Origin of the sequence: Bradyrhizobium arachidis (genome assembly GCF_015291705.1) — a bacterium.
GTDB classification, from domain to species: domain Bacteria; phylum Pseudomonadota; class Alphaproteobacteria; order Rhizobiales; family Xanthobacteraceae; genus Bradyrhizobium; species Bradyrhizobium arachidis.
This window is the reverse complement of the sequence record NZ_CP030050.1, coordinates 9510959-9566294: the sequence shown is the minus strand read 5'-3', so window position 1 is coordinate 9566294 and position 55336 is coordinate 9510959. Positions and strand designations below refer to the sequence as shown.

Sequence of the window (55336 nt, the reverse complement as noted above, 5' to 3'; positions counted from 1 at the left end):
TTGATATCGGCCACGGCAAGGGCTCGTTCGCGTTCAAGACCGCGCGCGCCATGCTCGCCAACGGCTTCTATCCGGACACGATCTCCTCAGACATCCATCAGCTCTGCATCGACGGCCCGGCCTTCGACCAGGTCACGACCATGTCGAAGTTCCTGTGCATGGGCATGGAGCTGTCGGATGTGGTCGAGGCCTCGACGGTGAATGCGGCGATGGCGTTGCGGCGGCCCGAGCTCGGCAGCCTCAAGCCGGGCAGTGTCGGCGACGCCACGCTGATTTCGGTCAGGCAGGGCCAGTTCGACTATGAGGACGTCGTCGGCGAGCATCTGATCGGCGACCGCAAGATCGTCTCGGAAGGCGTCGTCATCGGCGGCCGCTGGTGGCACCCGAACTGAGACGGCACTAACCCTGCTCGCGATAGAATTGCAGCAGCCGCGTGCCGGCTGGCGAGAGCCAGTCGGGCGCCCCAGCGATATAGCCTTCGATGCGACCGCCCGTTCCGACCAGATAGGTGATGGGCATCCCGACGAGTGAGAACATCGCGCGCGAGGCTTCAGCCGCGGCGTCATAGGTGTCGACATAACAGGCGAGGTTCTGCACGGCGAGGCCGCCGAGAAAGCTGCGGATCTTGCGCAGGTCTTTGGTATCGGTGCAGATCGCGACCACGTCGAGCCGGTCGGGCCGCGATCCGGCGAGGCTTGCGAGCATGGGCAGATCGAGCTTGCAGGCCGGGCACCAGGTCGCCCAGAAGTTCACCAATGTGATGCGGCCCGGCTTGGCAGCCACGGCGACGTCCTTGCCGCGCAGATCCTGGAGCTTCAGCTGCGGCATCACCGCGCGCGGCCGCACCACGGTGAATTGGCTGCGGCCGGCCTCGAACACCGGCGGCCAGCTGTCCTGCGCGCCACTTGCGCGCGGGACAGCGAGAGAGGCTGCCGCGGCCATCAGGACCGACCGCCGCGACAGCGCCGGGATGCTTCTACGCATGGATATAGGCCCAGCCCTTCAGTTGCAGATCGACCACGCGGCCGATGCCGAACGGGACGAGGCTCGCGCCCGCGATCAGCGGAATCGAGATCTGCTCCTTGGACTCCGCGATCGCCTTGGACGAGGCGCACATGCTGTAGCTGAGGTTCGGCACCGACTGCCGCAATGTTGCGAGTGGCTCGACCAGCGGCGTCTTGTCCGCGCGGAAGACGTCGATGCCCTTGCCGTTGGCGACGACCTCGATCAGCAATCGCATGCCCTTCTCGGCAAAGTGCTTTGCGAGATTGGCCGAATAGCTGATCGCGTGACCCATGACATAGGGCTCGTTGCTATCGATCAGGATCACGACGCCGTCGGCAAGACGATCCTCCTTGGCCGCGGCAGCGCCGCCGGCCGTGAGGATCGCGGTGCCCGCGAGCAGGCCCCTGCGGGACCATCCATTGGCAGAGATCATGGCGACGGCGTCCTGCCGGTCAGAACTGACGCGGCGCGATCGGCGCCTTGCGGCTGCGTCCCCACAGCACGAACAGGCTGAGCGCGAGCAGGACGACATTGAGCGGCGTGACCGGCGCCTCGCCGCGCGAGAGGTGGAAGACGAGCGCGATCACCTGCAGCACCGCGCAACCCAGCGCGGCCAGCACCGTCAGCCGCGGCAGGATCCGCGTCAGGGCGGGCAGGATAATGCCGATGCCGCCGGCGAGATCGACCAGCGCGATGGAGCGGACGAAGGTTTCGGAATATTGCCCGGCCCACGGCATCATCGCGGCCAGCTGCGGAATGGGCGTGGTCAGCTTGACGAACCCAGCCGAGATGAAGACGAAGGCGATGAGGACCTGGCCGGCCCAGAGGCCGATGCGAAGGGCGCGGCCGGGCGTGGCGGTCTCAAGAGTGGTGGTGGCGGACATGGTGGTTCTCCAAGATGTGAGGGTTGCCACCATTTGATAGTTTCTCCATTTTTGATCATTATGCGTTTCAGGATAGGTTCCTTTCCTGGATGTTGATGATCTGATGGATACTCTGGTCAGCATGAGGGTGTTTTGCCTGGTCGCGGAGCTCAAGAGCTTCGCGACCGCGGCGCAGCGCCTGCGCATCTCGCCAGCCATGGCGAGCAAGCACGTGATGCAGCTCGAGCAGCGGCTCGGCACGCGGCTGCTGAACCGGACCAGCCGGCGGGTCAGCCTGAGCGAAAGCGGCGCGCTCTACTTCGAGCAGGCGCGGCAGATGCTGGATTCGCTCGACGAGGTCGAGGCAGCCGTCAGCAACGCGACCGTCATTCCGCATGGCACGCTGCGGCTGACCGCGCCGGTGTGGATGGCGAATGCGATCTTCGCAAGCGTGCTGGCCGACTACCAGGCGCGCTATCCGGAGGTGCGGCTCGACGTCGATCTCAGCGGACGGCTGGTCAATCTGGTCGAAGAAGGATTCGACCTCGCCTTGCGCGCGACCGGCGCACCGGACGAGGCGCTGATCGCGCGCCCCATCACCAACGTCCCGTTCTACATGGTGGCCGCTCCCGCCTTCCTCAAACGCGCGGGCCGCCCGGCGACCTTCGCCGATCTCTCCGGCGCCCCTGTGCTGCACTACGCGCTTTATCCGGGCGAGAGCTTCTCGTTCGCGGGGGAGCACGGTCCCGAAACCATCAAGTTCAATCCGGTGCTGCGCAGCGGCAACGAAACGCTGCTGCACATGGCCGCGCTCGGAGGCATGGGCCTCGCCTTCCTGCCGAAATGGCTGGTCGCGGAGGACATCGCCGCGGGACGCCTCGAACACGTCATGCCCGGACACATCATCTTTGTCGGAAAACTGTTCGCGGTCTATCCGAGCCGCAAATATCTCTCCGCGAAGGTGAGGACCTTCATCGACTTCGTCGCCGCCGACAAGCGGATGAAGTAGCTGCGCGGACCGGCGGTTCGCCGGCCGGTGTGATTGGTGCTCTCGCTATGGGAGCCGCTATTGCGCCGCGGATGCTCTTCTGCGTTCTTGCTCCGCCGTCAGGGCGTCAAGCTCCTTGCGGAAGAGCTTGAGTAATTGCTCGCTGACGTCCAGCAATGGACGCTGCATGGTCGTGAGATAGTCGAAAGTTCGTGAATTCCGGCTGCTTCGATGACGATCCCATGTCTCGATATCCGTCTTCCGCGAAGCGATGTCATTCTGGAACGAGACGATTGCTGACTTTCGCTCCTCCAGCAGGAACTCCAGGGTGTCCTTGTTCAGGTTCTTGAGCTGGTCCTCGGGCGGCTCGAAACGCGCGGCGAATTCCGCACTCAGGATTTCGCCGGGCTCCTTGAGATCGACCGAGACGAGTGTCCTGCGCGTGTATTCGGCGCTGAAATCGTGCCGGACCAGCTCGTCATGGATGGCGTCGTCGAGCCCGGACGACGAGGCTTGCCGCAACACCTTCTCGAGCTCGAAGAAGCCCGGCACGCTGGCGCCGAGTGCAGCCAGCTCACGCTGGACCGGCGGGCTCTGCACGATCTTGAGCTTCGTGCGCACTTCCCAGTGCGCCACCCGTTCGAAATGAGAGCCGTCGTCCAGATAATACATCAACGGCGTGTCGATCTGGATCGGGACGAGCGCGAGCTTGGTGACGTCGCGCAGGACGTCCGACTTCAGGAGATCGCCGGGTGCGATTCTGTTCGGCTTCTTGCCGGGCAAGAGCGGACAGCGCGCCTCGTCATAGGCTCGCGCGACCAGCTCCGAACAAAACAGATCTCCGCGCGCTTTCTTGCGGAGAGGAGCGATCCGGGTGCCGAGCGCTCCGGGCAGCGAGTAGCCGCGCGAGAGATATTGGTGGCCGAAATGCGCGGCCAATTGAGCATGCTGTGGCCCGTTGACCACGTCGAGGTTGAGCCTGAGGAACTTCACATTGGCCTTCGATCGTACGCCGGTCGCGCCGAGGGCGAACCGGCAGACGCCGGCGCCGACGGCTTCGATCATCAAGCCGTGCTCGATGCAAAGTGCGGCGTGGCTGAAGGGCGCCCGGGTCCCGGCCTGAATCGCGCTGCTCTGGAATGTCGAGTGATCGAGGAGCTTCAGTGGGACCCTGGTCAGCAGGATGTCGCCGGGACAAACGCGGCCTGCATCGAAGACGTAGACAGTCTCCAAGCTCTTGTTTGAAGAGCTCGCATCTGAAGATTTCTTTTCCGAAGATCTCTTTTCTGAAGATCTCTTGTGATCCGAGGGTCGCTTCTTGCCTGAACGCGATGTGGTATCAGGAGGCGACTTGCCCCGGGGTCGCTTTCCTGACGCGGGTCGCTTTCGCATGACACGGACACTCCGGGCCTCGCCAGCTCTCTGTGGAGATTATCGCTCCCGTTCCACGCCAACAACCATAGAATGATGTTATTACGGACTACAGCGAACGCGCGATCAACAGCTTCATGATCTCGTTGGTGCCGCCATAGATCTTCTGGATGCGGGAATCGATGAAGATGCGCGAGATCGGGTATTCCTGCATGTAGCCGTAGCCGCCGAACAGCTGGAGGCATTCGTCGGCGGTCTGGACCTGCTTGTCCGAGCACCAGTATTTCGCCATCGATGCCGTCACGGTGTCGAGATCCCCGGCGATCAGCTGCTCGATGCACCAGTCGACGAAGACGCGCGCGATCATGGCTTCGGTCTTGCGCTCGGCGAGGGTGAAGGCGGTGTTCTGGAAGTCCATCAACGGCTTGCCGAACGCCTTTCTTTCCTTGGTGTATTCGGTGGTGAGCTTGACCGCCCGCTCCATCGAGGCGACGGCGCCGACCGCCAGCGCAAGGCGCTCCTGTGGGAGCTGCTGCATCAGCTGCACGAAGCCCTGGCCTTCCTCCTTGCCCAGCAGGTTTTCCGGCGGCACCGTGACGTTGTCGAAGAACAGCTCCGATGTGTCGGAGGCGTGCAGGCCGATCTTGTCCAGGTTGCGCCCGCGCTTGTAACCGTCCGCACCTTCAGTCTCGACCACGAGCAGCGAGATGCCTTTCGCCCCGGCCTCGCCGGTTCGCGCGACGACAATGACGAGATCGGCGGCCTGGCCGTTGGTGATGAAAGTCTTCTGGCCGTTGATGACGTAGGAATTGCCCTGCTTCTTCGCCGTGGTCTTGACGCTTTGCAGGTCCGAGCCGGTGCCGGGCTCGGTCATGGCGATGGCGCCGACCATCTCGCCCGAGGCCATCTTCGGCAGCCAGCGCTTCTTCTGCTCCTCCGAGCCGTAATTGAGGATGTAGTGCGCGACGATGGCGCTGTGCACGGAGACGCCGGTGGTCAGCTCCGGCACCGTGCTTTCGAGATCGTCCAGCACGGCGGCGTCATAGGCGAAGGTCGCGCCCAGCCCGCCATATGCCTCCGGCACGCTCGCCAGCAGCGCGCCCATCTCGCCAAGACCGCGCCAGGCGAAGCGATCGACCATCTTCTGCTCGCGCCATTTTTCCGCGCGCGGCGCCAGGTCCTTGGCGAGATATTTCCGGAACTGGTCGCGGAAGACGTCGAGCTCTTCGGTCATCCAGGAGGAGCGGTAGGACATGATTACCTCGATTGATGCGGCTTTCCGGCTTGGTAGGCTAGTCGGCCGCGGCAATTATTGTGTTTTCAGGCTGCGCCGGTGGCGCTACCAAGGCGGCCGTAACGGCATCTGTCGGGATGATTGATTGTGGCTGTCAAAACGCAAGAGCTCAAGCTCGACATCGAGCGCATCGGCAGGGTCTCGGCGATCCTGACGCAGCCGGACAACGCGCGCGCCTGCTACGTCCTGGGGCATGGCGCCGGCGCCGACATGCGGCACGCTTTCATGGAGAAGGCCGCAGCGGGCTTGGCGGATCGCGGCATCGCGACGTTCCGATTCAATTTTCTCTACATGGAAAAGAAACACGGGCGTCCCGACCAGCCGGCGGTCGCGCATGCCGCGATCCGCGCGGCGGTCGCGGAAGCGGCGCGGCTCTGTCCCGGATTGAAGCTCATCGCGGGTGGAAAGTCGTTCGGTGGGCGCATGACCTCGCAGGCGCAATCCAAGGCTCCGCTGCCGGGCGTAAAGGGGCTAGCCTTCCTCGGCTTTCCCCTTCATGCCGACAAGAAGCCGTCATCCGAGCGCGCCGACCACCTTGCTCAGGTCGCGATCCCCATGCTGTTCCTGCAAGGCACGCGCGATGGGCTGGCCGATCTCGGCCATCTCAAGCCGGTCATCGCAGCGCTCGGGGCGAAGGCGACGCTACATGAGATCGAAGGTGGTGATCACTCCTTCGCGGTGCTGAAGAAGTCCGGCCGCACCAACGACGAAGCGCTTGCCGAAGTGCTCGACACGCTCGCCGCCTGGATCGACGATCTCGGCTAAAGCTCAGGCGGAATAGAGCCCCTTGTCGCGCGCCCTCTGGATCGCGAGCGCGGCGACCAGGTCTAGCGTCGGCGTCGACAGGCCGGCGGTGCGGGCGAAGGCGGCGGGGGCCTTCACCAGCACGTCGATCTCCATGGCGCGGCCGAGCTCGTAATCCTGCAGCAGCGACGGCTTGTGGTTGGGGGCGGGGCCGCTGCGGGTCACGCGCTTGACCTCGGGGATGAAGTGCTGGGCGATGTCGTTGGCCTCGTTCAGCATGCGCGGGATGACGTCGGCGAAGGCCGGGTCGTCGCGCACGCCGCGCGCGGTCTGGCCGGTGAGCAGGCACAGCACCGAGAGCGACATGTTGGTCAGCAGCTTTGACCAGATCGCCTCGCGGATCTCGGCCACCGGCGGCGATTCGAGCCGCGCATCGTTGAACACGCTCCGCAGCTTCGTGATGCGCTCGCAATTGCGGTCGTCGCATTCGCCGATCAGGAGGCGATTGCGGTCCGGCGTCAGGTTCTGCACGACGCCGGCCGCGGTTACCTCGTTGGACGAGAAGATGACCCCGCCGATAATCCGCTCCTTCGGGATGCAGGCGCGCAGACGTCCGCCGGGGTCGAGAAAGGAAATGTCTGGCGGGGTCGGATGCCGCGGCGGCAGGCCGATGCCATACCACCAGGGAATGCCGTTCTGCGCGAACACGATGGCGGTATCGTCCTGGAGCAGCGGCTTGATGCTGGACACCAGTCCCGTCAGTGCGGTGGCCTTCAGCGTCGAGATCACGACGTCCTGTTGGCCGAGCTGGGCCGGATCGCCTGAGGCGTTCACCTTCGCACTGACCTCGGAATCGCCGACGCGCAGCTTCAGGCCGTTGGCGCGGACCGCCTCCAGATGCGCCCCTCGCATCACGCAACTGACCTCATGGCCGGCGCGCGCCAGCCTGACCGCGATATGGCTGCCGACGGCGCCCGCGCCGAAAATGCAGATGCGCATGTAATGTCCCGTCCCTGATCGCTTTGCCTGGTCCCTGGATGCCGTCCGGCGGCAGCATGACACAAGCCGCCATGCGATGGGCGCGGCCGCCCCACGCTGGAAAGATATGGATCGGGATGCGTTGCCTCGGCCATAGTGCGCGCCCAACGAACGACCGGAGGATCGCCAATGACTGCCAACCCCGTCCTGTGGACCCTCGATGAGCGTGGGGTCGCGACCGTCACGTTGAACCGGCCGGAGGTCAACAACGCCTATGACGGCGCGCTGATCGCAGGCGTGCTCGCGGCCATGGACGATCTCGGTCAGAAGCCGAACCTGCGTGTCGTCGTGCTCAAGGGTAACGGCAAGCATTTCCAGGCCGGCGCCGACCTCAAATGGATCAACGGCGTGCGGCCGCAGTCGGCCGAGGCCAACGAGGCGGCCTCACGCGCGACGTTCGAGGCCGTGCAGCGGCTCAACACGTTGGCGATCCCGACCGTCGCCTTGGTGCAGGGCGGCTGCTTTGGCGGCGGTACCGGCGTGATCGCGGCTTGCGACGTCGTGATTGCCGCGGACAACGCCCTGTTCTCGATCACGGAGGTGCGCTGGGGCCTGACCGCCGCGATCATCATCCCGCAGCTCTGCGATGCCATTGGTGTGCGGCAGGTCCGCCGCTACGCGCTGACCGGGGAACGTTTCGGCGCCGAGGACGCCCGCCGCATCGGCCTCGCCCACGAGGTGGTGCCGCTCGCCGATCTCGAAGCGGCAGGTCGCAAGGTGGTCGAACAGCTGCTCGCCAATGGACCGGAGGCGATGGCCGAGACCAAGCGCCTTGCACTCGAAAGCTCGTTCGGCGGCATGGCGGTGGACGATGCCGCCTACAAGCGGCTCGTGCACCTGCATTCGGTCAAGCGCCAGAGCCCGGAGGCGGCAGAGGGGCTGGCCTCGTTCGCGGAGAAGCGGGCGGCGAACTGGGGCGGCGGCAAAAGCTGAACGTCAGCAGCCGCGGCAGATGTTGTTGATGCTGCGATAGACGGCATCGTCGTCCTGCCGCATCTGGCGCAGCGTTTCGAACGTCTTGCTCTCGTCAGTCGGCGCGGCGGGCTTGCGCTTCGCCGCAAGCTCTTCCTCCTGGCGCTTGTAGCAGGCCTCGCGATCGGGCTTGGCCTGGATGAAGCGGCAGTTCTGCTCCAGCGCTGCGGCGGGCGTGGCAGAGATCGCGAGAGCGACGAGAGCGGGCAGAGCGAATTTCAAAAGCGTCGAATCCATTCGTTGAACCAGGTTGCTCTCGTCGCCCGGCTTGACTGGGCCAGCCAGTACGCAGCGGCGCTCATGGCGCGGCTCTTCTCTCAGGTTCATTGTCCGAGAGCAACCGCCATCTTGTGACGGTAACACGATGCGGCTCACAGCGACGGCGCCAGTGACGTTTTCAGCAGCGTAAGCAGCGCTTGCACCGCTGCCGCATTGCGTCGGCGTTCGGGGATCGCAGCCTTCACCCACAATTCCGGAATCGGAAAGTCGCGCAACACCGGCTTGAGCGTGCCGTCGCGCAAGGCATCCGCGACGAGATAATGCGACATCAGCGCGATGCCGTTGCCGGCGATGGCGCTGCGCGCCAGCACATGTCCCTCGTTGGAGGAGAGCAGCGGGCTGACCTGGATGCTGATGCGGCCGCGCGGCCCGTCGAAAACCCATTCAGGACCCGTCGGCATGAAGCTGAGGCAGCGATGCTCGACGAGGTCGCGGGGATGCTTTGGCGTGCCGTGCTTCTTCAAATAGGAAGGCGAAGCGCAGAGTAGTCGCTTCAGCGGGCACAAGGGCTCGTCGACTACGCCGCCGAAGGAATGCGGAAAAGCTCCGATGGCGATGTCGAATCCTTCAGTGACGGGATCGACCGGGCGATCGATCAGCACGATCTCGAGCTTCAGCCGCGGGTTCTGGGTCTGGAATGCACTGAAGGCATCCGCGAGCCGCGCCACCGTCAGCGAGGTCGGCGCCTTGATGCGGAGGTGATCGACGAGATCGTGGCCTTTTTCGCCCATGCGCGAGAGCAGGTCAGTGGCGTCAGTCACGACGCCGCGGGCGCGATGGACGTAGCGCTGGCCCGCTTCGGTCAGCCGCAATTGCCGGGTCGAGCGATGAAACAGCGGTGTGCCGATCCGCGCCTCCAGCTGCGTGACGCGTTTTGCGACGACCGAGGTCGAGACATTGAGTTTTCGCGCGGCAGCGGAGAAGCCGGCGGCATCGGCGGTGGCGAGGAAGGCCTGAAGGTTCACCAGGATGTCCATTTTGACCTTTCTCGATTCGCGAAAGCTGATCGCGTATTTTGGTGGATTGTAGCCTGCTGCGCGTTAATTCATAGTCGTCTGCAAGCAAGGGATTTTGGGAGCGGACGCGCCATGCGGGCCATGATCGAAGAACCGGCACGGAAAGTGCCGCTCTATGGCGAATATGAAGTCGTTGTCCTCGGCGGCGGCCCGGCCGGCATCGTCGCTGCGGCCTCCGCGGCGCGCGCGGGCCGGAAGACGCTGCTGATCGAGCGCTACGGTTTTCTCGGCGGCATGGGCACCGCCGCCGGCGTCACCAATTTCTGCGGCCTGCACGGCAATGTCTACGGCAAGGCCCACCGGCTGGTGCAGGGCATGGCGTCCGAGCTCCTGGCGCGGATCGATCTGCTCAACGGCCTCAACGCCCCGCACCTGATCCTCGGCAAGGTGTTTGCGCAGGCCTATGACACCGCGGCCTACAAGATCGCGGCCGATCAGCTGCTCGCCAGCTACAAGGTCAACATCCTCTTCCACGCGCTCGGCGCCGGCGTGGTGATGGGCGACGACCGCCGCATCGACGCGCTGATGGTCGAGACAAAGGCCGGCCGGCAGGCGGTGCGCGCGGAGATCTTCATCGACTGCTCCGGTGACGGCGATCTCGCGGTCTGGGCCGGCGCGCCGTTCGAGATCGGCGACGAGCACGGCCATCCGCTCTATCCCTCGATGATGCTCCGCCTCAACGGCATCGATCCCGACAAGGCGGGCGAAGCCTGGCGCACCATCCCGCAATTGATGGAGAAAGCGCTCGCCGCTGGCACCCACACATTCCCGCGCAAGAGCGCGATCGTGCGGCCGCAAAAATCTGGCATCGAATGGCGGGTCAACTTTACGCAAGTCGCGCGTGAGGACGGCCACGCCATCAACGGCGTCGAGCCCGATGATCTCACCCGCGGCGAGATCGAGGGCCGCAAGCAGGCGCTCGCCGCCTACGAGTTCCTGCGTAGCGCCGTGCCGGGCTTTGAAAAATCCTACATCGTCGATTTGCCGCCGCAGCTCGGCATCCGCGAGACGCGCCGCGTCAGGGGCGGCTACCAGCTCAGCGGCGAGGATGTGCTCGGCTGCGCCTCGTTCGAGGATTCCATCGGCGTCAACGGCTGGCCGATCGAGGCCCACGTTCCCGGCGATGTCGTCTTCACCTTCCCGCCCATCCCGGAATCGCGCGGTTACAATGAGCTGCCGTACCGCATGCTGGTGCCCGAAGGCGTCGACAATCTCCTGGTCGCCGGCCGCTGTGCCTCGATGACCCATGAGGGCCAATCGGCGGCGCGGGTTTCCGGTGCCTGTTTCGTGATGGGCGAGGCCGCCGGTTCCGCCGCCGCGCTGGCGCTTTCCGGAAACCGGATCCCCCGCGAAATCCCCATTGAAAAATTGCAGGAAACGTTGAAACAACAGGGCGCCTTCATCGGGCGGGACCAGGCGGTGCCCGAGGGCCTGTAACGGACTGCAAGACAAGCACGAGAGGAAACGGGATGATCGGAATTGCAAGGCTCGCAGCTGCTGGCCTGTTGGCGATCATGGCGATGGGCACGGCCCGGGCCGAGGACGCGCTGAAGGCCAAGGTCGGCGTGCTCCGCCTGTCGTCCTCCGCGCCTGTTTTCATCGCGCAGGACAAGGGCTACTTTCGCGAGGCCGGCCTGGACGTCGAGCTGAAATTCTTCGATGCTGCGCAGCCGATCGCGGTCGCGACCACCTCGGGCGACGTCGATTTCGGCGTCACCGCCTTCACCGCCGGTCTCTACAATCTTGCCGGCAAGGGCACGCTGAAGGTGATCGGCGGCATGAGCCGCGAGAAGGCCGGCTATCCCCTGATCGGCTATTTCGCCAGCAACAACGCCTATGCGGCCGGCCTGAAGGCGCCGAAGGACCTCGCCGGCAAGCGCATCGCGGTCACGCAGGTTGGCTCCTCCTTTCATTATTCGCTCGGCCTGCTCGCCGACAAATACGGCTTCAAGCTCGCCGACGTGAAGATCGTGCCGCTGCAATCGCTGTCGAACGCCGCTGCCGCGCTCAAGGGTGAGACCGTCGACGCGGCGCTGCTGCCGATCTCCACCGCGCGAAAATTGATGGATGAGGGCGGCGCTAAATTCCTGGGCTGGGTCGGCGACGAGACACCCTGGCAGCTGGGCGCGGTGTTCGCTTCGCCGAAGACGCTGACCAACAAGGCGCTGGTGACGAAATTCCTCGGCGTGCTCGCGAAAGCCGATCGCGAATATCACGACGTCATCCTCGCCTCCATGAAGGACGGTGTCGCCCCGATCAACGACAAGACCAAGCCGCTGTTGGAGATCATCGCCAAATACACCAACCTGCCGGTCGAGCAGGTGGTCGGCAACTGCGCCTATATCGATCCCGACGGCAAGCTCGACGTGAAGAACGTCGACAACCAGATCAAATGGCTCCAGGAGCAGGGATTCGCTGACAAGGGCTTTGACGCGAACGCGATCATCGCCAAGGATTATGTGAAGGCGGATTGATGTATCCGTCATTCCGGGGCTCGCGAAGCGAGAACCCGGAATCTCGAGGTTCCGGGTCTGGTCCTTCGGACCATCCCGGAACGACAGAGCAAGGGATCGACGAGATAGAATGGACCTGATCGCCAACCACATCTCCCACCGCTTCGGCGATCTCGCCGTGCTCGACGACATCTCGTTCACCCTCAGTGCCGGCGAGGTGGTAGCGATCGTCGGCCCTTCCGGCTGCGGCAAGAGTACACTGCTGTCAATCCTCGGTGGCCTGTTGCAGCCGACCTCCGGCACACCCGAGCTGCGCGGCGCGCCGCCGGCGGACAGTCTCAATCCGCTCACCTTCGTGTTTCAGGATTTCGCGCTGCTGCCTTGGGCGACGGTCGAGGAGAACGTCGAATTTCCGCTGCTGCACACCCAGCTCTCGGCCGCGCAGCGCCGCGCTTTGGTTGACGACGCCTTGCGCCGCACGGGCCTGACCGATTTCCGCACGACCTATCCGAAACAGCTTTCCGGCGGCATGCGCCAGCGCGTCGGCATTTCGCGCGCGCTGGCGGTGAAGCCCGCGATCCTGCTGATGGACGAGCCGCTCTCGGCGCTGGATTCGCAGACCCGCGAATTGCTGATGGAAGACTTTGTTCGCCTGCTCGCCGACGGTGGCATGGGCGCGGTCTATGTCACGCACAATCTCGAAGAAGCGGCGCGCCTCGCTGACCGCATCGTGGTGCTGTCGCGCCGGCCCGGCCGCATTCGCGAGGTCGTCACCGTGCCGATGACGCGGGCCGCGCGCGGCGAGGCGGCGGCGCGTGAGAAATTGCTCGCGCTCCAGAACCAGATCTGGTCGCTGATCCGCAACGAGGCGATCGATGCCGAGCGCGAGGTCCAGCATGCTTGACCGCGCGGCGCACACATCAACGAAAGACGAGACGACCCGGCGCGTCCGCTTCCGCGGCGCCGGCTTCGTGCCCGCCTCGAGCCGCTTCGGCGGCTGGATCGCGCTCGCCCTCGTCATCGCGATCTGGCAGGTCGCCGGCAGCACAGGCCTCGTCAATCCGCTGTTCCTGCCGGCGCCATCGGCGATCGCGCGCGCGATCTATGAGCTCGCGATGTCGGGTGCGCTCTGGCAGCATCTCTCGGCCTCGCTGCTCCGCATCGGCGTCGGCTGGCTGCTGGGCACGGCCGCCGGTGTCGCCGTCGGCTTCGCCATCGGCCTGTCCAGGCTCGCGCGCAGCGTCGGCATCACCTTCATCTCGGCGCTGTTCCCGATCCCGAAGATCGCGCTGCTGCCGCTCTTGATCCTCTGGCTCGGCATCGGCGAAGAGCCGAAGATCGCGACCATTGCGCTCGGTGTTTTCTTCTCGACCGCGATCTCGGTCTATAGCGGCGTCGATGCGGTGCCGCGCAACCTCATCCGCATGGCGCAAAGTTTCAACGTTCCCTTCGCCACCATCGTGCGCAAGGTGATCTGGCCGGGCGCGCTGCCCGCGATCCTCGCCGGGTTCCGCATCACCGCGTCCGTAGCGCTATTGCTCGTCGTCAGCGCCGAGATGATCGGCGCGCAATACGGCATCGGCGCCTTCGTGCTGCAGGCCGGCAATCTGATGCAGACCGATCAGCTGCTCGCGGGCGTGGTGATCCTGTCGGTGTTTGGGCTTGTCGTGGGGAAGGTGATCGGCTGGCTGGAAACGCGGCTGCTGCACTGGCGGTAGCCAAATCCACCGCAACCCGTAGCTGCCGTAGGGTGGGCAAAGCGAAGCGTGCCCACCATTCCTTCATGAGTCGCGAAGACGTGGGCACGGCGCTCCGCGCCTTTGCCCACCCTACGAGACCTGTGGCTAATCCACCCTACGAGACCCTCACGCGTTCCCGCGGTCCTCACGGAACAGATCCAGCTTCTGCTGCACTGGCCGGTCCGAGAAGCTGAACAGCACCGCATCGTCATCTGCCTCGTGCGTCACCCACTGCCAGCTCGGCACCACGAACAGATCGCGCGGGCCCCATTCGAACACGGCATCGCCGATGCGGCTGCGGCCGCGTCCCTCGATCGGGCAGAATACCGTCGCGTCGGTCGACCGATAGCGCGCGGTCTTAAAACCCTTCGGCAGCAGCTGGATGAAGGTGCCGATGGTCGGCATCGCGAAATCGCCGGTCTCGGGGTTGCTGAACTTCAGCTTCAGCCCGTGGCAGGCGTCCCATTCCTGGCTCGCGCGAGCTTTTTCCAGCGCCTCGCGGGTGTAGGCATAGGGGTAGCTGAAGATAGGTGACGTCTTCGAGCTCCGCTTCACATCGACCGGCAAGAGGTTGTGGCCGTAGCGCGCAAAACTGTCGCCGGCAGGTTTTGTGATCTTCTGCTGGTCCTCTTTCGACCCCTCCGCAAACGAGCAGTCGAAGAACTGCACCAGGGGAATGTCGAGCCCGTCGAGCCAGAACATCGGCTCATCAGTTTCATTGGAATGATCGTGCCACGTCATCGACGGCGTGATGATGAAGTCGCCGGCCTCCATCGCGGTGCGCTCGCCGTCAACCGCGGTGTGGGCGCCCTTGCCCTCGAGCACGAAGCGCAGCGCCGACTGGCTGTGGCGGTGCGCGGGCGCGACATCGCCTGGCACCACCATCTGCACGCCGGCATAGAGCGATGTCGTGATCTTGGATTGCCCGCGCAGGCCGGGGTTCTCCAGCACCAGCACGCGCCGCTCGGCCTCCTTGGCGGTGATCAGCTTGCCGGCTTCCGTCATGTAGTCGCGGATGACGTCGAACTTCCAGAGGTGGGGCCGGCACGCGCTCTTCGGCTCCGGCGTGATCAAATCGCTCATCACCGTCCACAGCGCGGTGAGGTTCTCGCCGTCGATCTTCTTGTAAAACGCCTCGCGTTCGGGCGTCTTGGTCACGGCTTCCATGGTGCGCTCCCGTTTGTTTTGTTGATTGACAGTATACTGACGATCTAGGTAGCGTCAACGCACAGGGAAACGTCATTCCGGGGCGGCCCGAAGAGCCGAACCCGGAATCTCGAGATTCCGGGTTCGATGCTGACGCATCGCCCCGGAATGACAGAAATAACAGGGAGGGTCTCGATGAAGCTGCACGGCTATTTCCGCTCCAGCGCCGCCTATCGCGTGCGGATCGCGCTGAACCTCAAAGGCCTCGGCGCCGAGCACCTGCCGCATCACTTGCGCAAGGGCGAGCAATGCGCGCCAGCCTATCTCGCCATCAACCCGCAAGGCCTGGTGCCGACACTGGAGAACGATGCGGGCGCAGTGCTGACCCAATCGGTCGCCATCATCGAATGGCTCGACGAGACCCATCCCAATCCGCCGCTGCTGCCGAAGGATCCGCTGCACCGCGCCAAGGTGCGGGCGTTCGCGCTGGCGATCGCCTGCGACACCCATCCGGTGCAGAATCTGAAGGTGCTGGCACGGCTGCGCGAGCTCGGTCTTGCCGAAGAGAAGGTCCAGGACTGGGCCGCGTGGGTCAACCGCGAGGGCCTGTCGGCCTGCGAGACGCTGATCAAGGACGAGAAGGGGCCGTTCTGCTTCGGCGATGCACCGACGCTCGCCGATCTTTGCCTGGTGCCGCAGCTTGCCAATGCGCGCCGCTTCGGCGTCGATGTTTCGGCCTATCCGCGCCTGCTGAAGGCGGAAGCCGCCGCCAAGGCGCTGCCGGCCTTCGCCAATGCCGCACCGGAGAAGCAGCCCGATGCCGAGTAAGCCTGCCGCGCCGATCACGATCGACGCGGTCTATGCCGCGCCGGGCTATCTGTTCCGGCGCATGCAGCAGATCGCGGTCTCGATCTTCATGGAGGAGTGTAGGGCGTTCGACCTCACGCCGGTGCAATACGCCGCGCTGATCGCGATCCACACCCATCCCGGCATCGACGCGACGCGGCTGTCGGCGGTGATCGCGTTCGACCGTTCCACGCTCGGCAGCGTGATCGAGCGGCTGCAGGCCAAGGAGTTTGTCGAGCGCAAGCCGGCGCCGGAGGACAAGCGGATCAAGCTGCTCTATCTGACCAAGGCCGGCGTTGCGATCCTGCGCGAGATCATCCCTGCCGTCGAGCGCGCCCAGGCCCGCATGCTGGAGCCGCTCAAGCCAGCGGACCGCAAGGCGCTGATGGGGCTGCTGACGCAGCTCGTCGATCTCAACAACGAGGCCTCAAGGGTGCCGCTGCGAGCCGAGGATGCGCTGGAGCATCTTGGGAAGGCCGGGTGAGGGGAATGAGGCGATGGTCGCGCCGCACACTCAGATCTCGTAGGGTGGGCAAAGGCGCTCTTGCGCCGTGCCCACGATCTCTCTCTTAATGGGCAACGGTGCGCACGCTTCGCTTTGCCCACCCTACGATTGCGGTGCGTGGATCTGCGTCCTGGCCTCACATCCGCAACAATGCCTGCCGGTCGATCTTCCCCGTGCCCGTCTTCGGCAGCTCGTCGATGAAGATCACCTCGCGCGGATATTTGTAGGGCAGCAGCTTGCCCTTCACATAGTCCTGCAGCCGCCGCGTCGCCTCGCCCTGGTCCGTCGCGCGATTGTTCATCACCACCACCGCCTTCAGCGTCATGCGCCGGTCCGGCAGCTCGGCGGCGAAAACGGCGCATTCGCGGATATCAGGATGGTCGGCGAGGCAGAGCTCGACCTCGAGCGGGTAGACCCACTGGCCGGAGATCTTGATCAGATCATCGGCGCGGCCGCGGAAGAAATGGAAGCCGTCGCTATCGCGGACGAAACGGTCGCCGGTGTAGATCCAGCCGCCCTCGCGGATGGTCTCGGCGGATTTGTCCGGCCGGTTCCAGTACAGCGGCGTGTTGGAATCGCCGCGCACCCACAGAATCCCTTCCTCGTCGTCGCCGACGTCGCGCCCGTCCTTGTCGCGCAGCGCGACCTCGTAGCCGGGTACGCGCAGGCCCGCGGCGCCGAGCTTCTTCTGCTCGGGGCGGTTGGAGAGATAGATGTGAAGCACCTCGGTCGAGCCGAGGCCTTCGACGATCTCGAGGCCCGTGAGCGTCTTCCAGCCGTTGAAGACCTCGGCCGAGAGCACTTCGGCCGCCGAGAGCGACATGCGCAGCGACGAGAAATTCGTTTTGTCCGCGCCCTCGGCCTTGGTCAGCGACGTGTACAGCGTCGGCAGGCCGAAGAAGACCGTCGGCCTGTACTGCTCGATCGCCGCGAAGATCGCAGCCGGCTTCGGCTGGCCCGGCAGCAGCAGCGTTGCGGCGCCGGCCGAGAACGGGAAGGTGACGGAGTTGCCGAACCCATAGGCGAAGAAGATCTTTGGCACAGAGAAGCAGATGTCGTCAGGCGTCAGCTGCAACACGTTCCGCGCAAAGGCGACCTCGCTATAGGCCATGTCGTGCTGGAGATGCACGATGCCCTTGGGCCGGCCGGTCGAGCCGGACGAGTACATCCAGAACGCCATCTCGTTGCGATCGGTGTCGGCTTCGGCAAGCTCGGTCGGGAATGGCGCGAGCCAGCTTGCCGTCGCGAGCGCCGCAGGCGCAGCATGCTCGCCGACCTCGCCATTGACGACGATCAGTGTATGCAGCTTCGTGTCCTTGCAGGCCCCCACATTGAAGCGCGGGCAGAACTCGGCGTCCGCCACCGCAACGGCCGCGCCGGAATCGGCGAGATAGAATTGCAGCAGATCCGGCGGCGTCAGTGTGTTGATCAAGAGCGGCACGAAGCCGGCCCGCACCGCGCCGAAGAAGGCGGCAGGATAAGCCGGCGTGTCGTCGAGGAACAGCAGCACGCGGTCGCCGCGCTTCAAGCCAAGCGAGACAAAGCCGTTGCCCCAGCGGCAAGCTTCCGCGCACAGCTCGGCATAGGTCCGCTTGCCCGCCGGCCCGATCAGCGCGACCTTGTCGCCATGGCCTTTGCCGAGATTGTCGAACAGCACGCGGCTGGCGTTGTAAATGTCCGGAACGGCAAAGCCGATCTCGCGTGCCCCGACGCTGTCGGTCGGCACCTGGTCACGAATCTCATTGCTCATGCGGTTGCCTCGCCGCTGGCGTCTCCGCCGTTCCTGGTGGCCTCGTAGCGCGCCATGAAGGCGGGCGACATGTGGCGCAGGCGTGCATCGTCGATGCGGCCGGAGCGGGTGATGTAGCTGTAGGCGAAGTCCATCAGCTCGAGCTGCATGTGCTGGGCGAAGTGCTCGTACCAGAAGGCCGAGGTGCGTGCGGCATTGACGAGCTTCTGCACGATCGGCTTGCGCGCGGCCTGGTAGCGATGCAGCGCGGTCGACATATGCGCATCCGATTCCAGCGCCTTGACGAGCGCGATGGCATCCTCGATGGCAAGCCGCGTGCCCGAGCCGATCGAGAAATGCGCCGAATGCAGCGCGTCGCCGATCAGCACCATGTTCTTGAACGACCAGTGCTCGTTCCAGACCCACGGGAAGTTGCGCCACACCGATTTGTTGGAGACGAGACAATGGCCGCCGAGCGTGTCGGCAAACACCTCCTCGCAGACGCCCTTGGACTGCTCGACGTCCTTGTAGGCGAAGCCGTAAGCCTGCCAGGTCGCGTGGTCGCACTCGACCAGGAAGGTGCTCATGCTTGGCGAGTAGCGATAATGATGGGCGTTGAAGGCGCCGCGGTCGGTCTTCACGAAGGTCTGCGACAGCGTGTCGAACCGCTTCGAGGTGCCGTACCAGACGAACTTGTTGGAGGAGTAGGACAGCGAGGTGCCGAAATCGCCCTCATAGGCGCGGCGCACCAGCGAGTTCAGCCCATCGGCGGCGACGATCAGATCGTGGCCGTTGAGCTGGTCGACGGAATGGACCTGCGTGTCGAACCGCGGCGTAACGCCGGCATCGAGCGCGCGCTGCTGCAGGAACCTCAACAGCTCGAGCCGCCCGATCGAGGCGAAGCCGACGCCGTCGATGGCGACGCTGTCGCCATGCAGGCTCAGCGTGATGTTCTCCCAGCTCTCCATATGCGGGGCGATCGCGTCGACCGTCTCGGGGTCGTCGGCGCGCAGGAACTCCAGCGCCTGGTCGGAGAACACGACGCCAAAGCCCCAGGTCGCGTCGGCCGGGTTCTGTTCGAACAGGTCGACCTGATCCTCGGGGTGACGCTTCTTCCAGAGATAGGCGAAGTAGAGCCCGCCGGGCCCCCCGCCAATCACGGCGATCCGCAACGTCTTCCTCCCTAATTGACAGTATACTTACTATCTTGGGGGTAGACTAGTGTGCTCCGGCCTCCCACGCCAGCGGAATTATCGGCAGGGCGTGGCGCGCCGAAGCCCGCTTCCGGACACGCGTTTGCGCCTGTCCGAAACCGCTAGATAGGAATCATAGCCAAACCGGGCCGGATTGACCACCCAGGGGGTCAGACGCAGCGCTTCACGTAGACCCCGTCCACCAGCACCCGGGTACAACGAACCACCGGAACCGGCTTGCGGACCACGACGGCGGCGTTGGCGCCGGCGCAGCCGGCGCGATAGACGCCGCGGGCGCATACCACTGCGTTGGCATCCTTGGCCTCGAAGGTCATGGTCGCCTCGAAAGCGAGGAGCGCGGAAGCCATGAGCAGCAACGAACGCATGGTGTTCTCCCGGTCTTGTCGTGATCCGAAATCGGATGTCGGCAAAAGATTTGTCGCGGCAGGCGCGCGAAAATTCATTCGCGCGCTGCCAAATCTCGACACGCGCAATGGCGCGTGAGCTGTGCGTTGTCTATCGCGCCGCGAACGGTGCCAGCACGTCCTTGCACGCCGGCGACAGCGACGCCGCATTGTTAGAGACGCACTGGATGATGCGGCCGCCGCCGGGCGCGACGCCGGCGCAGAGCGAGCGGATGTCGGCGCCGCAGGCGGAGCGGACGATGAACAGCTCTTCGCGCGGCCGCAGCGGGCGCAGCACGATCACGGCCGGCGCCGCGGCGGGCGCTGCTGATGCGCCAGCCGCTGGCGCTGCGGCAGCCGCGCCGCCGCCACCACCAACCGCGGCGGTCACGGCCTTCTCACAGGCCGGCGAAACCTTCGCCTTGTTCTTCTCCAGGCATTCGAGCGCGGGGGCGCCGCCGGGCGGCACGCTGGCGCACACCTTGGGATAATCCGCCCGGCACGCGCTCTTGACCGCGGCGACCTGTGCGCTGCTCGGTTGCTTTACGGCGGCGGCTTTCGGGGCGGCTGCCGCTGCCGGCTTGGCCGCAGGCTCGGCGGCGGGCGCAGCTTCCGTCTTTGCAGGCTCGGACTTCGCCGGTTCAGACTTTGCGGGCGCGGCTTCCGTCTTCGGAGCCGCAGCGGGCTCGACCGCGCGGACTGCCGTTTGGCAACCCGCCGACAGGCTGGACATGTTCTTTGCCAGACATTGATAGGCTTCCACGCCGCCCGGCGTCACGCTCGCACAGTGCGCCATGAAATCCGAGCGGCATGCAGAGCGGATCGCGCTCTTCTGGGCCTCGGTCGGGGCTTGCGCGAATGCGGCTGTTGCAGTTGCGAACAGCGCCGCCGCGAACAGCGCGGTGCGCGTTGAAGCATGTTTCAACGTGTTGAACATTGGGGTGAATTCCTGCCCTGTCGGTAACGCCGACGCTTTATTAAAAGTGATGCAAACAATCTTCGCGGATGATGCGTCGCGAGCGGCATCATTGGCCGCTTCGACCTCTACCGCAAGTAGATATTAGCGTCGCAATTGCGACGTAACTAGAGCATGATCCGGAAAAGTATGCAGCGGTTTTCCGAAAAGAGCATGCTCAAACAATACGTCGTCAGAGCTTCACCATGCGCTTGCCGCGGTTCTCGCCAGCCAGCAATCCGATCAGCGCCTTCGGCGTGTTCTCGAGGCCGTCGATGATGTCCTCCTGCACCTTCAGCTTGCCGGATTTCACCCAGCCCTGGAGATCGGCGAGCGCGCGCGGGCTGTCCTTCATGTAGTCCATCACGATGAAGCCCTGCATCACGAGCCGTTTCACCACGATCAGGCCGGGCACGCCGCGCGGGCCGTGCGCCGCCGGTGTGCCGTCATATTGCGAGATCGCGCCGCAGCAGGCGATGCGGCCGTAATTGTTCATCTGCGGCAGGCATGCTTCCAGAATGTCTCCGCCGACATTGTCGAAATAGACGTCGACCCCCTTCGGCGCCGCCGCGCGCAAGGCCTTGAACACCGCGCCGTCCTTGTAGTCGACGGCGGCATCGAAGCCGAGCTCGGAGGTCAGCCAGTTGCACTTGTCGGCACCGCCGGCGATGCCGACCACGCGGCACCCTTTGATCTTGGCGATCTGCCCGACGATCGAGCCGACCGAGCCCGCGGCCGCGGAGACCACGACCGTCTCACCCTCCTTGGGCTTTCCGACCTCCAGCAAGCCGAAATAGGCGGTGAGCCCGGCGATGCCGAACACGCTGAGCAGATGCGTCATAGGTTCCAGCTTCGGCATCTTGGTCAGATGCTTCGCCGGCACCGCGGCATATTCCTGCCAGCCGGTGTCGCCGAACACGATGTCGCCGGCAGCCAGCTCCGGCGCCTTGGAGCTGACGACCTCGGCGATGCCGCCTCCGGCCATCACGCTGTTGGCCTCCACGGCGGAGCGATAGGTGGCGCCGTGCATCCAGGCGCGGTTGGCGGCGTCGAGCGAGATGTAACGCACGCGCAGCAAAGCCTCGCCGTCCTTCGGCTCCGGCATCGCACCATCGATCATGCCAAAATGTTCGGGGCCGAGCTTGCCGCTGGGCTTTTCCACCAGAAGGATCTGGCGATTGATGGTGCCGCTCATGGCGTTTCCCTCTCCGTTGGCTTGACGATTATTGATGCAGCCGCCGCAAAGGAAACGTGCAAGCTGCATTCGTTGTGCGCTGCATGAAAGCTAGATCGCGCGCCTCTGTTTCGCAATGGGAACATCCCGCAATACGAATGCACGCGAAGCGTGTTGCGTCGCTGTCATATCTGCGACATCATGAAGCGGCCGATGTAGTGGGGGTCTTTCAATGTCGAACAGGTTTACGCAATACATTCTGGCCGCGATGGTGCTGGGCATCGTCATGGGGGCGGCGATCTTCAACTTCCTGCCCGATACGCGCGCCGACTGGGCGTCCTCGATCAACCTGATCGCCATGATGTTCCTGCGCCTGATCAAGATGATCATCGCGCCGCTGGTGTTCGCGACCCTGGTCGGCGGCATCGCGCATATGGGCAGCGGCTCGCGGCTCGGACGCATCTTCGCCAAGACCATGGGCTGGTTCATCAGCGCCTCCTTCGTCTCGCTGCTGCTCGGCCTCGTCATGGTCAATCTGCTCCAGCCCGGCGCGAACTTCCCGGGCACGCTGCCTGCGGCGGGGCAATCGACCGGACTGCCGGTCTCGGCGTTCTCGATCGAGAAATTCCTCACCCATCTGATCCCGACCTCGATCGCGGACGCGATGGCGCAGAACGAGATTCTCCAGATCGTCATCTTCGCCGTGTTCTTCTCGGTGGCGATGGGCTCGATGCCCGAGCGCTCCAAGCCGATCCTGGCGATGATCGACGACGTCGCCCACATCATGCTCAAGGTGACGAGCTACGTGATGCTGTTCGCGCCGCTCGCCGTGTGGGCCGCCATCACCGCCACCGTCGCCAAGAACGGTCTCGGGGTGCTGTGGAAGCTCGTCGTGTTCATGGGCGGTTTCTATCTCGCGCTTGCGATCCTGTGGGCCATCCTGGTGATTGTTGGCTTCGTCGTGATCGGGCCGCGCTACAGCCATCTCCTGAAGCTGATCCGCGAGCCGCTGATGATCGCGTTCTCCACCGCGAGCTCGGAAGCGGCTTATCCGAAGACGCTGGAGGGCCTCACCAAGTTCGGTGCCTCGTCGCGGATCTCGAGCTTCGTGCTGCCGCTCGGTTATTCCTTCAATCTCGACGGCACGATGATGTACTGCACCTTCGCCAGCATCTTCATCGCGCAGACCTATCACATCGAGATGTCGCTCGCGACGCAGCTCGCGATGCTCGCGACCTTGATGATCACCTCCAAGGGCGTTGCCGGCGTGCCGCGCGCCTCCCTCGTAGTGATCGCCTCGACGCTGTCGCAGTTCGGCATCCCCGAGGCGGGCCTGTTGATGATCATGGGCATCGACACCTTCCTCGACATGGGCCGCAGCGCCACCAACGTGATCGGCAACTCGCTGGCGACTGCCGTTGTCGCGAAGTGGGAAGGCGAGCTCGGGCCCGAGCATGAGCTCGGACCCGGCGAGGCGTCGACGCCCGACATGGTGGCCGGCGAATTGCCTGCGATGGCTGGCCATTGACGGAGGTGCATCATGCGCCGCTCATTGGCGATATCGGGTGGCCTGTTGCTGGCAGCATGCCTGCTGGCGACCGGCGTCACTGCGCAGACCGGCGGCAACGAAGGGCTTAGCCCGACGCTGTCGGCGATCAAGAACAGTCACACCGTGCGGCTCGGCTATCGCGAGAGCTCGCCGCCGTTCTCCTTCCTCGACCAGTCGGGCCGGCCGATCGGCTACAGTCTCGAATTGTGCGAGGCCATCGTCGAGGAGATCGGCATCGAGGTCGACGATCCCAATCTGAAGATCGACTACGTCAAGGTCACCTCCGACGACCGCATCGACGCGGTGCTCCAGAACAAGATCGATCTGGAATGCGGCTCGACCACGGCCAACGCCGAGCGCGGCAAGCGCGTCGCGTTCTCGCCGCTGATGTTCGTCGCCGGCACCAAGCTGATGGTGCCGAAGGCGTCCGGCGTCCGGCAGCTGGCCGACCTCAAGGGCAAGACCATCGTGGTGACCAAGGGCACCACCAACGAGCAGGCGATCCAGGCGGCCGACAAGAAGTTCTCGCTGGGGCTGAACATCCTCACCGGCGCCGATCACGAGCAGTCTTACCAGATGCTCGTCGACGGCAAGGCCGATGCGTTCGCCACCGACGACATCCTGCTGTTCGGCCTGATCGCGCGCCACAAGGCGCAGGACAAGTTCCGCGTCACCGGCGATTATCTGTCCTACGATCCCTACGGCATCATGTTCAAGAAAGGCGAGCCGCAGCTCTCCGCCGTGGTCGAGCGCGCCTTCCGCAAGCTCGGCTCCAACCGCGACCTCGTCCCGCTCTACAACAAATGGTTCATCGCGAGGCTGCCCACAGGCGAACGGCTGAACGTGCCGATCTCGCTGCAGCTGGAGGAAGCGTTCAAGGCCATGGACGATTCCGCCAGCGCGAATAATTGAGGGCATCCGTCATCCTGAGGTGCGAGCCCGGCGGTGCAGAGCACCGCTGGGCGAGCCTCGAAGGATGAACGGCCGGGATGCAGCTACAGCAGGGCCGTCGCCCTTCGAGGCATCCGCTTCGCTCCGGCACCTCAGGGTGACGGTGATAGATTGCTGCTCGCGGGAGCATCGCCAAACACCCGATCCAGCGCCGCGTCATACGTCGCCTGCACCAGCTCCGGATGGAGCTTGCCCAGCGCCTCCATCATCACGCCGGAATTGATCTCCAGCACCCGCCACGCGCCGTCGTCGCGCACCACGTCGATCGAAGCGAAGGTGATGCCGATGGCGCTCGCGGCATCGATCGCGAGCTTCACGCAAGCTGCGCGGACCTCGCCGTCCTCCAGCAGCACCGGCTTGGCACCGGCATCGAGATTGTGCCGCCAATCCGCGCCGCGCTGCTTGCTGTAGACGATGCGGGGCACATCGCCGAGCAGGATCACACGGACCTCGTCCTCGATCGCGACATAGGGCGAGATCACGAGCCCTGCACTCATCGAAAAGACCTCGCCGGCCGCGTGGTCGAGTTCCGTCTCGCTCGTCACCTTGAACACCGAGCGCCCCGACGTCCCCTCGTTCGGCTTGACCACCACGCCTTGCGGATGGTCGCGAAGCAGCCCAAGCATTTCCTCTCGCCAGGTGGCGCCAACGATCGTCTTGCCCAGCTTCGGATTGAGGAAGAGGTGATGCGGAATAGAGGGCACGCCCGCAAGCGTCAGCGCCTCGGCGGTCGCGGACTTGTCGTTGGCGAGACGATGGGCGATGGCGCTGTTGAGGCCGATATCGTAGCCGAACGCGAAGCGGCGCATCTCGCCCCGGCGCATCGCGATCAGCCAGCCGCCGGAGCGGACATCGACCGCAATGCCATGGTCCGCGCAATAGCGCCTGATCGCCTGGACGAAGATCCGCTCGCCACTCGCCATCTGTCTCGATCGTTCCTGTCGCCAAAAGCCGCAAAAATGCGGGTATCGGCGCCATTCCGGGGTGAAAATCAGAGCTATTCTTAATGAAATTCTCGCGAGCGCGATGGAAATTAAGTGCTGCCATCGAGCGCCGGAGGGAAAAGAAATTGCCCTTAAACGAGGCTCGGCAGCAAAACCGTTAATAATGCGACCAGTTCTGCGGCAAATGCCTGATAGCCCAGCATCAATTGCATCCGGAACGAGGTTGATTATTGGCCTCAATGGCGTAGATCACACACGCGAAATCCTCCGCCATGGCAATGGTGTCCGCCCCGCTTTCAGGGGCCGGGCAACGCTTTTGCCCTAAAACCGCAATTATTCGGAATATCGAAAATCATGAGCGCGTTTTACCGAGAGAAGGTTCTTTCCGTCCAGCACTGGACCGACACGCTGTTCAGCTTCCGCGCCACGCGCGACACCGGCTTCCGGTTCCAGAACGGCCAGTTCGCCATGATCGGCCTCGAGGTCGACGGCCGGCCGCTGCTGCGCGCCTACAGCATGGCGAGCGCCAACCACGAGGAAGAGCTCGAGTTCTTCTCGATCAAGGTGCAGGACGGCCCGCTGACCTCGCGCCTGCAGAAGATCAAGGAAGGCGACACCATCCTGGTCGGCCGCAAGGCGACCGGCACGCTGATCACCGACAACCTCATCCCCGGCAAGCGGCTGCTGCTGCTCTCGACCGGCACCGGCCTTGCGCCGTTCGCCAGCCTGATCAAGGACCCCGAGGTCTACGACCAGTACGAGAGCATCGTGCTGGTGCATGGCTGCCGCCAGGTCTCCGAGCTCGCCTATGGCGAGAAGCTCGTCGCCTCCCTGCGCGAGGACGAGCTGTTCGGCGAGCTGCTCGCCGACAAGCTGATCTACTATCCAACCGTGACCCGCGAGCCGTTCCGCAACCGCGGCCGCATCACCGACCTGATCAACTCCGAGCAGATCTTCAACGACATCGGGCAAGGTCCCCTCGACATCGCGACCGACCGCATCATGATGTGCGGCAGCCCGGCGATGCTGGAAGAGCTGAAGGTCATGTTCGAAGGCCGCGACTTCATCGAGGGCTCGGGCAACAAGCCCGGCCATTTCGTGATCGAGAAGGCGTTCGTCGAGCGCTAAGCGCGGTTGAATGGGTGGCGCGGTTTCGCGTCACACCCACCCCGTCGTCCCCGACAAGCGCAGCGAAGCTGAGCGCCGATCCGGGACCCATGACCACAGGGAGTGGTTATGCGAGGACTCGGAGGGACGGCCTTCTCTCAGCCACGACATCCTGTGGTTATGGATCCCGGGTCTGCGCTTACGCTTGCCCGGGACGACACCTGAGTTTGTGGACACTCCCGCGGACTCCACTTTCGATTACGCCGCTTGTTCCCGTCTCGCCGTCCAAACCCCATCCCCCTCTGCTGCACTGCAAAACCCGCCCACCGGGCTGATTGATTTTCCTCGGACGAATTCGCTAGCCTGAAACAACGGCCGCGTCATATCCGTATGACAGGCGCGGGCGTATCGTACCGCCCTCATGCTGACGAGAGGATGGGACCGTGGCCGACGACAACAACAAGCAAGAATCGCCCAAACGTCTGGCACTGGCGGAAGAGGGGGTACTGGAAACCCTGCTGCTGCCGTTCTCGCCGCGCTTCATCGTGCTGACGATCTGCGCGGTGGTCACTGCGCTCTTGATCGGCGTCGGCATTGCGGACCGCAAGATCTTCGACATCCTGCTGATCCCGATCGCGATCTTCGGCGCCCTGACGCTGCTCGGCGTCCGCGATCTCATGCAGAAGGGCCATGCGGTCCTGCGCAATTACCCGATCTCGGCGCATATGCGCTTTCTGCTCGAAGAGATCCGCCCCGAGATGCGGCAGTATTTCTTCGAGAGCGAGAAGGACGGCATGCCGTTCTCGCGCGACACCCGTTCGTTAGTCTATCAGCGCGCCAAGATGCAGCTCGACAAGCGGCCGTTCGGCACCCAGGAGGACGTCTATCGCGAGGGCTATGAGTGGATGCATCACTCGGTCTCGCCGAAGACGCACGCCGAGGAGAAATTCCGCATCACCATCGGCGGTCCCGATTGCGCCAAGCCCTATTCGGCCTCGGTGTTCAACATCTCCGCGATGAGCTTTGGCGCACTCAGCCCGAATGCCGTGCGCGCGCTGAATGCCGGCGCCAGGAAGGGCAACTTCGCGCATGACACCGGCGAGGGCGGCTTCAGCCCCTATCACAAGGAGATGGGCGGCGACATCATCTGGGAAATCGGTTCGGGCTATTTCGGCTGCCGTCATCTCGACGGCACGTTCGATCCCGAGGCATTCACCCGCGTCGCGAGCCAGGACCAGATCAAGATGGTCGAGCTCAAGATCAGCCAGGGCGCCAAGCCCGGCCATGGCGGCGTGCTGCCGGCGGCCAAGGTGTCGGAAGAGATTTCCAAGATCCGCGGCGTCGCCATGGGCGAGGACTGCATCTCGCCGGCCTCGCACCGCGCCTTCTCGACGCCAACAGGCATGATGCAGTTCATCGCTGAGATGCGCCGCCTCTCCGGCGGCAAGCCGGCCGGCTTCAAGCTGTGCATCGGCCATTCCTGGGAATTCCTGGCGATCTGCAAGGCGATGCTTCAGACCGGCATCTATCCTGACTTCATCGTCGTCGACGGCAATGAAGGCGGCACCGGCGCCGCGCCGCTGGAGTTCATGGACCATCTGGGCATGCCGATGCGCGAAGGCGTCAATTTCGTCCACAACGCGCTGGTCGGCATCAATGCGCGCGACCGCATCAAGATCGGTGCCTCCGGCAAGATCGCCACCGCCTTCGACATGGCCCGCGCGATGGCGATCGGCGCCGACTGGTGCAATTCGGCGCGCGGCTTCATGTTCTCGCTCGGCTGCATCCAGTCGCTGAGCTGCCACACCGACCGCTGCCCGACCGGCGTCGCGACGCAGGACCCGACCCGGGCGCGCGCGCTCTACGTGCCGCTCAAGATCGACCGCGTGCACAATTATCACCACGCCACGCTGCATTCGCTGACCGAGCTGATTGCCGCCGCCGGCCTGACCCATCCGCAGGAGCTGCGCCCGATCCACTTCACCCAGCGCACCTCGACGACCGACGTGAGATCCTTCGCGCAGCTTTATCCGGCGTTGCGTCCGGGCGAGCTGCTCGAAGGCACGCAAGACCCGCGCTTCCGTGACGCCTGGCGGATGGCGCAGGCGGAGACATTCCAGCCGGCGCTGTGACTGTCAGGTCCGCCGATTGATATCGCCGCGCGTCGCGGCGGCGCGAATTCGTCTGTGAGAAGGGGCGAGCTTTAACGTCTGTGTCAGCTTTGGGTGTAAATTAGACCCATGGATGAGCGGCGCGACAAAGCCAGGCATCGTGTGCTGAAGGCCGGAACGATCGAGTTCGGCGGCGGCGGGATCGACTGCACCATTCGCAATTTCTCGGGCACCGGCGCCGCGCTCGACGTCACCAGCCCGGTCGGCATCCCCGAACACTTCACCCTGTTCGTCACCGCCGACGGAACGCATCATTCCTGCACGGTGGTTTGGCGCAAGGAAAAGCGGATCGGGGTGAAGTTCGGGTGAGGCTCGGCGCGTGTAACGTGAGTTAGCGCCATCAACTCCGCTGTCGTCCCCGCGAAAGCGGGGACCCATAACCACAGGGAGACGTCGCGGCGCAAGCTGGTAACTCCGAGTCTTCGCCAAACTCCTCCCTGGGGTTATGGGTCCCGGATCGCGCTTCGCTTCGCTACGCTTGTCCGGGACGACACTTGAGATTGGCGCTAACCCGTCTCCACCTCACTCAACCGGCTCGCCAATATCTTGTCGATGCGCCGACCGTCGAGGTCGACCACCTCGATGTGCCAGCCGCCGAAGTCGAAGGCGTCACCGACATTGGGCAGCACGCTGAACTGTTGCAGCACGAGGCCCGCGACCGTGTTGTAGCGGTGCGGCGGCAGTTCGATGCCGAGCAGCTCGCCGAATTCGTCGACCGGCATCCAGCCGGAGATCAGCAGCGAATCGTCCTCGCGCCTGACATAGGCCGGCTCCGGCGGTCCCTCCTCCGAATGGAAGGCGCCGACGATCGATTCCAGGATATCGGCGGCGGTCACGATGCCTTCGAACGCGCCGTATTCGTCGTAGACGAGGCCGACGTGAACCGGCGCTGCCTTCAGGATCGCCAGCACGTCGCGCGCGTCCGCGCTGGCTGGAATGCCCGGCGCCTCGCGCACCAGCGCGCGCAGATCCGGCGTGCGCTCGTTCATATAGGCGACCAGCAGATCCTTGGCCTGGAGCACGCCGATCGGCTTGTCGCGGTCGCCGTCCGAGACCGGAAAGCGCGAATGCGGGCTCTTCACGATGATCTCGCGAATCGCCTCGGGCGGATCGTTCAAGTCGATCTCGTCGACCTCGGTGCGCGGCGTCATGACGGCGCCGACCGGGCGGTCGCCGAGCCGCATCACGCCGGCGATCATCTCCTTCTCGCCCGGCTCGAGCACGCCGGCACTTTCGGCCTCGCTGACGAGGTGGTGGATCTCGTCCTCGGACACCTTCTCCTCGGCCTTGCCGCCGCGGCCGAGCAGCGTGAGGATCAGCTTGCCGGAGAGGTCGAGCAGGAACACCAGCGGCAGCGATATCTTCGCCAGCATGTGCATCGCCGGCGCGACCTTGACCGCGATGCTTTCGGGGTCGCGCAGCGCCACCTGCTTCGGCACCAGCTCGCCGACGATCAGCGTGGCGTAGGTGATCAGCGTGACGACGATGCCGACGCCGACGATGTCGGCGATCCCGGCGGAGAGACCAAGCTCGACCAGCCATTGCGTCAGCCGCTGTCCGAGCGTCGCGCCGGAGAATGCGCCCGAGAGCACGCCGACCAACGTGATGCCGATCTGCACCGTCGAGAGGAATTTTCCAGGATCGGCCGCCAGCGTCAGCGCCCGCTCGGCGCCGCGCACGCCCTTGGCGGCGAGCAGCGAGAGGCGGGCCGGACGAGAGGACACCACGGCCAGCTCCGACATGGACAAGAGGCCGTTGATGACGATCAGGACGACGACGATGACGAGTTCGACGGAGAGCATTGACGTTCCGGTTGTAAGCAAGTGTGGCCGGCCGGCGGCACAAGCATTGATATAGGTATTTTGCGAGCAGATGCCGGCAATTCTGTCGCATCCACCCCGCGGGAACCTTTGGGAGGTCAGCGCCCGCGATATCCGCGGAATTACGGGCCTGCCGTTGTTTAACGGGCTCTTAGCCGCCGGCAGCTAGGTTTTCGACATTTGCAGCAATGTATTCGGGGACCCAAGGATGCGGATCGGGAAGCTTTTCGCACTGTCGATGCTGACGGTGACGGTTTTTGCAGTCATTCTCGGCGCCGAGGTGCTCGTACCCCAGACCCGCATCTTCACGAACCGCTCCGACGCGATCAAGACGGTCGAGGCCTTTGGTGCGACCCTGATGGTCAGCCAGCAGGTCGCCGGGCTTCGCGCCCCCTACATCTCTCCGATCTTCCAGGAAGGCACCGCGACGCAGGCCCAGGTCGACGCCGCCGCGAAGGCTGCCAAAGCCGCCGAGGCTTCGTTCGAAGGCGCAAGGCGGGCCATCATGGTGCTGGATGACGGTGCATCCATGGCCGATGGTCTCGACCGCACCCTGCGCCGGCTGAAGGAGATCACCGCGTCCGCAGATCGCGCGATGAGCGTTCCTCTGGCTTCGCGCGACGGCGCCGTGATCAAGGGCTTCCTGCCCGGCGTCGCCGAGGTCATCGCCAATATCGAACCGATCATGAACCGGCTTGAGGGGAAGGTCGTCAATGCCGACTCCTCGCTGGCGGCGCTCTTGAGCCTGGCGCGAACGGCGCAGGACCTGCGCGTTTCCGCCGGCAGCCGGGCCGCCACCCTGTCGCCGGCGCTGAGCGCGCGACGGCCGCTCACGACGGCCGAGTTCTCGCTGATGGACCGCATGCAGGGGCGTGTGGAGACCGATCGCGAACACATCGAGGCCGGTGTCGACCAGCTCGGAAATCCGCCCCGGATCGCCGCCGCATTGAAGGCGGCGACGGAGTCCTATTTCGGCAAGGCCGCGCTCGCGGTCGAGAAGGAGATGCCTGCGGCGCGAGCCGACGGCAAGTACGGGATCAACGCCGACGAGCTCGCCAGCGTCATCGTGCCGGCCATCCAGATGTTCTACGGCGTGCGTGATGCAGCGCTGGCGGAAGCGGCCGAGCGCGCCGCGGCCGCGCGCGACGGCGCGCTGGCAATGCTCGCGCTCGCCGGCGTCGCGGTGCTGGCGCTGCTCGGGACGCTCGGTGGCGTGACCATGATGCTGCGCAGACGCGTGGTGACGCCGCTCGGCCGGCTCGCGGACGTGATCGGAGCGCTCGCGGCCGGACGGCATGAGGTCGAGATCCCCGCGACCGGCCGCAACGACGAGATCGGCCAGGTGGCCGGGTCGCTCCAGCACTTCAAGGATTCGCTGCTCGCCAAGAAGTCCGCCGACGAGGCTGCCGCGATCGAGGCCGAGGCCAAGCTCAAGCGCAGCCAGCGCATGGACCAGGTCGCGCGCGAGTTCGAGGCGATGATCGGCGACGTCATCAACACCGTTTCGTCGGCATCGTCCGAGCTGGAGGTCTCGGCGGGAACGCTGACCAGCTCGGCCGATCAATCGGAAAAGGTCACGGCGACCGTTGCTGCCGCCTCCGAGCAGGCCTCCACCAACGTTCAGACGGTGGCCGCGGCGGCCGAGGAAATGGCCTCGTCGGTGGATGAGATCAGCCGGCAGGTCCAGGACTCCGCACGCATCGCCGGCGAGGCGGTGCAGCAGGCGGAGCGCACCAACGGCCATGTCGGCGAGCTCGCCAGGGCCGCGGGCCGGATCGGCGACGTCGTCGAGCTCATCAGCCAGATCGCGGGCCAGACCAATCTTCTGGCGCTGAACGCCACCATCGAGGCGGCGCGCGCCGGCGAAGCCGGGCGCGGCTTCGCCGTCGTCGCCTCCGAGGTCAAGGCGCTGGCCGAGCAGACCGCCAAGGCCACCGGTGAGATCAGCCAGCAGATCACGGAAATCCAGACGGCGACGGAGGATTCAGTCGGCGCCATCAAGGCAATCGGCGACACCATCAACCGCATGTCCGAGATCGCCTCCGCAATCGCCTCGGCAGTCGAGGAGCAGGGTGCGGCGACGCGGGAGATTTCCCGCAACGTGCAGCAGGCGGCGCGCGGCACCCAGCAGGTCTCCGCCAGCATCGTCGACGTGCAGCGCGGCGCGAGCCAGACCGGATCGGCATCCTCCAACGTGCTCACGGCGGCCAGATCGCTGTCCGGCGAGAGCACGCGTCTCAAGGCTGAGGTCGGAAAGTTTTTGGAGGCGATCCGGGCCGCCTAAAGCATGATCCGGAAAAGTGCGAAGCGGTTTTCCGGAGATCATGCGTAAACAACAACCTAAAGCGCGATGATTCATCCAAATCTCATCGCGCTTTAGAGGTCCGTTGTAGAAAGATGCGGTTTCGCCTAGGCTGACATCGCCGGGGATGTCGCGGCCTCCCCGTGAAGTGGTGATCCCACGCAAGCGCTGCTCGCTGTTCTATGGAGCGAGCAATGGATGGGATCGCAATCGAGCTTCCGCTTTTTCTGTTGGCCACCTTCGCCGGCGCGTTCGTCGCCGGCCTCTCCGGCTTCGCCTTCGGCCTCGTCGCGGCATCGCTGTGGCTGTACGTGCTGACGCCGCTTCAGAGCGCCAGCCTGATCGTCGGCTTTGGCCTTCTGGTGCAGGGCTATTCGGTCTGGAAGTTGCGTGCCGCGCTCGACTGGCGCCGGCTGTGGCCCTTCATCGTCGGTGCAGTCATCGGCGTGCCGGCCGGGGTGTCGCTTCTGACCTGGGCTGATCCGAAGAGTGTCCGCATCGCGGTTGGAGCAATTCTGATCGCCTACAGCCTCTATGCATTCTTCCGGCCGCAGCTCAAGGTCGCGGTGGTCGTTCCGCCGGCTGCCGACATGACGGTCGGCTTCGTCAACGGCCTGCTCGGCGGACTGACCGGCCTTGCCGGCATCATCATTACGATCTGGTGCAATCTGCGCGGCCTGCCCAAGGACGTCCAGCGCGCCACGTTCCAGCCCGTCGCAGTGGTGGTGTTCGCCATGGCGGCGCTCTGGCTCGGTGCCAAGGGATCGCTCACGCTCGACACGGCGAAGCTGTTCGCGCTCGGACTGCCGTTCCTGTTCGCCGGCACCTGGCTCGGGCTGAAACTTTTCGGCCGCATCGACGAGGCCGCGTTCCGCAAGCTCGTGCTTGCGCTGCTGCTCGTCTCGGGCGTTGCGCTGCTGTTCTGAGCCCGCTCAGAACTCGCCGTGCAACCGTCCTGAAAACACCGACACCGGGCCGCGATCGGCGTTGTAGGCGGGATTGACGATGAGCTGGTAGTCGGCGGTGAGGGTGAGATTCTTGTTCAGGGCGTAGGCGTAATAGGTTTCGAGGATGCGCTCGTTGCGGTAGTTCAGCGCGCCGTCGCCAACCAACACGCCGAGGCCGCCGGCGGCGAGGAAGTCGCGATAGTCCTGCGACAGTCCGTTGATGGCGCCGCCGATGCCGATCACGTCGTCGGGCCGGCCCCATTTAGTGCCCTTGATCGACAGGCCGCCGGACAGGCTGCGGTTGATGTCGGTGAACGCGAGCGTCTCGGTCTTGCCGTCGTTCCAGCTCCAGCGGCCGAACAGTCCGAGATCTTCGGTGATCGCCTGTTCGAGGTTGACGACATAACCGACCTTGAGACGGCCGCGCCGGGTCTGTGCGATGTCGAGATTGAGCGCGGGATTGTCGAGCGTTTCGCGGAAGCTGCCCATGTTGGCGCTGTCGACCCAGCCCATGGTCCTGAGCTTGCCGGGTTGGCCGAACAGCGAATAGCGCGTCTCGAGCTCGAGCACGTACTGGCCGCGCTCGCCGACCCTGGTGTCGAAATGATTTGAATTGGACTCCGCGACCATCAGGAAATAGCCGCCCCGCAGCGCCCATTGCTTCTGGTTGAGCTCGGCGGTGACGCCATAGGTGAGGCCGACCTTGTCGGCGGAATAGTCGAAGGCACCGGGCGCCCATATCGACCAGTTCATGAAGTCCTTGCGGGTGTCCTTGGCATAGGCATTGCCGTCGAACACGTCGACCACCGCGAACTTGCCGGCCTGCACGGTGAGTCGGGATACGTCGACCTTCTGGCCGAGCTGCAGCTGACCGCTCGCAAGCTCTTCCTGCTCGCCGCCGAAGCCGAAGGTCTGACGCACGAAGAGGCGCGAGGTGTTGTAGTGCGGGTAGGGGAAATTCGACTTCTGCGCCTCGCCGTTGGGAAAGCCGGCGGCGCCGACCGTGTCGTTCAATCCAAAACCCTGGAGCAGCTCGGGATTGTAATAGACCTCGCCGCCGTCCCACAGCCGCGCGTTCAGGAACAGGCTGTTGCTCCAGGTCGCCTTGGCTTGGCGCGACGGCGAGAGCGAGTTCGGTCCACTGTAGAGGGCAGGAAACGACGGATAGCCCTGCGGGATATACGTGCTCTGCCCGTGGATCTCCCAGCGATCCGATTCCGTGTCGATCAGCGAGCTGTTCGGATTGTAGCCCGGCATGCCCGGCCAATCGACCTTGCGGTTGAGGCCGAGCCTGACCGACTGGACGTCGAGCGAAGACGAGCTGTATTGGGCGCCCGTGGAGAAGGCGACGTGGGCGCCGTCGAAGCGGCTGTAGAGATATTCGAGCCGCGCGCTCCAATGCGGTGCGAAGCCGTACTCGACGCCGGCGCCCGCGATCCAGCCGGGCCGCGTGTTCAGGATTTTCGGCACCGCTTCCCCGGAGGCCGGCGCGTCGAAATAGCGTTCGCCCATCCACGCAAAGCCGCCGGTGGCGTAGACCAGCCACGGACCGCTGGTGTAGCCGACGCGGCCGCGCAGGCTGGCGGTGTAGTCCCATTGCTGCGTGACCGTGTTGGCCGGCGTTGCCAGGAACGACACGATCGAATTCGAGGTGATGTAGTTGGGAAACGAGAAATCGCCTTCGACGCCGACCAGCCAGCCGGAGTTGAGGCGGTAATTGTAGCCGGCCTGCACGCCGCCGATCATGCCGCTGAAGAGGCCGCTGTCGCCGAGTGCGGTGCCGTCGTTCAGGGCAAAGCGCGACGAACCGCGGCTGTAGCCGGCATGCGCGCCGATATAGAAGCCGGTCCAGTCATAAACCGCTCTCAGCGCCGGCGCCTTCAGCGGCAGATCGGCAGCAAAGCTCGCGGCGGGAAAAGTCAGCACGCCCGAGGCGATCGCCGCGGCCGTCCGCAAGTACCTGTAACGGTGACCTCTCAACGTCAAGCGCACGCCCCCAAACGCGAATATGCCTCGCCGGACTATCCCTGCCGATTCGCCGCGGCCCTGTCATCAGGACTCGGGTGCTGACGCGATCGGAGGAGATGATCGCGATTCGCCGCGATTTCTTCCGAGCTTTTCGCCAAGCCCCTGAGCCTGCTCGGAACCTTATTGCGATTAATTCGCAATAGCAACTGGCGCCCGTTGCCGCAGACGATGGTTCGCACCGCTGTGTGACGTCACTGCAACAAATTCCCGGGCTCCCCAAATGGATGACCCCGCCCGGGGGGACAGCCGGGCGGGGTCGGGGGCACGACACGGGGTGGATGAGGCGCCCGTGTCGGACGCAGGATCCACGTGTGAGATCGGCCTCAGGTACCTGGATCAGTAGCAGGTACGAACGCGGCCGACGTATTGGCCGAAGGCGTTGTACTGGGCGACCCAGCCGCAGCGGTGATAGCCGTAGTAATAGGGGTCGTTGCTGGCGGCGATGGCGGAGCCGACCACGGCGGCGGTGGCGATGCCGGCGCCTACGCCGAAGACCCAGCCGGGCGGCTTGGCTTGCGCCTGCGAAGTGGTGGACACCATGGTGCCGGTGACGGCGAGGGCCGCGAGAGCTGCGGCGGCAATCTTGGTCTTGATCGACATGTGAAACTCCATCCGGGTTGAGGCGGTCCGTTGTGGTCCGCGTGCCCAATTGGACGGAGCCTTGTCGCGTCCGGTTCGAACGCCCCAGAGGCGCGGCTGGCGCGAAGCTCTTTCCCCAGCGATTCCAGCAGGATGCGGGTTAGCCGAGGGGGCCCTTGGCGAGCCTGTTCACGTCGAAGTTATCGACCTCGCTCAGCAACTCGCAAAAGGCGCGCGCGCCCTGGTCGATGAGCCGCTCGCCCTTCTCCGCGACGGCCAGGGTCGCGTTGCCGACCGCGCCGCTGGCGTTGAGATCCTGCGCCTGCCAGGCAAACGGCGCCGGCCGCTGCGTCGACAGCCAGCGATATTGCTGCTCCAGCGCGATGCTGCTTGCGGGAAAATCCGCGATCGCTTCCTTGCGCACCCGATCGGGATAGTGCGCCAGCATGATCGAGGTCTCCACCGCGCCGCCGTGAATGCCGTGGCGCACCTCATCGGCCGGGAACAATGTGTCCGCCCCTGAGAGCCGCGACCACGACGTCGTCACCACGAAGAGCTTGTGATGCGCGCGAAGATCCTGCGCCACCAGCATCATGGCCGCGCTGTTGCCGCCATGGCTGGTGATGATGACGAGCTTCTTCACCCCGCGCCGTGCGATGTCCTCGCCGATTGCGGTCCATCGCTTCAGCGCGGTTTCGGTGGGCAAAGTCTGGGTACCCGGATAGTCGATATGCTCGGTGGAGATCCCGACCGGTTCAACGGGAAGAAAGCTGGCCGGAACGCTTGCGGGCAGAAGCTCGCGCACGCGCGCGAGATACGCGTCGGCGATCAGCACGTCGGTCTCGAGCGGCAGATGCGGGCCATGTTGCTCGGTCGCGGCCAGCGGCAGCACCGCGATCCAGCGCGCTACATCCGCGAGGGCAGCGTCGGCCCAGCGGATCCCGGTCCAGTCGCGGGACGGCGTCATCAAGGTTTCTTTGCCCGAATTTGTCACGTAATTTGGGGTTATGAGGGGACGCGGGCCAGGCCGGCTCGCGTCCCCGAACTTCATGCGGTTTTATCGCGTTGGTTTGGTGTCGGCTAGAAGCGATCGACGGAGTGCCATCATGACCCCCTCTCATCTGCGGCGAGCGTTAACGGCGGGCTTGTTGGCCGCTGTCGTCACTCTTGCGCCGGCGCGCGCCGAAACCCTCGACAAGGTCACCTTCGGCACCAACTGGGTCGCCGAGGCCGAGCATGGCGGCTTCTTCCAGGCGGTCGCAGACGGCACCTACAAGAAATACGGCCTCGACGTCACCATCGTCCCCGGCGGGCCCAACGAGAACAACCGGATGCTGCTGATCGCCGGCAAGATCGATTTCTTCATGGCCGCGAACACGCTGATGTCGTTCGACGCGGTCGCCAACAACGTTCCCGTCGTCACCATCGCCGCGGTGTTCCAGAAGGACCCGCAGGTGATGCTGACGCAGCCCGACGCCAAGGTCGCCAAGATCGAGGACCTCAAGCCGCTGACGCTGTTCGTCTCCAAGGAGGGCATGACCAGCTATTTCCAGTGGCTGAAGTCCGAATACGGTTTCAGCGAGAAGAACGTGCGTCCCTACAATTTCAACCCGCAGCCCTTCATCGCCAATCCCAAGAGCGCGATGCAGGGCTACGTCACCTCCGAGCCCTTCGCGGTCGAGAAGGCCGCCGGCTTCAAGCCCAACGTGCTGCTGCTCGCCGATTACGGCTTCAACACCTATTCGACCCTGATCGAGACCCGCCGCGAGATCGCCGAGAAGAAGCCGGACCTGGTGCAGCGCTTCGTCGATGCCTCCATGATCGGCTGGTACAATTACATCTACGGCGACAATTCCGCCGGCAATGCCATGATCAAGCAGCTCAACCCGGAGATGACCGACGAGTTGCTGAAATACTCCGTCGCCAAGATGAAGGAATACGGCATCGTCGATTCCGGCGAGTCATTGAAGAACGGCATCGGCGCGATGAGCGACGAGCGCTACACCTCCTTCTTCAACAAGATGGTGAAGGCGGGCGTGGTGAAGGCCGATCTCGACTTCCGCAAGTCCTACACGCTGCGCTTCGTCAACAAGGGCGTCGGCGTCGAGCTGCGCCCGAGCAAGCCGTAACGTAGGCGCGATGTCGTCAGCCAAAACTTCGCCCGTGGTCGAGACCGGCCTGACGCACCTCGCCGTCAGCCTGCGTGGCGTGACCAAGGTCTATGACAATGGCGTCATCGCGCTCGGGCCGCTCGACCTTGCCGTGCGCAAGGGCGAATTCATCTCGCTGCTCGGCCCGTCGGGCTGCGGCAAGTCGACCGCGCTGCGCATCATCGCAGAGCTCAGCGCACCTTCGTCAGGAACGGTGCGGGTGGCACGGCACGAGGGCGTGCCGCAGCCGGGCCATGGCATCGGCTTCGTGTTCCAGGAGCCGACCCTGATGCCCTGGACCAGCGTGCGCGAGAACGTGCGGCTGCCGCTCAAGCTTGCAGGCCTGCCAAAGGCGGAAGCGCGTGCGCGTGCCGATGAGGCGCTGGCGAGCGTGGGTCTTGCCGATTTCGCCGAGGCCTATCCGCGCGAGCTCTCCGGCGGCATGAAGATGCGGGTGTCGCTGGCGCGCGCGCTCGTCACCGATCCCGACATCCTCCTGATGGATGAGCCGTTCGCCGCGCTCGACGAGATCACGCGCTTTCGCCTCAATAACGACCTGCTGGCGCTGTGGCGCAGCCTCCGCAAGACCGTCATCTTCGTCACCCATTCGGTGTTCGAATCCGTCTATCTGTCGCAACGCGTCGTGGTGATGACGGCGCGCCCCGGCCGCATCCAGGCCGACATCCGCATCGAGACGGTCGAGCCGCGCGGCGAGGAGTTCCGCACCTCCGCCGCCTATTCCGATTATTGCCGGAAAGTGTCGGCCGCGCTGGCGCCGTCCTATTCGGGGCAGTCGACGCTATGAACGCGCAAAGCTCCATCATCGCAAAACCATCCGCCGCGCAGCGCGCGATGCGTTTCGTGCTCCCCGTCATCGTGTTCGCCGCCGGCCTCGCGGTCTGGGAGCTGGTGGTCCGCATCAAGGAGATCCCGCCTTACGTGCTGCCCGCGCCCTCCGTCATATTCCTGACGCTGATCAAGGACTGGGCGGTGCTGTCACAATCGCTCGCCACCACGCTCCTGACGACACTCGAGGGATTTGTGGCCGCCAGCATCGGCGGCATCGCGCTGGCGCTGCTGTTCAACCAGTCGAAATGGGTCGAATATTCGCTGTTCCCCTATGCCGTCGTGCTCCAGGTGACGCCTGTCATCGCGATTGCGCCACTGCTCCTGATCTATCTGGAGCAGCAGACCGCGGTCGTCGCCTGCGCCTTCATCGTCGCGTTTTTCCCGGTCCTGTCCAACACCACGCTCGGGCTCAATTCGGTCGACCGCAATCTGGCCGGACTGTTCCAGCTTTATGGCGCCTCTGCGCCGCAAACCCTGCGCTTCCTGAAGCTGCCGGCAGCGCTGCCCTATATCCTCGGTGGGTTGCGTATCGCGGGCGGCCTGTCGCTGATCGGCGCGGTTGTGGCCGAGATCGCGGCGGGCACGGCCGGGGCCGGCTCTGGCCTTGCCTACAGGATCGCCGAGTCGGGTTACCGGTTGAACATACCCCGCATGTTCGCGGCGCTGCTTTTGTTGTCGCTGGCCGGGATTGTCATCTATGGGGTGCTGGCGCTAGTTTCCCACCTCGTTTTACGGCGCTGGCACGAAAGCGCGCTTGGAAAGGAAAGCTGATGTCTACCGGTTCGATTTCGTCCGAAAAGATCGATCTTCTGATTTATGGACCGGTCCGGCCGATCCTCGAGAATGGCTTTTCCGATCATTTCGTCGTGCACAAGGCCGAGACCCGCGGCGACCTCGAGCGGCTGACGCCGGCGGTCCGGGAGAAGATCCGCGGCGTGGCGGTGACCTATCACACGGTGCGCGCCGACAGGGAGTCGCTGTCGCAGCTGCCCAAGATCGAGATGGTGGCGAGCTTCGGCGTCGGCTACGACCATATCGACGCCAAATACGCCGCCGAGCACAACATCATCGTCACCAACACGCCCGACGTGCTGACCGAGGAGGTCGCCGACGTCGCGATGGGTCTTCTGATCTCGACTTTGCGCGAGTTCATCAAGGCCGACCGTTACGTCCGCTCCGGGCTCTGGCAGACCCAGAACTATCCGCTCAGCGTCGGCTCGCTGCGCGACCGCAAGGTCGGCATCGTCGGCATGGGTCGGATCGGCCAGGCCATCGCCCGCCGGCTCGATGCCTCGTTGGTGCCGGTGGTCTATCACTCCCGCAATCCGTCCAAGGACGTCACCTACAAGCACTATCCTGATCTGATCGAGATGGCGAAGGCGGTCGACACGCTGATGGTGATCGTGCCCGGCGGGGCCTCGACCAACAAGATGATCAATGCCGAGGTGCTGAAGGCGCTCGGCCCGCGCGGCGTGCTGATCAACGTCGCGCGCGGCTCGGTGGTTGACGAGCCGGCGCTGGTCCAGGCGCTGAAATCAGGCACCATCCTCGCCGCCGGCCTCGACGTGTTCGCAGCGGAGCCGAACGTGCCGGACGAGCTCAAGAGCATGCAGAACGTCGTGCTGTTGCCGCATATCGGTTCGGCCTCAGTCGTCACGCGCAATGCGATGGACCAGCTCGTGGTCGACAATCTCAAGTCATGGTTCTCAGGCAAGCCGCCGCTGACGCCGGTTGCCGAGACACCGTTCAAGGGGCGCTGATGAGAGCTCTTCGGGTCGTTGCATTCACCATCGCGGCATGCGTTGTCGCGATCGGCCCTGTGCGTGCGCAGGATGCGACGACCCTGAAGAAATCGATGCCCGGGCAGTGGGAGCTCTCGACCACCGAGCGCAGCAAGACCTGCGTCGTCACGCTCAAGGCCGACGCCGCGGGGCAGGGCTACAAGCTCGAGCTCGAGCCGGCCTGCAAGGCCGCGCTGCCCTTCACCAAGGATATCGTCGCCTGGAGCGTGAAGGGCCTCGACATCGTCCGCTTGCAGGATGCGACCGGCGAAGCCGTGATCGACTTCACCGAGGTCGAGGCCGGCATCTTCGAAGGCCTGCGCCAGGGCGAGGGTGTCTACATCCTGCAGGACCTCGCCGCCGCGCGCTCGATGGCCAAGTCGATGGACCAGATGATCGGCGACTGGGCCATGGTGCGCGGCAACGGCCAGCCGATCTGCGGTTTGACGCTGACCAACACGGAAGCCGGCCAGGACAATTTCCAGGTCTTCCTCAAGCCGAAATGCGACGCGGCGATCGCGCAGTTCAACCCGACGCAATGGCGGCTCGAGCGCGGCCAGATCATCCTGATGTCGAAATCAGGCGAGACCTGGCAGTTCGAGGCCGACGACAACGCGCAGTGGCGGCGCGTCCCCGATACCGCCGATCCCTTGATCATGCTGCGCCAGTAGGCGGCGGCGCGGTGCCTTGCGCCCATTTCTCCAGCTTGCCGAGCACGCCCCAGGCGGCGAGGCCCAGCAGGATCGGCATCGCCACCTGGCTCATTCCCGGCACCGAGGTCGCGATGGTGCCGAGCAGTCCGGCTAGGCCTCCCGCATTGGGGCTCGCCGTCACGGCGGACAGCAGCGCGGTGACGAGCGCGCCGCCGATGCCGAGCGCCGACTTCTTGCCGTCCAGCAGTTTGCCGATCGTCTGGCCCAGCGCGCCATTGACCTGGCCGAGAACGGGCGCGCCGTCCTTGTTGAGCAGGACGCTGAGCAGATCGACCACCCGCTTCAGCTGATCGAGCGAGGCCGGGCTGGCCGAGGCCGTTGCTTGAGGTAACGACGCCGCCTTGTCGCCGAACGGGACCAGCTGCCTGACCAGGTTGGACACATCGCTGACAGCAGGCGAGGTGACGGCTGGCGCCCCGCCGCCGCGCAGCAGCATCAGTTGTGTGACCTCGTCGAGCCGCCGCTCGATTTGCTGATAGGCCACAGCGTGTTCCAGTGCATCCGCCTGCGCAAGCGGGCTCGGCCCGATCGCATAGTTGCCTGTCGGACGAGACGAACTTTCGAAGGTGGGCTCCCTCACTTCGTCGAGTCCAGTGGTCACGGCAAGATGGTTGTCCGCTTGCTTCCGCTCGAGCATCTCCTTTTCTTCGGCTTCGCGCACAGAAGCCATGCAACGGATAACGGTGTTGGCGGCCTGTTCCAGCAGAGCCGCAAGCTTGTCGGTTTTGCCGCTGTCCAGGCTTCCCGCAGCGGCATCGATGAAGCTCCGCTGCTCACGATCAAGCGGCCATGCTTCGAGTGCGTCCATCAATCTTCTGTTCTCGGTGCCGATGGCTCCCTCCCCAGGTGGCTCTCAGTCGTCGGTTTGAACATATGTCAGCAGCCTGTTGGCAATCGAATGCGCTTCGTTCGCGAAACGCTGGGGGGCCTCGGGCTCCATCTGACCCAGCGTCTCAAATTCTGCGGAAAGCCTGGTCTGCTGGGCCTCAGCAATGGCCGCGAGTTTGGTCTGTCGCTTTCCCTCCAGGGTATTCAACATCGTGCAAAGCCTTTGAAGTTGGCCGAGTTGGTAGTTCAGAAGAAACGGGCGGTGTTCGTCCACCAGTGCCGCGATGTCGTCGGTTATTCTGGGTAGATAAAGAATGCGCGAGAGTGAAGCGCATCGTTTGAGACACTTCCGCATATCGCCCTCTCGCTGAAGCGACTTGATCGCTCTCGCCAGCCAGTCGATGTAGCGGCCCATATCGATCGGATCGTTCATCTGATTTGGCAGCCAATCGACTGAAGTCAGCGGCACCTCCTGCCCGGCGTGCGTTTTCACCAGACCTGCCGACTTTCCATCGCCGTCGAGCGCGATGACAATGTTGGAAATCTCCGTAATCCCGAAATGAGCGATGTCGCCGACATAATCCATCTTGAACGTGGATTGCTTAAGGACAGCAGGCTTTATCGCTTCGGCGAGGGCGTCAGCCGTAGGTCTTTGCTCGTCCCACTTCCAGACGGGATCCGGATTCGAGACCGTGAGCTTCAGGCACATCACGTTGGCATCGCCGTCCAGGTTCCTGACGACGCGGTCGAATCCATGGGCGACCCGGAAGTACTCGCAAAAATCGATGTCGCCGACGATTTCGAACAGTTTCCTGAGCACGTTGCTTCCGCTGATTGAAATCGTGGACTTGCTGCTGTTGCGAATTTTTCGAGAAAGATCCCAGATGGCGGGCAAGGACTCGTCGGACGGGAACGTCGGCAGCACGTGATAGGGGATGCGAAACAGCAGGCCCCTGTAGGATTTGATGAGATAGCCGGGGTGTTGCTTGTCGACCTTGTAGCCCTGATCTCTGTAGAGCTCTGCGTGAAGCAGGGCCATCACTTCCAACATCGCAGTGAGCGCTTCACGAACGGCTTCGTACGCCGAGCCTGTTCGTGACAATGAACCTTCGTTGTCCAGGTAATAGGACTGACATCGTGCAAAGACATCTCCGATTTCGGGTTCTAGCGATGCGGCCATCTTCGTTCGAAGCCCCTAGCTTTGCTTGGTTCGACACGACGCAGGCACGATGACTTGCTCGGCCGTCCAGGGCCACCCGATCGACGGCGCTCCAACCGCTCGAGAAGGTGTCGAACCCGAGCGGTTGGGAGTGCTTCGTGGAAGCGGTCAGGTCGTCGGCTTCGGCGGCGGCGCGGTGCCTTGCGCCCATTTCTCCAGCTTGCCGAGCACGCCCCAGGCGGTGAGCGCCAGCGAGATCGGCATCGCGAACTGGCCGAGGCCCGGCACCGCGGACACGATGGTCCCGAGCAGTCCGGCAATGCCTCCGGCATTGGGGCTCGCCGTCACCGCCGAGAGCAGCGCGGTGAGCACCGCGCCGCCGAGGCCGAGCGCGGTCTTCTTGCCGTTGAGGAGCTTGCCGATGGTCTCGCCGAGCGCGCCGTTGACCTGGCCGAGGACGGGCTTGCCGTCCTTGTTGAGCAACGTGCTAAGCAGATCGACGACCTGCTTCAACTGGTCGACGGGAGCAGGGTTGGCCGCATTGGTCGTTCCGGACACCGGCACCGTCTTGTTGTTGATGAGGGCGAAGAGCCGCTCGAACAGCGTGATCGGATCGTTGGCAGCCGGCGGCGTGGTCACGGGCGGCGTGCTTGGCGTCGGCGGGCCGCCCCGCATGATCTGGGCGAGATCCTCCAGCCGCTTCAGGATCTGCGACAGGTCGCCGGTCGGCGCGGGGGTGACCGGCTGCTGCGCCGCGCGCGTGATGGCGGCAACCGTCATCGTGTCGAGGACGCCGGTTTCGGTGATGCCGTGCTCTTGCTGAAACTGCGCCACCGCCGCCTTGGTCTTCGGTCCGACGATGCCGTCCTCATCCAGCATGGGACTGGCGCCGAGGTTGTTGAGGCATTTCTGCATCAACAGCGCCGTCGACGCCATCTGCTCCTCGGGTTCGAGATGGCTCAGCATGGCCGGGCCGCCGTCGAAGGTAATCGACGCATCCAGCTCCATCATCGCCTTGAGGATCACCGCGGCGCCGAGCTGCGGATCGACCGTGCCCGGGTCGAACGAGCCGTCGCCGACGAACTTGCCGCCCCTTTGCTCGGGCGGGCCGTAGACGTTGGAGCCCGACCAGAGATAGGGCGAGTTGACCCCGCGGCCGCGATAGCCGAAGCCGTTGTACTGCTCCAGGCGGAACATCGTCCTCGCGATGCCCCAGTCGCGGGCGCCGACGAATCCCTCCAGCCTGAGCGCGTCGACGGCGCCTTCGGCGAACGAGGCGAACGGGCCGCGCCCCTTGGGGACGATGGTCGTGACGCGATTGAGCGCCTGGCCGTTGCCGAGATAGGTGTTGAAGTTGAAGCTGGATTCACGCGAGTGCAGCACCGCGACGAACCACCAGGGCACGTCGGTCTTGTTCTGGATCTCGGTGTACGTGTCCTTGTGGCTGATGGCCTTGCGCGCCGCTTCGGTGGCGGCGTCGGCCCGCCCGGGCCGGATCCTCATGTTGGACCAGTTTCGTTCGTATTCGTCCTTGATGGCCTCGAATGACACCTTCATGTCCTGCTCCCGTGAAAAGCGATGAATTGCGAAATCGATGAAAATTGGCCGGGGGTCGCGCAGATCAGAGTGAATCAGGCGCCGTGATCAGCGCGTGACTCCAGCGTGATCCCCTTCGAATGTGGCACCTTGTCCGCCCGGCGCATGTGAACTGGCTTACAGCCTTGGCGGGAAACGAGCGGCAGGATGGGGCGGGGATCGGCGCCGGCCGGGCGGCCGCCCCAAAGGAACTGGCGGGGCCGTCAGTCGGTTGACGAGCCGGAAGGTTCGGCAAGGAGCCCTGCATGGCCAAACGCGTCCTCGCGATCGGCATCGAACCCGGCAATGCGGATTACGGCGCGTTCCCGCAGCTCACGCCGGAGCTCGTGCGCGACTATATCGAGGCGCAGCTGTTGCGTCTGCGCGATCTCGGCTTCGAGGTCACGAGCTGCCTGATCGACCTCGATCTGACGGCGGAAGCCGCTGTCACCGCGGCGCTGCGCGACGAGCGCTTCGACTGCATCGTGATCGGCGCGGGCCTGCGCGAGCCGAAGGAGCGGCTGCTGATGTTCGAGAAGGTGCTCAACCTCGTCCATCGCCTGGCGCCGGACGCGGCGATCTGCTTCAACACCACGCCCGCCGACACCGCGGAGGCCGTGCAGCGCTGGATCGAGCCCGGCTGACCGCTCGCGCCGGCCGTCAAGATGGCGTGTATCGATTCGGTAGCGCAACCGCCCGTTGACGACGCAGGCTTTATGCCCAATCATGTTCGCCATCGTCACCGGTGGGAATCTTCATGTCCAGATTTATGCTGCTGCTCGCTTGCGCAACGACACTTGCGGGCTGCGATGCCTTCAGCACGGTGACGGAGGGGCTCAAGCAATCGAAAGCGGTGGAAACCGACCTCGAACAATCGACCGGCGTCAAGCCGGCGGTGGGCTTCAATTGGCACAATGGGCGGCTGGTGGTGGTGACGGTCCAATTCCCGCGTCCCTACGAAGACAAGCCGTTGAACGAGCTCGCCGGACTTGTCCGCGAATCCGTCACCACGGAATTCAAGCAGACGCCGGAGCGCATCGTCGTCGCCTTCGTGCTCGGCAAGTGAGGCCGCCGCGACCGAAGCCCCGCGAAGCCGGGGATCGGGGTGCGTACTCATAAATCATGCCCGCTTCGCTTCCCGCCTATTGTCCGTCCACGGAGAAGGCGAGCAGCACGTTGCCGGGCGCGGTACCATAATTTGTGTAGCCCGAGTTGACGTAGAGGATGCCCCCGGCGATCACCGGTCCCGGTCCATCGAGCGAGCCGCCATGCGCCGACACGCCGTTGACGGTCGCATAGTCCCGCATGGTGTCGACGTCCCAGATGATCTCGCCGTTCTTGGCGGCATAGGCCCGCAGGTGGCCGTCCAGTCCGCCGGAGAACACCACACCAGGAATCGCGGTGACCGCAGCGGACTGCGCAGGGCTGCATCCCGGCCGATCTCCGCAGCCCGGATGTGCCGCGTGCCAGACGATCTCGCCCGTCGCCTGGTTCATCGCGTACAGCCCGCCGCCCTGACTTGGATCGAGCTTCATGGGTGTCCCAAAGACCGATTTTTGCGCGCCGGCCGTGTCCGGCGGCACGGCCTTCAGGCCGACATCGGACACCGCGACATAGACGTTCGCATCGTCCGCAGCCGAGCCCCATTGCACGCCGCCGAGCGTGCTGCCGAGTCCCACCCGGCGCTGCCAGATGACGGCACCATCGCGGTCCGGATCGAGCGCGTACACCATGCCGGATTTCTGGCCGGCAACGAGCGCACGACGTCCGTCAGGTAGATCGACCAGGATCGGAGAGGAGCCGAAGTCGAAATCGGGACCCTTGGTGCCGGGGCAGTTAGCGCGATACTGGCTGCCGCACGCGACGTTGTAGGCATCACCCTCGGTCATCTGCCGCGACCAGGCGAGCCGTCCGGTGCCCAGATCGAAGGCCACAAACGCGTCGGAGGTCGTGGACGCCGGGTCCAGATAACTGTCGCCCGTCGTCGCATAGATCCGGTTTGTCTTGAGGTCGATGGTCGGCGACGACCAGATCGCACCGCCAGAGGGTCCGAAGAGCTGGACACCGATCTCGTTGAGGCGGATTGGCTGGGCCGGCGGGCTGACATAGCCGCGCCACAGCACCTCGCCGGTCCTGGCGTCGAGCGCGGCAATCAGACCGCGGAAGGTGCAGCAAGGATAGCGTGGATCGATCGCCAACACTTCTTCGATGGAGGAGACCGGCACATAGAGCACATTATTGGCCAATGTCGGCGCGCCCGTGATCAGGGCCCCCGCATGCGCATCGACACGTCTCCTCCACAGCAGCTTCCCGCTCTCGGCATCGAGCGCATAAGCTTCGCCGCGTTGATCGCCGAAATAAGCGGTCGTGCCCCGCTCATCCTCACCGATGGTGATCGCGGTGCGTACGCCGAAGCCGGCGTCGAACACCCAGCGCTGGCAGCCGAGTCTGGCATCCAGCGCATAGACCTTGCCCCCCGCGCTGCCCACGAAGACCCGGCCGCCCCAAACCGTCGGCTGCGCGTAGGCTCTGGTATCGCCGGGAAAGCCGAACGCCCATTTGAGCTTCAGGCGCGGAACATCGTCCGGCGAAAGCTGGGCCATGACAGCGGGTTGAAACCGGTGTTGAGCGATGTCGACGCCCCAGCCGTTCCAGCGCGGCAACGAAGCGTCCGCAAGCGCGGGGCCCCGCTCACCGCACGTGGAATCCGGTAGTGGCTGCTGCTGCTGCTCCGATGGTGTCCCGACGAGATAGCGAACGATGTCCTGAATTTCCTGTTGGCTCAGGTCGCGCCCCTGCTGGCTCATCATGCCGAACATCAAGGCAAAGCTCATCCGCTCGGGCCTGAATTGCCGCAGCGCTTTGGCGTCAGGCGCGCGTGCCACGCCACCCTCGTGACACGACGAGCAGCGCGTGCGGTAGAGCGTCTCGCCACGCGAGCTTGGGGCCTCCTCCGCATGATCCGGAAGCACGCCAGTGAGCAATATGCCCACTGCAAGCAGGAGACGTGCGAAGAGCGTGTATCCAGAGCGGTGCCTGCCCGTACTCGTCATTCTCGCCATCCTCGCATAAACGAAGCGTGCTTTGGCAACAGAAGATCGGCGCGCGCGGTCGTCAACGCGTACCACGAATAAACAACCAAAGCGAGCTTCGGGGCCAGGTTACCGGTGGCTGGCCATCGGGATCAAACAATGTCGCCCGGTTGCGATGCGCCATGACAGGCTCGCCGCCAACTATCTTGCCTTCGTTCAGCTCGCGGCAATCAGGCTAAGGCTGCGTCTTGATCAGTCCACGTCCCAGGGCAACCTCTGCCGGTGCCCGGAGCCGCAAGGCAGGCGATTTGATCTGGCTTGAATCCATCGCGGGCGTTAAGACTTGCCTCACCACAGGGAGGGCGAACCATGCTTCGAGGTCTTCGTATTGGAGGTTTTGCAACGGCATGTCTGACGGTCGCGGCGGCGATGCCGGTGCATGAAGCGGCGGCCCAGGATGCCCTCGGCGGCGCGATCATTGGCGGTGTCGGCGGGGCGATCCTCGGGGGCGCGCTTGGCGGCGGCCGCGGCGCGGCAATCGGCGCCGTCGTCGGTGCCGGCACGGGCGCCGCCATCGCCTCCGAGGGCGAGCGCCGCCGCTCCGGCTATTACGCCTATCAGCGCGGCTGCTACATGCAGCGCCCCGACGGCTATTACGTCCGGGTCGATCCTCGCTATTGCTATTAAGGCTCGAGCGCTCGCGCTTTAACTCTTCGCGTCCGCCGGCATGATCTGGAGCAGCGGCTCCGGCTGGATCGAGATCTGCCCGGCGAACGGCCGGTCGTGGGCGGCGATCAGCAGCACCGAGGTGGCGACGCCGGTCGCGAACAGGCCCATCGCGATCGCCGATCCCAGGCGATTGTCGCAATGAACGAGCCCGATCACCAGCAGCGCGCAGGCGGCCTGGAGATACAGGCACCACCATTTGACCGGATTGACCGCGGCGAGGCTGACGATGATCCGCTGCCGCCGCGCATCCAGCGCCTGCTCCAGCGCGGCGATCAGCTCGCGCTGCACGTTCGCCTGCCCCGTACCCTGAGGCGTCATGGCGACGACGAGCTGCAGGGCTTCCGCGAGCGCCGGCGGCGTCACCTTCAGCGAGGCCTGCTGATGCGCCATCAACGGCCATTCCACCGTCACCGCCTGCCCGACATAGTCGCGCACGAGGCCGCGCAGCCTGGTCTCCTGCTCCGCCGGCAGGCCGGCGGACAGCAGCACGACGCTGCGCAGCGCGCTGGCCTCGCGGCTCACCGCGGCGCTGGCGCGGTCGCTGTCGCCCCAGACCTGCGCTGCGGTAAAGGCAACGAACAGGCCGAAGATGATGCCGAGCACCGGCAGCATCCCCGGCGAGATCGCCTTCAGCGATTTGGCGCGCTCCTCCGTCGCAGCCAGCGCGATGCCTGCGAAGATCGCCGCGGCCAGAGAAAAGGTGAACCCAAAGATCACCAGCGCCATCACGGGCACCGGCAGATTGTGCAGCCAGTCGCTCATGCCGTTCTTGTCGCCTGATTTGCGGCCCTAGATCAACCGCATTACGCGCAGACTGGCGTGGCCGCTTCCGCCGGCGATGATGTGATCGTGCACGGCAATCCCGAGCGGCTTGGCGATGTCGATGATCGCCTTGGTCATCTCGAAGTCGGCCTGCGAGGGCGAGGGATCGCCACTGGGATGATTGTGCATGACACTATGCCTCCGTGCGTCACATTGAACACACGATCGATTTTCAAGTGCTGGTCGTAGCAGGGGACGTGGACAGGGGAGTGTAAGAGTGATCGATTGTGATGATCACGTTAGCACATGAAGGCGCCTGTATAAGCCATTTCACTCACGAGTGATCATCGGCGGACTTCAGCTCTCACCTCAAAGGACTAAACCATATCGAGGGAGGACGAGATGGTTACATACAGCCACATCATTGTTGGGGCCGGGTCCGCTGGCTGCACGCTGGCCAGCCGTCTGACAGAGGACCCCGACACGCGCGTGCTTCTGCTGGAAGCCGGTGGCTGGGATCGTGATCTGCATATCCACGTCCCGCTGCTGTGGCCGCGGATGTTTCTCAAGCAGCGGAACGACTGGGGCTTCTTCACCGAGCCCGAAGCGAGCATGGGCGGCCGGCCCATCGAATTCGCGCGCGGCAAGGTCATCGGCGGTTCATCTTCGACCAACGCCATGGCCTATGTGCGTGGCCATCGCAGCGACTATGACCGCTGGGCGTCGGCCGGGCTTCTCGACTGGTCCTATGCGCACGTCCTTCCCTATTTCCGGCGGCAGGAATCATGGGAAGGAGGTGCCGACGCCTGGCGCGGCGGCGACGGCCCGCTCACCACGCGCTTCTGCCGCTACCAGGATCCTCTCGTGGACGCCTTCATGGCGGCGGGAGAAGCAGCCGGCCATCCGGCCACACCGGACTACAACGGCGCACAACAGGAAGGCTTCGGCCGCTGGCAATCGACCATCCGCGGTGGACGCAGATGCAGCGCGGCCGTTGCCTATCTGCGGCCGGCGCTGCGGCGCGGCCGGATCGACATCGTCACGGGTGCCCGGGCAAGCTCCATGATATTCGAGGGCCGACGCGCGGTCGGCGTCGAGTACCTGCACGGCGGCAGGACGCAGACAGCACACGCCGATCGCGAGATCATCCTTGCCGCCGGCGTCATCGGTTCGCCGCATCTGTTGATGCTGTCGGGCATTGGCGATCCCGACGTTCTTCAGCGCCACGACATTCCGGTCCGCATGACGCTGCGCGGTGTCGGACGGAACTTGCAGGACCACATCTCCGCGCCGGTCGCCTATGCTCGACGCGGCGCCGGTCCGTTGCACAGACGCATGCGCGCCGACCGGATCGCGATCGATCTGGTGCGGCAACAGCTGTTCGGCACCGGCATCGCGAGCGACCTGCCCGCGGCCGCCATGGCGTTCCTGAACACTGGGGTCGGCGGCAACGTGCCGGATGTGCAGTTCATGTTCGTCGCGCTTCCCATGACGGCCGGACCCTACTTCAGCCCGGTCGTGCAGCCCTATGCCGACGGCTTCTCCTGCCGGGTCGTCCTGCTCAGGCCGGAGAGCCGGGGGCTTCTGGACCTCGTTTCGCGCGATCCATTAACCGCCCCACGGATCGTCGGCAATTATCTCGCGACTGATCACGACCGCATCGTCTTGCGCCAGGGCCTGCGGCTGGCGCGCGACGTCGGGCATCAGCTTGCGATGAAACCGTTCATCGCCGCCGAACTGGCGCCGGGCCCGGACAGCTGGTCGGACTCCGGGCTCGACGCCCATATCGCGACCACGGGTATCACCGTCCATCATCCGCTCGGCACCTGCCGCATGGGACCGGAAAGCGATGGAATGGCCGTTGTTGACAGCGAGTTGCGCGTTCATGGGGTTGAGAACCTTCGCGTTGCCGACGCATCGGTCATGCCGGACTTGATTGGCGGCAACATCAACGCAGCAGTCATCATGATCGCGGAAAAGGCTTCTGATGTCTTGCGAGGCAGGCCAGTCCTCGCTCCAACGCCCGGTTGTTGAGGGACTCTCTCCAATCGCGTCGTTCTGCGAGGTTCGCGGTCAGGTTCGCTTGAGTTAGCCCCAAAGTTAGTCCCAAGATTAGCCCCAAGAGTCGACGGCATTCAAATCAGCCGCATCCCGCGCAGGCTCGCATGCCCGCTTCTGCCGACGATGATGTGATCGTGCACGGCAATCCCGAGCGGCTTGGCGATTTCGATGATCGCCTTGGTCATCTGGATGTCGGCCTGCGAGGGTGAGGGATCGCCGCTGGGATGATTGTGCACGAGGATCAAGGCGGTTGCCGACAATTCCAGTGCGCGCTTGATCACCTCGCGCGGATAGACCGGGGTGTGATCGACTGTGCCGGTCTGCTGCACCTCGTCGGCGATCAGCTGGTTGCGCTTGTCGAGGAAGAGCAGGCGGAATTGCTCCTTGTCGGCAAAGGCCATGCTGGTGCGGCAATAGTCGATCACCTCGTTCCAGGACGACAGCGCGTTGCGGCTGTTGACCTCGCCCTTGGCGACGCGGTGCGCCGCCGCGGCGATCAGCTTGAGCTGGTTGATCGCAGCTTCGCCGACGCCGTCGACCTCGCGCAGGCGCGCCACCGGCGCGTGCACGACCTCGGCGAACGAGCCGAACGTCTTGATCAGCGTCTTCGCAAGCGGCTTGGTGTCGCGTCGCGGCAGCGCCGCAAACAGCGCCATCTCCAGGAGCTCGTAGTCGCTGAGCGCGTCCGCGCCGGCGCTATAGAAACGCTCGCGCAGCCGCTCGCGATGGCCGTGATAATGCGGCGCATCCTCCGGCTTGCTCTTGTCGTGGTCTGGCTTGGCGGGCATCGGGCCCGGAGCATCGCCGCGGATCGCCGTTTTTGCAACCTTCAATTGCCCCGGCTGGTCCGTGCCGATGGCGGCATCGTGATGGCGACGACGCCGGCGAGGATCAACGCCATTCCGGCCATGCTCGACAGGGTGAAGCGCTCGCCGAGCCATGCCGTGCCCAGCGCCACCGCAAATCCCGCGCGCAGATAGCTGCCGCTGGTGGTGCCGAGTGGGCCAAGTGTGCGGATCAGGCGGAAATAGATCACCATCGCGAGCGCGGTGCAGACAATGGCGAGGACGATGACGGCCGCGACCGCCTGCGACGTCGGCGCGAGCGTCCAGGGCCGCTCGAGGATGAGTGCGGCGGGAACCATCGGGATCGCGGCACAGCTCATGGCGCCGGCAGCTGTGACGATGGCGGGAAGCTTCGAGAACCGCTGGCCCCACATGGGTGCGAGCGCGTAGCAGAGGCTCGCGCCCAGCACGGCCGCCTGCGCCAGCGGCGCGGCGCTGCCGATCCCGGACAGCGCATCGAGACCCATTGTGACTGCCACGCCCGCGAGGCCGAGCGCGACGCCAATGATCTTCCACCTGGTGACGGTCTGCCGCGCTCGTCCGGTGCTCATTGCGATCGCGAGCACGAACATCGGCGGGGTGGCATTGAGCACCCCGGCAAGACCGCTCGGAATGGAGACCTCGCCCCAGCTGATCAGGGTGAAAGGCAATGCGCTTTGCAGCAGCCCTTGCACGAAGAAGGCCGCCCAGACCGACCTCTGGCGGGGAAGGGCGTGTCCCTGTGCGATGGCGAGCAGCAGGAGAAGCATGGCCGCGATCGTCACGCGCACGGCAACCATCGTGAACGGCGGAATCGTGGGCACCGCGACCTTGATCAGCGTGAAGGAGCTGCCCCAGATCAGCGAGAGCAGCAGCAGAAGCCCGATCTCGACTACGAGAGTGATTTGTCCTGACGTCGTTCGTTGCGCCTGCGTGCTCATGCGAATCTGCTCCCGGATGGACCGGGACCATGATCCGGCGCGCCGGCGCAGGCTGGCTGAATTCGGACCTCATCGCCCGACCGAGTCCGATTTCAGCTACCCGGCGAAGTCGGATGAATTATCATTTCATCATGGCGAAGGTTTCCGCGCAGCCACCGGCGCTACCACCGCATCTCGATTGGGCGACCTGCGACCGGGCGCGCCTCGCGCGGGCGCGTGCCTTCGATGGCCTGTTCTTTTCCGGCGTTCGGTCGACGAAGATCTACTGCCGCCCGGTCTGTCCGGTTCGCCCGGCGCGCTCCGAGAACGTCACCTTCTATGCGACCGCGGCGGCTGCCGAGCGGGCCGGCTTTCGCCCGTGCCTGCGCTGCCGGCCGGAGACCGCGCCGGGGTCGCCGGCCTGGATGGGCACGGCGACCACGGTCGCGCGCGGCATGCGCCTGATCAATGACGGTTTTCTGGATCGCGCCACTGCCGCTGAGCTGGCCGAAGCGCTCGGCGTCGGGCCGCGCCATTTGCTGCGCCTGTTCCTGCGCCATGCCGGCGCGAGCCCGAGCGAGATCGCGGCGACGCGGCGCGTGCAGGAGGCGAAGCGCCTGATCGATCAGACCGAGATGACGTTGGCGGAGATTGCCTTTGCGGCGGGCTTCGGCAGCGTTCGCCGCTTCAACGACGCCTTTGCCGCGACCTACAAGCGGGCGCCATCGTCGTTCCGCCGGCGCCGCTAGGCGGCCATCACCCGATCTGCTTCTCGCCGTGCCGCTCCGACAGCGTGAAGATCTCGACGCCGGTGGCGGTGACGCCGACCGAATGCTCGAACTGTGCCGACAGCGAGCGGTCGCGGGTCACGGCAGTCCAGCCGTCGGACAGGATCTTCACATGCGGCTTGCCGAGATTGATCATCGGCTCGATGGTGAAGAACATGCCGGGCTTGAGCTGCACGCCTTCGCCGGGCCGGCCGATATGGATGATGTTCGGCTCGTCGTGGAACATGCGCCCGAGGCCGTGGCCGCAGAAATCGCGCACCACGCTCATGCCCTGCGGCTCGACAAAGCTCTGGATGGCGTGGCCGATGTCGCCGGTGGTGGCGCCGGGTTTCACCGCCGCGATGCCGCGCATCATCGCCTCATACGTCACCTCGATCAGCCGCTCCGCCTTGCGCGCGATCGGGCCGACCGCATACATCCGGCTGGAATCGCCGTACCAGCCGTCGACGATGAAGGTGACGTCGATGTTGACGATGTCGCCCTCTTTCAGCGGACGGTCGCCGGGCATGCCGTGGCAGACCACGTGGTTCAGCGAGGTGCAGGTCGAGTAGCGATAGCCGCGATACATCAGCGTCGCCGGATAGGCGCCGTGGCTGAAGGCGAAGTCGCGGACGAATTCGTCGATGACAGAGGTCGGCACGCCGGGGGCGACGATGTCGGTGAGCTCGTCGAGGCACTTTGCCACCAGCGCTCCCGCCTTGCGCATGCCGGCAAAGGCGGCAGGCCCATGCAGCTTGATCTGTCCGGTCTTGCGCAGGGAGGTATCGGTGGCTTCGACGTAGCTCATGCTTGTGCGGTCTTCTGGGCTGAATCTCGATGTCGGCGGAAAGGCTTGATTTCAGGCCCTAATTTAATGATTGCCGGCGTTCATGCAAGCCGAGCATGCAGCATGCGCCCGAAAGCGGGCCTAATTTGGGACTTCTACGGTGGTTTCGACCGGCAGGGCGCCGCCGCGGACGCGGATTTCGCGGACAGGGTAGGGAACCCGGATGCCCTCGCGCTTGAAGGCCTCCCACAGCGCCAGCATCACGTCGCTCTTGACGTTGTCCATGC

Annotated in this window: 55 protein-coding genes and 1 pseudogene (2 of these 56 cut by a window edge); 27 read left to right on the top strand and 29 right to left on the bottom strand. The window is 64.7% G+C overall.

What is annotated here, in order from left to right; translation table 11 throughout:
* On the top strand, positions 1-392 hold the 3' portion of the coding sequence (locus tag WN72_RS45155; protein WP_092212140.1) for an amidohydrolase/deacetylase family metallohydrolase. It extends 748 nt beyond the left edge of the window; only the last 392 of its 1140 coding nucleotides appear in the window; its start codon lies beyond the left edge, outside the window; it ends in the stop codon at positions 390-392.
* Positions 393-399: 7 nt separating this feature from the next.
* Here WN72_RS45155 and WN72_RS45150 read toward each other — a convergent pair whose 3' ends face one another.
* From WN72_RS45150 to WN72_RS45140, 3 genes are read right to left on the bottom strand one after another with little or no spacing between them, the layout of a single operon-like run.
* Entirely contained in the window at positions 400-984 is a 585-nt protein-coding gene (locus tag WN72_RS45150; protein ID WP_092212142.1) for a TlpA family protein disulfide reductase, read from the bottom strand.
* Positions 977-1438, bottom strand: a complete 462-nt coding sequence (locus WN72_RS45145; protein WP_092212144.1) for a DsrE family protein — start codon at positions 1436-1438, stop codon at positions 977-979. The genes WN72_RS45150 and WN72_RS45145 overlap by 8 nt, the downstream gene beginning before the upstream one ends.
* Positions 1439-1457: 19 nt before the next feature.
* Entirely contained in the window at positions 1458-1889 is a 432-nt protein-coding gene (locus WN72_RS45140) for a DoxX family protein (RefSeq protein WP_167380589.1), read from the bottom strand.
* Positions 1890-1992: 103 nt separating this feature from the next.
* Here WN72_RS45140 and WN72_RS45135 point away from each other — a divergent pair, with 103 nt between their 5' ends.
* A complete protein-coding gene (locus WN72_RS45135) occupies positions 1993-2877 on the top strand; it encodes a LysR family transcriptional regulator (protein WP_092212148.1) in 885 nt (294 codons plus the stop codon).
* Between the two features lie 57 nt (positions 2878-2934).
* Here the strand turns inward: WN72_RS45135 and WN72_RS45130 are convergent, their stop codons facing one another.
* Together WN72_RS45130 and WN72_RS45125 are read right to left on the bottom strand one after the other, a co-directional pair.
* Positions 2935-4089 carry a C40 family peptidase gene (locus WN72_RS45130; RefSeq protein WP_092212150.1) on the bottom strand — a complete coding sequence of 385 codons (1155 nt, stop codon included), beginning with the start codon at positions 4087-4089 and terminating at the stop codon, positions 2935-2937.
* A gap of 247 nt (positions 4090-4336) precedes the next feature.
* Positions 4337-5482: an acyl-CoA dehydrogenase family protein gene (locus tag WN72_RS45125; RefSeq protein ID WP_092212152.1), complete on the bottom strand. Its 1146-nt coding sequence runs from the start codon at positions 5480-5482 to the stop codon at positions 4337-4339.
* Positions 5483-5608: 126 nt separating this feature from the next.
* Here WN72_RS45125 and WN72_RS45120 point away from each other — a divergent pair, with 126 nt between their 5' ends.
* Positions 5609-6286, top strand: a complete 678-nt coding sequence (locus tag WN72_RS45120; protein WP_092212154.1) for an alpha/beta hydrolase family protein — start codon at positions 5609-5611, stop codon at positions 6284-6286.
* Between the two features lie 3 nt (positions 6287-6289).
* On the opposite strand, the gene WN72_RS45115 is transcribed toward WN72_RS45120, so the two are convergent.
* Positions 6290-7264, bottom strand: a complete 975-nt coding sequence (locus tag WN72_RS45115; RefSeq protein ID WP_092212156.1) for a ketopantoate reductase family protein — start codon at positions 7262-7264, stop codon at positions 6290-6292.
* A gap of 168 nt (positions 7265-7432) precedes the next feature.
* Here WN72_RS45115 and WN72_RS45110 point away from each other — a divergent pair, with 168 nt between their 5' ends.
* Positions 7433-8236: an enoyl-CoA hydratase-related protein gene (locus WN72_RS45110; protein WP_092212158.1), complete on the top strand. Its 804-nt coding sequence runs from the start codon at positions 7433-7435 to the stop codon at positions 8234-8236.
* A gap of 3 nt (positions 8237-8239) precedes the next feature.
* Here WN72_RS45110 and WN72_RS45105 read toward each other — a convergent pair whose 3' ends face one another.
* Entirely contained in the window at positions 8240-8512 is a 273-nt protein-coding gene (locus WN72_RS45105) for a hypothetical protein (protein ID WP_092212160.1), read from the bottom strand.
* A 134-nt stretch (positions 8513-8646) separates the two neighbouring features.
* Entirely contained in the window at positions 8647-9531 is an 885-nt protein-coding gene (locus WN72_RS45100) for a LysR family transcriptional regulator (RefSeq protein ID WP_092212162.1), read from the bottom strand.
* 111 nt (positions 9532-9642) lie between these two features.
* On the opposite strand from WN72_RS45100, the gene WN72_RS45095 reads away from it, so the two are divergent.
* From WN72_RS45095 to WN72_RS45080, 4 genes are all read left to right on the top strand, one after another.
* Positions 9643-11007: an FAD-dependent oxidoreductase gene (locus WN72_RS45095; protein WP_092212164.1), complete on the top strand. Its 1365-nt coding sequence runs from the start codon at positions 9643-9645 to the stop codon at positions 11005-11007.
* Between the two features lie 32 nt (positions 11008-11039).
* Positions 11040-12044 carry an ABC transporter substrate-binding protein gene (locus tag WN72_RS45090; RefSeq protein ID WP_092212166.1) on the top strand — a complete coding sequence of 335 codons (1005 nt, stop codon included), beginning with the start codon at positions 11040-11042 and terminating at the stop codon, positions 12042-12044.
* Positions 12045-12153: 109 nt separating this feature from the next.
* On the top strand, positions 12154-12927 hold the full coding sequence (locus tag WN72_RS45085; RefSeq protein WP_027564196.1) for an ABC transporter ATP-binding protein: 774 nt from the start codon (positions 12154-12156) through the stop codon (positions 12925-12927).
* On the top strand, positions 12920-13741 hold the full coding sequence (locus WN72_RS45080; protein ID WP_027564197.1) for an ABC transporter permease: 822 nt from the start codon (positions 12920-12922) through the stop codon (positions 13739-13741). Before WN72_RS45085 ends, WN72_RS45080 begins: the two co-directional genes overlap by 8 nt.
* A gap of 147 nt (positions 13742-13888) precedes the next feature.
* Here the strand turns inward: WN72_RS45080 and gtdA are convergent, their stop codons facing one another.
* Positions 13889-14929: a gentisate 1,2-dioxygenase gene (gtdA, locus tag WN72_RS45075; RefSeq protein ID WP_092212170.1), complete on the bottom strand. Its 1041-nt coding sequence runs from the start codon at positions 14927-14929 to the stop codon at positions 13889-13891.
* Between the two features lie 174 nt (positions 14930-15103).
* On the opposite strand from gtdA, the gene maiA reads away from it, so the two are divergent.
* Both maiA and WN72_RS45065 read left to right on the top strand, forming a co-directional pair.
* A complete protein-coding gene (gene maiA / locus WN72_RS45070) occupies positions 15104-15736 on the top strand; it encodes a maleylacetoacetate isomerase (protein WP_092212172.1) in 633 nt (210 codons plus the stop codon).
* Complete coding sequence (locus tag WN72_RS45065; RefSeq protein WP_167380590.1) at positions 15726-16238, top strand: MarR family winged helix-turn-helix transcriptional regulator; 513 nt, start codon at positions 15726-15728, stop codon at positions 16236-16238. Before maiA ends, WN72_RS45065 begins: the two co-directional genes overlap by 11 nt.
* Positions 16239-16395: 157 nt before the next feature.
* Here WN72_RS45065 and WN72_RS45060 read toward each other — a convergent pair whose 3' ends face one another.
* The 5 genes from WN72_RS45060 to WN72_RS45040 form a co-directional block, all read right to left on the bottom strand.
* Entirely contained in the window at positions 16396-18009 is a 1614-nt protein-coding gene (locus WN72_RS45060) for a benzoate-CoA ligase family protein (protein ID WP_092212176.1), read from the bottom strand.
* Positions 18006-19160 (bottom strand): FAD-dependent monooxygenase, encoded by a 1155-nt coding sequence (locus WN72_RS45055; protein WP_167380591.1) that lies wholly within the window; start codon positions 19158-19160, stop codon positions 18006-18008. The genes WN72_RS45060 and WN72_RS45055 overlap by 4 nt, the downstream gene beginning before the upstream one ends.
* Before the next feature lie 191 nt (positions 19161-19351).
* Positions 19352-19567: a hypothetical protein gene (locus WN72_RS45050; protein ID WP_092212411.1), complete on the bottom strand. Its 216-nt coding sequence runs from the start codon at positions 19565-19567 to the stop codon at positions 19352-19354.
* Between the two features lie 130 nt (positions 19568-19697).
* Entirely contained in the window at positions 19698-20522 is an 825-nt protein-coding gene (locus WN72_RS45045; RefSeq protein WP_092212178.1) for a hypothetical protein, read from the bottom strand.
* Positions 20523-20733: 211 nt separating this feature from the next.
* Positions 20734-21735 carry an NADP-dependent oxidoreductase gene (locus tag WN72_RS45040; RefSeq protein ID WP_092212180.1) on the bottom strand — a complete coding sequence of 334 codons (1002 nt, stop codon included), beginning with the start codon at positions 21733-21735 and terminating at the stop codon, positions 20734-20736.
* Positions 21736-21946: 211 nt separating this feature from the next.
* Between WN72_RS45040 and WN72_RS45035 the strand changes: the two genes are divergently transcribed.
* Positions 21947-23242 carry a dicarboxylate/amino acid:cation symporter gene (locus WN72_RS45035; RefSeq protein ID WP_027564206.1) on the top strand — a complete coding sequence of 432 codons (1296 nt, stop codon included), beginning with the start codon at positions 21947-21949 and terminating at the stop codon, positions 23240-23242.
* A 12-nt stretch (positions 23243-23254) separates the two neighbouring features.
* Positions 23255-24175: an amino acid ABC transporter substrate-binding protein gene (locus WN72_RS45030; protein ID WP_092212182.1), complete on the top strand. Its 921-nt coding sequence runs from the start codon at positions 23255-23257 to the stop codon at positions 24173-24175.
* A 131-nt stretch (positions 24176-24306) separates the two neighbouring features.
* Here WN72_RS45030 and WN72_RS45025 read toward each other — a convergent pair whose 3' ends face one another.
* Positions 24307-25137, bottom strand: coding sequence for an ATP-grasp domain-containing protein (locus WN72_RS45025; protein ID WP_092212184.1), 831 nt, complete (start codon positions 25135-25137; stop codon positions 24307-24309).
* A 375-nt stretch (positions 25138-25512) separates the two neighbouring features.
* Between WN72_RS45025 and WN72_RS45020 the strand changes: the two genes are divergently transcribed.
* From WN72_RS45020 to WN72_RS45010, 3 genes are all read left to right on the top strand, one after another.
* Positions 25513-26286 carry a ferredoxin--NADP reductase gene (locus WN72_RS45020; protein ID WP_027564209.1) on the top strand — a complete coding sequence of 258 codons (774 nt, stop codon included), beginning with the start codon at positions 25513-25515 and terminating at the stop codon, positions 26284-26286.
* A 422-nt stretch (positions 26287-26708) separates the two neighbouring features.
* Entirely contained in the window at positions 26709-28397 is a 1689-nt protein-coding gene (locus tag WN72_RS45015) for an FMN-binding glutamate synthase family protein (protein ID WP_027564210.1), read from the top strand.
* Positions 28398-28505: 108 nt separating this feature from the next.
* Positions 28506-28745 carry a PilZ domain-containing protein gene (locus WN72_RS45010; RefSeq protein WP_027564211.1) on the top strand — a complete coding sequence of 80 codons (240 nt, stop codon included), beginning with the start codon at positions 28506-28508 and terminating at the stop codon, positions 28743-28745.
* Positions 28746-28942: 197 nt separating this feature from the next.
* Here WN72_RS45010 and WN72_RS45005 read toward each other — a convergent pair whose 3' ends face one another.
* Positions 28943-30238 carry a hemolysin family protein gene (locus WN72_RS45005; protein ID WP_092212186.1) on the bottom strand — a complete coding sequence of 432 codons (1296 nt, stop codon included), beginning with the start codon at positions 30236-30238 and terminating at the stop codon, positions 28943-28945.
* Between the two features lie 226 nt (positions 30239-30464).
* Between WN72_RS45005 and WN72_RS45000 the strand changes: the two genes are divergently transcribed.
* On the top strand, positions 30465-32540 hold the full coding sequence (locus tag WN72_RS45000) for a methyl-accepting chemotaxis protein (RefSeq protein ID WP_092212188.1): 2076 nt from the start codon (positions 30465-30467) through the stop codon (positions 32538-32540).
* A gap of 212 nt (positions 32541-32752) precedes the next feature.
* Complete coding sequence (locus WN72_RS44995; protein WP_092212190.1) at positions 32753-33484, top strand: sulfite exporter TauE/SafE family protein; 732 nt, start codon at positions 32753-32755, stop codon at positions 33482-33484.
* 6 nt (positions 33485-33490) lie between these two features.
* Here WN72_RS44995 and WN72_RS44990 read toward each other — a convergent pair whose 3' ends face one another.
* The 3 genes from WN72_RS44990 to WN72_RS44980 form a co-directional block, all read right to left on the bottom strand.
* Positions 33491-35461 (bottom strand): carbohydrate porin, encoded by a 1971-nt coding sequence (locus WN72_RS44990; protein ID WP_092212192.1) that lies wholly within the window; start codon positions 35459-35461, stop codon positions 33491-33493.
* A gap of 408 nt (positions 35462-35869) precedes the next feature.
* Positions 35870-36133: a hypothetical protein gene (locus tag WN72_RS44985; RefSeq protein WP_027564216.1), complete on the bottom strand. Its 264-nt coding sequence runs from the start codon at positions 36131-36133 to the stop codon at positions 35870-35872.
* A 139-nt stretch (positions 36134-36272) separates the two neighbouring features.
* Positions 36273-37079: a creatininase family protein gene (locus WN72_RS44980; protein ID WP_092212196.1), complete on the bottom strand. Its 807-nt coding sequence runs from the start codon at positions 37077-37079 to the stop codon at positions 36273-36275.
* 139 nt (positions 37080-37218) lie between these two features.
* On the opposite strand from WN72_RS44980, the gene WN72_RS44975 reads away from it, so the two are divergent.
* The 5 genes from WN72_RS44975 to WN72_RS44955 are packed head-to-tail and all read left to right on the top strand — an operon-like array spanning position 37219 to position 41563.
* The gene (locus WN72_RS44975) at positions 37219-38241 is read left to right on the top strand and encodes an ABC transporter substrate-binding protein (RefSeq protein WP_027564218.1); all 1023 of its coding nucleotides are present in this window, start codon (positions 37219-37221) and stop codon (positions 38239-38241) included.
* Between the two features lie 10 nt (positions 38242-38251).
* Entirely contained in the window at positions 38252-39067 is an 816-nt protein-coding gene (locus WN72_RS44970) for an ABC transporter ATP-binding protein (RefSeq protein ID WP_027564219.1), read from the top strand.
* Positions 39064-39882, top strand: a complete 819-nt coding sequence (locus WN72_RS44965) for an ABC transporter permease (RefSeq protein ID WP_092212198.1) — start codon at positions 39064-39066, stop codon at positions 39880-39882. Before WN72_RS44970 ends, WN72_RS44965 begins: the two co-directional genes overlap by 4 nt.
* Complete coding sequence (locus WN72_RS44960) at positions 39882-40871, top strand: 2-hydroxyacid dehydrogenase (protein WP_092212200.1); 990 nt, start codon at positions 39882-39884, stop codon at positions 40869-40871. The genes WN72_RS44965 and WN72_RS44960 overlap by 1 nt, the downstream gene beginning before the upstream one ends.
* Positions 40871-41563, top strand: a complete 693-nt coding sequence (locus WN72_RS44955; protein WP_092212202.1) for an AprI/Inh family metalloprotease inhibitor — start codon at positions 40871-40873, stop codon at positions 41561-41563. Before WN72_RS44960 ends, WN72_RS44955 begins: the two co-directional genes overlap by 1 nt.
* Here the strand turns inward: WN72_RS44955 and WN72_RS47960 are convergent.
* From WN72_RS47960 to WN72_RS44940, 3 genes are all read right to left on the bottom strand, one after another.
* Positions 41547-42413, bottom strand: coding sequence for a hypothetical protein (locus tag WN72_RS47960; RefSeq protein ID WP_430640350.1), 867 nt, complete (start codon positions 42411-42413; stop codon positions 41547-41549). The two genes, WN72_RS44955 and WN72_RS47960, sit on opposite strands and share 17 nt — an antisense overlap.
* Before the next feature lie 45 nt (positions 42414-42458).
* Positions 42459-43613: a hypothetical protein gene (locus WN72_RS44945; RefSeq protein ID WP_143130518.1), complete on the bottom strand. Its 1155-nt coding sequence runs from the start codon at positions 43611-43613 to the stop codon at positions 42459-42461.
* A gap of 147 nt (positions 43614-43760) precedes the next feature.
* Positions 43761-45149 carry a peptidoglycan-binding protein gene (locus WN72_RS44940; protein ID WP_027564224.1) on the bottom strand — a complete coding sequence of 463 codons (1389 nt, stop codon included), beginning with the start codon at positions 45147-45149 and terminating at the stop codon, positions 43761-43763.
* A gap of 284 nt (positions 45150-45433) precedes the next feature.
* Here WN72_RS44940 and WN72_RS44935 point away from each other — a divergent pair, with 284 nt between their 5' ends.
* Together WN72_RS44935 and WN72_RS44930 are read left to right on the top strand one after the other, a co-directional pair.
* Complete coding sequence (locus WN72_RS44935) at positions 45434-45811, top strand: hypothetical protein (RefSeq protein WP_027564225.1); 378 nt, start codon at positions 45434-45436, stop codon at positions 45809-45811.
* Positions 45812-45924: 113 nt separating this feature from the next.
* Positions 45925-46233 carry a hypothetical protein gene (locus WN72_RS44930; RefSeq protein ID WP_027564226.1) on the top strand — a complete coding sequence of 103 codons (309 nt, stop codon included), beginning with the start codon at positions 45925-45927 and terminating at the stop codon, positions 46231-46233.
* Positions 46234-46309: 76 nt separating this feature from the next.
* On the opposite strand, the gene WN72_RS44925 is transcribed toward WN72_RS44930, so the two are convergent.
* The gene (locus tag WN72_RS44925; RefSeq protein WP_244553648.1) at positions 46310-48220 is read right to left on the bottom strand and encodes an outer membrane protein assembly factor BamB family protein; all 1911 of its coding nucleotides are present in this window, start codon (positions 48218-48220) and stop codon (positions 46310-46312) included.
* A gap of 348 nt (positions 48221-48568) precedes the next feature.
* Between WN72_RS44925 and WN72_RS44915 the strand changes: the two genes are divergently transcribed.
* Positions 48569-48886, top strand: coding sequence for a YMGG-like glycine zipper-containing protein (locus WN72_RS44915; protein WP_092212208.1), 318 nt, complete (start codon positions 48569-48571; stop codon positions 48884-48886).
* A gap of 18 nt (positions 48887-48904) precedes the next feature.
* Here WN72_RS44915 and WN72_RS44910 read toward each other — a convergent pair whose 3' ends face one another.
* Together WN72_RS44910 and WN72_RS44905 are read right to left on the bottom strand one after the other, a co-directional pair.
* Positions 48905-49690: a bestrophin-like domain gene (locus WN72_RS44910; RefSeq protein ID WP_027564228.1), complete on the bottom strand. Its 786-nt coding sequence runs from the start codon at positions 49688-49690 to the stop codon at positions 48905-48907.
* Positions 49691-49717: 27 nt separating this feature from the next.
* A pseudogene (locus WN72_RS44905) lies at positions 49718-49951 on the bottom strand (JAB domain-containing protein); the annotation flags it as partial.
* A gap of 141 nt (positions 49952-50092) precedes the next feature.
* On the opposite strand from WN72_RS44905, the gene WN72_RS44900 reads away from it, so the two are divergent.
* Entirely contained in the window at positions 50093-51724 is a 1632-nt protein-coding gene (locus WN72_RS44900; protein ID WP_092212213.1) for a GMC family oxidoreductase, read from the top strand.
* Positions 51725-51825: 101 nt separating this feature from the next.
* Here the strand turns inward: WN72_RS44900 and radC are convergent, their stop codons facing one another.
* Positions 51826-52539, bottom strand: coding sequence for a RadC family protein (gene radC / locus WN72_RS44895; protein WP_027564230.1), 714 nt, complete (start codon positions 52537-52539; stop codon positions 51826-51828).
* A 41-nt stretch (positions 52540-52580) separates the two neighbouring features.
* Complete coding sequence (locus tag WN72_RS44890) at positions 52581-53516, bottom strand: DMT family transporter (protein ID WP_092212215.1); 936 nt, start codon at positions 53514-53516, stop codon at positions 52581-52583.
* A gap of 113 nt (positions 53517-53629) precedes the next feature.
* Between WN72_RS44890 and WN72_RS44885 the strand changes: the two genes are divergently transcribed.
* Entirely contained in the window at positions 53630-54244 is a 615-nt protein-coding gene (locus WN72_RS44885; RefSeq protein ID WP_244553643.1) for an Ada metal-binding domain-containing protein, read from the top strand.
* Positions 54245-54251: 7 nt separating this feature from the next.
* Here WN72_RS44885 and map read toward each other — a convergent pair whose 3' ends face one another.
* On the bottom strand, positions 54252-55070 hold the full coding sequence (gene map / locus WN72_RS44880; RefSeq protein WP_027564233.1) for a type I methionyl aminopeptidase: 819 nt from the start codon (positions 55068-55070) through the stop codon (positions 54252-54254).
* A gap of 120 nt (positions 55071-55190) precedes the next feature.
* Positions 55191-55336: the final stretch of a mechanosensitive ion channel family protein gene (locus WN72_RS44875; RefSeq protein WP_092212217.1), read on the bottom strand. The gene runs 1171 nt beyond the window's last position; only the last 146 of its 1317 coding nucleotides appear in the window; its start codon lies off the right edge, out of view — the gene reads right to left on this strand; the stop codon is at positions 55191-55193.

Excerpts from the sequence above, each read along its gene's own strand:
- WN72_RS45110 (WP_092212158.1), top strand. The coding sequence starts at position 7,433 with ATGACTGCCAACCCCGTCCTGTGGACCCTCGATGAGCGTGGGGTCGCG.
- WN72_RS44955 (WP_092212202.1), top strand. The coding sequence starts at position 40,871 with ATGAGAGCTCTTCGGGTCGTTGCATTCACCATCGCGGCATGCGTTGTC.
- WN72_RS45035 (WP_027564206.1), top strand. The coding sequence starts at position 21,947 with ATGTCGAACAGGTTTACGCAATACATTCTGGCCGCGATGGTGCTGGGC.
- WN72_RS45140 (WP_167380589.1), bottom strand. The coding sequence starts at position 1,889 with ATGTCCGCCACCACCACTCTTGAGACCGCCACGCCCGGCCGCGCCCTT.
- WN72_RS44915 (WP_092212208.1), top strand. The coding sequence starts at position 48,569 with ATGCTTCGAGGTCTTCGTATTGGAGGTTTTGCAACGGCATGTCTGACG.
- WN72_RS44930 (WP_027564226.1), top strand. The coding sequence starts at position 45,925 with ATGTCCAGATTTATGCTGCTGCTCGCTTGCGCAACGACACTTGCGGGC.
- WN72_RS44975 (WP_027564218.1), top strand. The coding sequence starts at position 37,219 with ATGACCCCCTCTCATCTGCGGCGAGCGTTAACGGCGGGCTTGTTGGCC.
- WN72_RS44925 (WP_244553648.1), bottom strand. The coding sequence starts at position 48,220 with ATGACGAGTACGGGCAGGCACCGCTCTGGATACACGCTCTTCGCACGT.
- WN72_RS45080 (WP_027564197.1), top strand. The coding sequence starts at position 12,920 with ATGCTTGACCGCGCGGCGCACACATCAACGAAAGACGAGACGACCCGG.
- WN72_RS45065 (WP_167380590.1), top strand. The coding sequence starts at position 15,726 with ATGCCGAGTAAGCCTGCCGCGCCGATCACGATCGACGCGGTCTATGCC.
- WN72_RS45115 (WP_092212156.1), bottom strand. The coding sequence starts at position 7,264 with ATGCGCATCTGCATTTTCGGCGCGGGCGCCGTCGGCAGCCATATCGCG.
- WN72_RS44940 (WP_027564224.1), bottom strand. The coding sequence starts at position 45,149 with ATGAAGGTGTCATTCGAGGCCATCAAGGACGAATACGAACGAAACTGG.
- WN72_RS45030 (WP_092212182.1), top strand. The coding sequence starts at position 23,255 with ATGCGCCGCTCATTGGCGATATCGGGTGGCCTGTTGCTGGCAGCATGC.
- WN72_RS45005 (WP_092212186.1), bottom strand. The coding sequence starts at position 30,238 with ATGCTCTCCGTCGAACTCGTCATCGTCGTCGTCCTGATCGTCATCAAC.
- WN72_RS44885 (WP_244553643.1), top strand. The coding sequence starts at position 53,630 with ATGAATTATCATTTCATCATGGCGAAGGTTTCCGCGCAGCCACCGGCG.
- WN72_RS44985 (WP_027564216.1), bottom strand. The coding sequence starts at position 36,133 with ATGTCGATCAAGACCAAGATTGCCGCCGCAGCTCTCGCGGCCCTCGCC.
- WN72_RS44910 (WP_027564228.1), bottom strand. The coding sequence starts at position 49,690 with ATGAGCGACTGGCTGCACAATCTGCCGGTGCCCGTGATGGCGCTGGTG.
- WN72_RS44980 (WP_092212196.1), bottom strand. The coding sequence starts at position 37,079 with ATGACGCCGTCCCGCGACTGGACCGGGATCCGCTGGGCCGACGCTGCC.
- WN72_RS45090 (WP_092212166.1), top strand. The coding sequence starts at position 11,040 with ATGATCGGAATTGCAAGGCTCGCAGCTGCTGGCCTGTTGGCGATCATG.
- WN72_RS45085 (WP_027564196.1), top strand. The coding sequence starts at position 12,154 with ATGGACCTGATCGCCAACCACATCTCCCACCGCTTCGGCGATCTCGCC.
- WN72_RS45150 (WP_092212142.1), bottom strand. The coding sequence starts at position 984 with ATGCGTAGAAGCATCCCGGCGCTGTCGCGGCGGTCGGTCCTGATGGCC.
- WN72_RS45095 (WP_092212164.1), top strand. The coding sequence starts at position 9,643 with ATGCGGGCCATGATCGAAGAACCGGCACGGAAAGTGCCGCTCTATGGC.
- WN72_RS44960 (WP_092212200.1), top strand. The coding sequence starts at position 39,882 with ATGTCTACCGGTTCGATTTCGTCCGAAAAGATCGATCTTCTGATTTAT.
- WN72_RS44970 (WP_027564219.1), top strand. The coding sequence starts at position 38,252 with ATGTCGTCAGCCAAAACTTCGCCCGTGGTCGAGACCGGCCTGACGCAC.
- WN72_RS45000 (WP_092212188.1), top strand. The coding sequence starts at position 30,465 with ATGCGGATCGGGAAGCTTTTCGCACTGTCGATGCTGACGGTGACGGTT.
- radC (WP_027564230.1), bottom strand. The coding sequence starts at position 52,539 with ATGCCCGCCAAGCCAGACCACGACAAGAGCAAGCCGGAGGATGCGCCG.
- WN72_RS45020 (WP_027564209.1), top strand. The coding sequence starts at position 25,513 with ATGAGCGCGTTTTACCGAGAGAAGGTTCTTTCCGTCCAGCACTGGACC.
- WN72_RS44945 (WP_143130518.1), bottom strand. The coding sequence starts at position 43,613 with ATGGCCGCATCGCTAGAACCCGAAATCGGAGATGTCTTTGCACGATGT.
- WN72_RS45045 (WP_092212178.1), bottom strand. The coding sequence starts at position 20,522 with ATGTTCAACACGTTGAAACATGCTTCAACGCGCACCGCGCTGTTCGCG.
- WN72_RS45010 (WP_027564211.1), top strand. The coding sequence starts at position 28,506 with ATGGATGAGCGGCGCGACAAAGCCAGGCATCGTGTGCTGAAGGCCGGA.
- WN72_RS44995 (WP_092212190.1), top strand. The coding sequence starts at position 32,753 with ATGGATGGGATCGCAATCGAGCTTCCGCTTTTTCTGTTGGCCACCTTC.
- WN72_RS45040 (WP_092212180.1), bottom strand. The coding sequence starts at position 21,735 with ATGAGCGGCACCATCAATCGCCAGATCCTTCTGGTGGAAAAGCCCAGC.
- WN72_RS47960 (WP_430640350.1), bottom strand. The coding sequence starts at position 42,413 with ATGGACGCACTCGAAGCATGGCCGCTTGATCGTGAGCAGCGGAGCTTC.
- WN72_RS45025 (WP_092212184.1), bottom strand. The coding sequence starts at position 25,137 with ATGGCGAGTGGCGAGCGGATCTTCGTCCAGGCGATCAGGCGCTATTGC.
- WN72_RS45135 (WP_092212148.1), top strand. The coding sequence starts at position 1,993 with ATGGATACTCTGGTCAGCATGAGGGTGTTTTGCCTGGTCGCGGAGCTC.
- WN72_RS44900 (WP_092212213.1), top strand. The coding sequence starts at position 50,093 with ATGGTTACATACAGCCACATCATTGTTGGGGCCGGGTCCGCTGGCTGC.
- gtdA (WP_092212170.1), bottom strand. The coding sequence starts at position 14,929 with ATGGAAGCCGTGACCAAGACGCCCGAACGCGAGGCGTTTTACAAGAAG.
- WN72_RS44935 (WP_027564225.1), top strand. The coding sequence starts at position 45,434 with ATGGCCAAACGCGTCCTCGCGATCGGCATCGAACCCGGCAATGCGGAT.
- WN72_RS45125 (WP_092212152.1), bottom strand. The coding sequence starts at position 5,482 with ATGTCCTACCGCTCCTCCTGGATGACCGAAGAGCTCGACGTCTTCCGC.
- WN72_RS44890 (WP_092212215.1), bottom strand. The coding sequence starts at position 53,516 with ATGAGCACGCAGGCGCAACGAACGACGTCAGGACAAATCACTCTCGTA.
- WN72_RS45100 (WP_092212162.1), bottom strand. The coding sequence starts at position 9,531 with ATGGACATCCTGGTGAACCTTCAGGCCTTCCTCGCCACCGCCGATGCC.
- WN72_RS45050 (WP_092212411.1), bottom strand. The coding sequence starts at position 19,567 with ATGCGTTCGTTGCTGCTCATGGCTTCCGCGCTCCTCGCTTTCGAGGCG.
- WN72_RS45060 (WP_092212176.1), bottom strand. The coding sequence starts at position 18,009 with ATGAGCAATGAGATTCGTGACCAGGTGCCGACCGACAGCGTCGGGGCA.
- map (WP_027564233.1), bottom strand. The coding sequence starts at position 55,070 with ATGAGCTACGTCGAAGCCACCGATACCTCCCTGCGCAAGACCGGACAG.
- maiA (WP_092212172.1), top strand. The coding sequence starts at position 15,104 with ATGAAGCTGCACGGCTATTTCCGCTCCAGCGCCGCCTATCGCGTGCGG.
- WN72_RS45145 (WP_092212144.1), bottom strand. The coding sequence starts at position 1,438 with ATGATCTCTGCCAATGGATGGTCCCGCAGGGGCCTGCTCGCGGGCACC.
- WN72_RS44965 (WP_092212198.1), top strand. The coding sequence starts at position 39,064 with ATGAACGCGCAAAGCTCCATCATCGCAAAACCATCCGCCGCGCAGCGC.
- WN72_RS45105 (WP_092212160.1), bottom strand. The coding sequence starts at position 8,512 with ATGGATTCGACGCTTTTGAAATTCGCTCTGCCCGCTCTCGTCGCTCTC.